Consider the following 48,978-nt stretch of genomic DNA (forward strand, 5'->3'; position numbering starts at 1 on the left):
CGGCGACGCCGAGCAGGCGGGCCGTCTCGCGGTGCCCCAGGCGGGTACGCGGATCGCGCCGCAGCAGCCCGGCCAGCACCGGCGCCAGCGGGCCGGCGTGCGGGGCCGGGTCGGGCGGCCGGGTGGCGAGTGCGGCGAGCGTGGCCATCGCGGTGCTGCGGGCGTACGGGGAGCGGCCCTCCACCGCGGCGTGCAGCGTGGCGCCGAGCGACCACATGTCCGCCTCGACGCTCGACACGCCCTCGGCGGCCCGCTCCGGTGCGACGTACTGGGGGGAGCCGAGGACCAGGCCGGGCCGGGTCATCGCGCCGTCGCCGCCCTGGAACACGGCCAGCCCGAAGTCGGTGAGCAGCACCCGCCCGTCCCGGGCCAGCAGCACGTTCGCGGGCTTCACGTCCCGGTGCAGCACCCCGGCGTCGTGCGCGGCGCGCAGCGCGGCAAGCACCGACAGGCCGATCTCGGCGGCGCGACCGGGCGGCAGCGGCCCGTCGGTCTCGATGATCTCCTGGAGCGAGCGCGACGGGACGTACTCCATGATCAGCCAGGGTTCGCCCTGGACCCGGACCACGTCGTAGACCCGCACCACGTTGGGGTGGTTGAGCCGCGCGGACGTCCGCGCCTCGCGCAGCGTACGGGCGCGCAGCTCGTCCTGCTCGTTCTCGGCGAGCCAGTTCGGCGGCACGACCTGCTTCACCGCGACCTCGCGTTGCAGCTCCTCGTCGCGCGCCCGCCAGACCTGGCCCATCCCGCCGCGGCCGACCAGTTCGAGCAGGCGGTACCGCCCGGCGATCACTACCTCCTGCACCGCACTCCTCACCGCTGGTCAGTGGTCCACAATAGCCAACGGATCGGACGGTACCTATCGCATGTCAGCGCGTCCTGCTCCTAACTCGCCGCGCCGGCGAGCAGGTTCCCCTCCGGGACGGCGATCGGGGACCGGTCACCGGCCAGCAGGGCGGTGGCCCGGCGGGTCTGGAACGCGTCGTGGTCGCGGCGGGCGGTGGCGTAGGCGGCGGCGGTCCGGGCGGCGATCGCCGACCAGGTGTAGCGCCGGCTGACCATGGTCCGGGCCTTGCGCGCCACCCGCCGGGCGAAGACCTCGTCGCCGAGCAGCCGGTCGACGGCGCCGGCCAGCGCGTCCGGGTCGCCGTGCGGGAACGTCACCCCCGTGACGCCGGGTTCGACGATCTCGGCCAGCCCGCCGGTACGCGCCACAGCGAGCGGCGCTCCGGCCGCAGCCGCCTCCAGCGCGATCATGCCGAACGGCTCGTAGAGGCTGGGGATCACCGTGGCGTCGGTGGCGGCGAGCACCGCGGGAAGCTGGGTGGCGTCCATGAAACCGGCGAACCGGACCGTGTCTCCCACGTGCAGCCGCCGCGCCTGGTCGACCAGCTCGTCGCGGTACGGCCCGTCCCCGGCGATCACCACCCGCAGGCCGGGGTGCCGCTTCGCCAGGTGCGGCACGGCGTGCACGAGGTGCTGCACGCCCTTCTCGTAGACCAGGCGGCCGGCGTACCCGACGAGCGGCCCGCCCGCGGCGAAGCGCGCCCGGGCGGAGGCGACCGCGTGCGGCCGCGCCCGCCAGGCCCGGTCGTCGACGCCGTTGGCGACCACGTCGATGCGTCCGGCCGGTACGCCGAACAGCCGGGCCACCTGGTCGCGCATGTACCCGGAGCAGGCGATCACCCGGCCGGAGGCGTTGCTCAGCCAGTGCTCGACGCCGTGGATGGTGCGGTTCATCTCCTCCGGCAGCCAGCCCTGGTGCCGGCCCGCCTCGGTGGCGTGGATGGTGGTCAGCAGCGGCACGTCCAGGTGCTCGGCCAGCGTGACGGCGGTGTGTGCAACCAGCCAGTCGTGGGCGTGGATCACGTCGTAGGTGCCGGACGAGGCGGCGCGCAGCGCGGCCCGGGTGAGCGTGTGGTTGAACGCCATCGTCCAGGCCAGCAGCGAATCGGTGGCGAGCGGGAACCGGACCGGATCCTCGGCGGCCCGGACGATGCGGACGCCGTCGGCGTACTCCTCCAGGGGAGCGCCCTCGGCGTGGCGGGTGACGACCGTGACCTCGTGCCCGGCGGCGGCAAGCGCCACTGACAGCGCGTGGACGTGGCGGCCGAGGCCACCGACGAGCACCGGCGGGTACTCCCAGGAGAGCAGCAGCACCCGCAGGCGCCGGGCGGGCTGGATGTCGATCACTTCGGCGTCAGCTGACACGCGGCCCCCTTCGAGTTGTGGCGTCCCCACCCCGGCGGCGTCGCCGCGGTGCCGGGTGGGGTCGCCGCCCATCCTGCCGAGGGGTCGATAACCGGCGGCGACGCGCCGGTTGCCGGTCTGTAACGCGTTACCGGCGCATCCGCCGAGCGCGTAGCAGCTCGGCCACCGACCACGCCTGGAACGGGCATCCGGTGGCCGCGTGCGGCGCCGCGCCGTCGGCTGTCTCGCTCACCGAGCCCAGGCCGTCCTCGGCGAGGTGGCCCACGAGCCCCACCAGCAGGTCGTCGGTGGGCAGCCCGGCCCGGCGGTACGCGTCCAGCAGCGGCCCGGTCAGCCACGGCCAGACGGTGCCCTGGTGGTACGCGGAGTCCCGCTCGGCGGGCCCGCCCCGGTGCCGTCCGGTGTAGCCGGGGGAGTCCGGGGCGAGGCTGCGCGGTCCGAGCGGGGTGAACAGCGCCTCGGTGATCCGTCGTAGCGTGGCCTCGTCCGGCTCCAGCGGGGCGTGCGGCAGGGACCAGGCGAGCAACTGGTTGGGGCGCAGCAGGTCGTCGTCGTGGTGCGCGGCCCCGCCGAGCGGGTACGCGGGCGCCGGGGCGTCGACCACGTCGTGCAGCCAGCCGGCCGGGGCGGGGAACCGCTCCCGGAATGCGGTGGTGGCCCGGTGGTGCAGGGCGTGCAACCCGGCGGCGTCGCGTCCGGCCAGCTCGGTCAGCTCGGCGAGCCCGGCCAGCCCGTTGATCCACAGCGCGTTGACCTCGACCGGCTTGCCGGTACGCGGGGTCACCGGCACCCCGTACACGCGGGCGTCCATCCAGGTGAGCGCCACGTCCGGCGGGCCGCCCTGGGCCAGCAGCCCGTCGGCCGGGTCGACGCCGATGCCGTACCGGGTGCCCGCCACGTGCGCCTCGATCACGCCGTGCAGCGCGGGCAGCAGCTCGTCGCCCAGGTCGGTGTCGCCGGTGACTGTGACGTGCCGGTGCACCGCGTGCAGGAACCACAGCGTCGCGTCGACGGTGTTGTACTCGACCCGGCCGGTGTCGGCCGTGTTCGCCAGCATGCCCTCGTTCAGCGTGGCCGCGTACGCCCGCAGCAGGTCCCGGCCCTCGTCGGCCCGGTTCGTGCACAGGAACAGGCCCTCGTAGGAGATCATCGTGTCCCGCGACCAGGCCCCGAACCAGGGGTAGCCGGCGACCACGTCGGGGCCGGTGGCGGTGCGCACCACGAACGCGTCGGCGGCCAGCGCGAGCGTCGCCTCGACCGCGTCGCCGGGTTCCGCCGCCGCGACCACCGCACGGCTGCGCCGCCGGGCCGCCTCGACCACGGCGGTCGCCGGTGGCGGCTCCTCGGCCAGCTCGTCCGCCCAGGCCAGCACGGACACGGTCGCGCCCGGCTCGTCGAGCGCGCCGGTGAACCGGCCCGCGTACCAGAGGTCCTCGTCCGGGTGCAGGCCGCGCTCGGCCTCGGTCCGGTGGCGCACCCCGTGCCACCACTGCCCCTCCGGGGTCCAGTCCGGCCCGGCCAGGCGGTACGCGCCGTCGATCACCGCGCCGCCGGCCGCCGGTTCCAGCCGGGGCGCCGGGCCGTCGGCGCGCCGCTCGCCGTGCGCGTCGCGCCAGGTGCAGGCCGCGGCCAGGTCCAGCCGCACCGGGCCGCCGGAGATCAGCCGGTGCACCACCGCCACGCAGGAACGGCCGTACGTCATGGCGATCTCCCGCTCGATCACCACGTCGCCGATGCGCCAGCGCCAGCGGGGCACCCCGTCGGCCAGGTCGAAGCGCTCCAGCAGCTCGAAGCCGCGCGGGTCGACCACGCCGGAGGACCACTCGTGCGCGCCGAGGCGGACCTGCCGCCCCGACGGCAGTGTCACCGCCGGGTCGAGGCTCACGAGTCCCACCTTGCGGGACGCCGGCGTGTCACCGGCCACCACGAGCAGCCCGTGATACCGGCGGGTACGCAGTCCGGCGACGGTGCCCATGGCGTACCCGCCGCGCCCGTCCGTGACCAGCCATTCCCGCGCGGCGGCGGCGGACAGCTCGCCGCAGACCCGCGGCCCGAAACGGATGTCGATCAACTTTCCTCCACCGGCAGCGAGGTGTGACATGCCACGGCGACAATGGCCGCTGTGGAGATGTACCCCGGCGGCGTCGAAGATGTGCCAGTGATCACCGACCGGTCGACCTCCGCGTCCCCCGACCCCGAGCGGCACCGGCTCGCCCAGGCCGACGCCGGGGAGCAGGACTGGCGCGCATGGGGCCCCTATCTGTCCGAGCGGGCGTGGGGGACGGTCCGGGAGGACTACAGCGAACACGGCACGGCGTGGGACTACTTCCCCCACGACCACGCGCGGTCCCGAGCGTACCGGTGGAACGAGGACGGCATGGCGGGCGTCTGCGACGACCGGCAGACGTTCTGCTTCGCGCTCGCGCTGTGGAACGGGCGCGACCCGATCCTCAAGGAGCGGATGTTCGGCCTCGGCGGCGACGGCGGCAACCACGGGGAGGACGTCAAGGAGTACTGGTGGTACCTCGACAGCACGCCGACGCACTCCTTCATGCGCTGGCGCTACCACTACCCGCAGGCCGCCTTCCCGTACGACGAGCTGGTCGCGGTGAACGCGCTGCGCGGCCGGGACGACACCGAGTACGAGCTGGTGGACACCGGCATCTTCGACGACGACAGGTACTGGGCGGTGACTGTCGACTACGCCAAGGCGTCGCCGACGGACATGTGCGTGCTGGTCACAGTGGCGAACCGGGGCGACGAGGACGCGACGCTGCACGTGCTGCCGACGCTGTGGTTCCGCAACACCTGGGCGTGGGGCCTGCCGGGCACCGACCGGATGCCGAAGCTGACCGGCGAGGAGGCCGGGGCGCGGGGCGGCGCCCGGCTCGTCGGTGACCACTGGGTGCTCGGCCAGATCCTGCTGGAGGGCGACGGCGACGCGGTGCCGCTGCTGTGCGACAACGAGACCAACGCCGAGCGGCTGTGGGGGCTGCCCGGGCGGTCGGCGTACCCGAAGGACGGCATCAACGACCACGTCGTGGCCGGCGCGGCCACCGTCAACCCGGACCGCACCGGCACCAAGGGCGCGCTGCACTACGTGCTGGACGTACCGGCGGGCGAGCAGCGGCAGATCCGGCTGCGGCTGACCCGTACCGCGCCGCCGCCGGCCGCCGCGCCACCCGCCCCGGCCGACCTGGGCGACGGGTTCGACACCGTGCTCTGGGCGCGCCGGGCCGAGGCGAACCGCTTCTTCGACAGCGTCATCCCGGCCGCCGCCACCGCCGACGAGGCCCTGGTCGCGCGCCAGGCCATCGCCGGGCTCATGTGGGGCAAGCAGTTCTACCACTTCGACGTCGAACGCTGGCTCGCCGGCGACCCCGGCTCCGCGCCCCCGCCGTCCGGCCGCCGGCACGGGCGCAACAGCGCCTGGTGGCACATGAACAGCTTCGACGTGATCTCCATGCCGGACCCGTGGGAGTACCCCTGGTACGCGGCCTGGGACCTGGCCTTCCACTGCGTCACCATCGCCCGGGTCGACCCGGGCTTCGCCAAGGAGCAGATCCTCCTGCTGCTGCGCGAGTGGTACCTGCACCCCAACGGGCAGATCCCGGCGTACGAGTGGGCGTTCGGGGACGTGAACCCGCCGGTGCACGCCTGGGCGGCGCTGAGGGTCTTCGAGATCGACGGCTCCCGGGACCACGAGTTCCTCGCCCGGGTGATGCACAAGCTGCTGCTCAACTTCACCTGGTGGGTCAACCGCAAGGACACCGGCGGCAACAACGTCTTCGAGGGCGGCTTCCTCGGGCTGGACAACGTCGGCCCGTTCGACCGCTCGGCCGCGCTGCCGGTCGCCGGGGTGCTGGAGCAGTCCGACGGCACCGGCTGGATGGCCATGTACGCGCTCAACCTGCTCGACATGGCGATCGTGCTGGCCGAGCACGACCGCGCGTACGTGGACACCGCCACCAAGTTCTTCGAGCACTTCGCGTACATCGCCGCGGCGGCGTACCACCAGGGGCTGTGGGACGCCGAGGACGCGTTCTTCTACGACGTGCTGCGCCTGGCCGACGGGACGAAGGTGCCGCTGAAGGTGCGCTCGGTGGTCGGGCTGCTGCCGCTCGCAGCCGTCACCCGGCTCACCGCCCGGACCATGCGCCGCCTGCCCGAGCTGGGCGCCCGGCTGCGCTGGTTCCTCACCAACCGCCCCGAGTACGCCGAGGTGATCGGCGCCCGCCGGATCGGGCCCGACGGCCGCCAGCAGCGGCTGCTGTCGATGGTCGCCCCGGACCAGGTGGTACGGCTGCTGGCCCGGATGCTCGACACCGACGAGTTCCTCTCCGAGTACGGGCTGCGCACGCTGTCCCGGGCCCACCTGGACAAGCCGTTCACCGTCACGCTCGGCGGGCAGGAGTTCAGCGTCGGCTACGAGCCGGCCGAGTCGACCAGCGGCCTGTTCGGCGGCAACTCCAACTGGCGCGGCCCGATCTGGATGCCGACGAACTTCCTGCTGATCAGCGCGCTGCGCGACTACGCCGCGTTCTTCGGCGACGACCTCCAGGTCGAGTACCCGACCCGGTCCGGCGTGAAGCGCACGCTCGACGAGATCGCCGACGACCTGTCCGCGCGGCTGATCTCGCTGTTCACCCGCGACGGCTGGGGACGGCGGCCGATCTACGGCGCCGCCCAGCTGTTCCAGACCCACCCGGACTGGCGCGACCTGATCTGCTTCCCGGAGTACTTCCACGGCGACAACGGCGCCGGCCTGGGCGCCTGGCACCAGACCGGGTGGACCGCGCTGGTCGCCGACCTGATCCTCACCTTGCGCCGCTGACGCGGCCGAACCCTCACCTTGCGTCGCTGACGCGGCCGAACCCTCACCTTGCGTCGCTGACGCGCGGGGCGCGACGGGAAGCCCTCGCCGCGCCCCGCACGCTCACGGCAGCGGCAGGAACGCCAGCCGGGCGTGGTACTCGCCGGCCACCGTCACCGTGTCGCTGCCGACCCACAGACCCCGGTCGGTGGCGTACAGCTCGCCGGTGCCCACCCCGCGGTCCTTCGTCGGGTTCCAGGGCAGCGCCTTGCCCGTGGTCGGGTGGATCGCCCCGATGCCCGGCCGGGACACCGCGCCCGGACCGGCCGAGTTGCGGCCCTGCGGGTTGTCCAGCCAGCGCTGGTGCCCGCCGACGTAGACCGCCGCGCCGGTCACCGCCACCGACAGCAGCGTGTCGCCGCCGGTGTAGTTGGCCCAGGTCGGCTGCTTGCCGCCGGTGGCCGTACCGAACTCGAAGCGCGCCGCGGCGTCGCAGAGCGTGCCCGGGAACGCCGCGCCGGTGGTGACGACCGCGAACCAGGTGCCGTCCGGGGAGATGTCCACCCCGCGCAGGTACGACGGCATCGACCGCGCGCACTGCGGCTGGTAGCGGTCGGTGGCCCAGCCGGAGAGCGTGGCGCCCGCGCCGGACAGGTTCGCCACCGCGAGCTGGTGCCGGGCCACCCCCGCCACCGTGCTGAAGTTGCCGGCGAACACCAGCCGGGTGCCGTCGGCGGAGACGTCCAGCGCCTCGACCTTCACCGGCGCGGTGGCGCCGGACGTGGTCTTGCGCGGGCCGGCCAGGTTCAGGTTGACCGACGCGTCGGCCGCCCCGGTGGTGGCGTTCACCGCCGCCAGGGCACGCCGGGTCACCCCGCCGACGGTCTGGAACGCGCCGCCGACGATCAGCCGGTTGCCGACCAGGCGTACGTCGTTCACCTGGTTGTTCAGCGCCGGCGTGGTGAAACCGGCGACCCGGGCGCCGGTGGCCGCGTCGATCCGGGCCAGCCGGGACGCCGCCGTGCCGTTGACAGTGGTGAACGCGCCGCCGATGTAGAGCGAGCGGCCGTCCGGCGCGGCGGCGAGCGCCTTGACCGCGCCGTTGACCTGCGGCCGGAACGTGGTGTCGATCCGGCCGGTGGTCGCGTCCAGCGCCACCAGCCGGGGCATCGCCAGCTGGGCCGACTGGCCGGCGTTGCGCACCTTGGTGAACGTGCCTGCCACGTACACGCGGTTGCCGATCTGGAGGATGCGGTGGACGGTGCCGTCCAGCGCGTGCGGCGTCCAGTCGACCGGGTTGGTGCCGACCACTGTGGTGTGTGAGGCGTTGACGGCCAGCGCCGGGGATCCCGGCAGCGCCGCGCCCGCGACGGCGAGCGTCGCGGCCACCGCGACGGCGGCGCGCCGCCGGCGCCGTCGTCCAGGTGGATGATCGGGTGAGATCGTCATGGCCGAAGCATGCCGTCGGACCAGGGATTCCGCAGTCGGGTAGCCGCCGGTAACGGGCCGCCGACCGGATAATCCGCGTGGCCCGTCCGGCGGTCGGACAGTACGGTGTGCGAGGTCCGCGAGGGGGAGGGGGACGCGATGCCGTCGCGCCGGGACGCCGCCGTGCTGGTCTTCGACGCCGACGACACGCTCTGGGAGAACAACGTCCTGTTCGAGCGCGTCATCGACGACTTCCTCACCTGGCTCGACCACCCCACGCTGGACCGGGCCCGGATCCGCGCGGTGCTCGACGACATCGAGCGCGCGAACGCCGTTGCGCACGGCTACGGCAGCAAGGTCTTCCTGCGCAGCCTCGGCGAGTGCCTGGAGAAGCTGCGCGAGCGTCCGGCCACCGCGCGGGAGCGCACCGAGATCGAGCAGCTCGCCGCGGCGCTGGTCGGGCACCAGGTGGAGCTGATGCCGGGCGTGGCCGAGACGCTCGACGACCTGGCCGGGCGGCACGAGCTGCTGCTGCTGACCAAGGGCGAGCGCGAGGAGCAGCAGCGCAAGCTGGACGCGTGCGGGCTGCTGCACCACTTCCGCGCCGCGCACATCGTGCCGGAGAAGGACGCGGACACCTACCGCTGGCTGGCCCGCGAGCACGCCTTCGACCCGGCCGCCGCCTGGATGATCGGCAACTCGCCGCGCTCGGACATCCTGCCCGCGCGGGCGGCCGGGATGAACGCGGTCTTCATCCCGAACGAGAACACCTGGGTCCTGGAGCACGACGAGCTGGACCCGTCCGACCAGTGGGTGATCCGGCTGGCCGCGTTCCCCGACCTGGTCCACCACTTCTGACCGGGCCGGTAACGTCCGGGACGTGCCGCTGACCTTCCCGTCGCACCTGGCGCCGGTGCTGCCGCTGAAGCTGTGGCGGCCGGGCTGGTTCGACGGGGTGGCGCTGTGCACCGGCGCGGTGGCGCCGGACGTCGCGTACCTGTTCACCGGCACGGCGCCGGCCCAGAACCTGCGCACGCACACGCTCGGCGGCCTGCTCTGGTGGTGCCTGCCGGTCGCCCTCGTGTACGCCTGGGTGGTGCGCCGCGTGATCGCCGGCATCGCGGTGCACCTGCCCGGGCAGCGGTTGTTCGGCTGGCCCTGGTACGCGACCCTGGCCCGGGTACGCCACCCCTGGCAGGTCACCGTCTGCTCGGTGCTCATCGGCGCGTTCAGCCACGTGGCGTGGGACCGGGTCAGCGACAGCGAGCGGCTGCCCCGGCTGCTGGGGATCGCGGACTTCCACGCCGTGACCGGCGTGTACTGGTACCGGTTCGTGGACGTGGTGGCCGGTCTCGCCGGTGCGCTGCTGGTGGTCGTCCTGGCCGTCTCCGAGGCCCGCCGCGGCGTGCGGACCGGTGGCGTACGCGAACCCGTGCCGGAGACGAACCCGTCGGTGTTCTGGCGGGTGGCGCTGGCGGTCACCGGGCTCGGCGCGCTGCTGATGCCCGCGCTGCCGGCGGCCGGCGTCCCCGCCCCAGCGGGCGTCCGGGCGCTGCACGTGGCCGCGCTGGCGCTCGTCGCCGGGGCCGTCGCGGCCCGGACCGTCCCGCCGCGACCGGCCGGGCGCAGTCCGCGTCTCGAAGTCGAACAGCGCGAAACCGGCTGACCCCGTTACGCCGACATGCCGCAATTCGGCATAGACATCAATCACAAGCGCGGTCGCCGGTCATCGCTTGTCCGGCCTGCGCGGACGCGCCTAGCCTGAGCCGGCGCCCACGTCTCGTCGGGGTGAGACGGGGGCGCACCGGAGTCCGGTGGTAAGAGCACCGTGGAGCTGAGTGCGGGCATACCGGCTCGCCGTGCGGAGCCCGGCGGAAGGCGTCGTGCCACGCCTGCCGCGTTCCCGCGGCGCAGACCGCTACCGAACCGGACGGCCGGGGTCAGGACCGGGGAGTTGCGGACCCGGTCCTGACCCGTCCGGCACCCCTCACCGCCGCCCGGATTGCCGGTGGGACACCTCTGGTGCGTGAGCCGGTCACGGAGCGACACTGAGTCATGACACCTCAGCGCGTACCGCTGCTCGCCGGCCTGGTCGTGCTGTTCGCGGCGGCCTGCACGGCGACCGGCCACGACGGCGCGTCCCCGGCGCCCACCCCGACGGTCGCGGCGGCGTCCGCGCCGGCCGGGACCGATGCGCCGGAAGCCACGCCCACCCCGCCCGTGCCGACCGAGGCGGCGTCGACCGCCGGATCCTGGCGCGTCACCTGGGGCTGGGCGGTGCCCGGCGGCCCCGCCCGGGTGACTCATCGGGTACGGGTGCCGGTCACCCCGCCGCCCGGGGAACCGCTGCCCGTCCTGGTGGCGGTCGACGTCGGCGACCACCCGGCGGAGGGGTTCAGCCGGATCACGTTCGCCTTCCGCGGACCCACACCGTCCTACGAGGTCGCCTACGTGCCGCAGGTGGTGACCGAGGGGCGTGGAGCACCGGTCGCGCTGCCCGGCACGGCGTACCTGTCGGTGCGTTTCGAGCCGGCCCAGGCGCACGACGCCCGGGGCGGCGGTACGGCGGACCTGCCACCGGCGGCCATCCGCTTCCCGACGCTGCGCGGATGGGCCGTGGCCGGCGACTTCGAGGGGCACCTCAGCTTCGGGCTCGGCCTGCGACCGCCCGAAGGCGGCCGGCTGCCGGTGCGGCTGGGGGAGGGCGACCGCCCGGACGGCACGCACGTCGTCTCGGTCGACGTGCGGCGGAGCTGACGCGGCCCGCACCGGCGGGACCGGTGCGGGCCGACGGGTCAGCGGTCGATGATGTTGTTGTTCTCGTCGATGCCGTGGGTACGCCAGTAGACGTCCCACTCGTCGTCGACGTGCTTCGGCACCTTGCCCTCCGGGTAGCGCACGTACGGCGGCGTCGGTTCCTCACCGTCCGGCACGCAGGAGCTGCCGCCCTGCGGGCCGACCGCGATCACCGGGTACTCGTCGCTGCCGCAGATGCTCTGCCGCAGGGAACAACCGGTGGTCGCCATCAGCCCGGCCAGCCCGAGGACGGCAAGAACGACCATGATTCGAGTTCGCACGGGGAGAATTGTCGTCGCCGCGGGCGGCCCCGCCATCGGTACGGGTACTCAATTCTCGTGACGTCGGTGACTCAGGTCAGCTCGCCCCGCACGATCGCCACCGCCACCCGGCAGAACTCGTCCATGTCCGGCTGGAAGCCGGCCGCGATGTCCGGGTGCAGGCCGGAGCGGGTCTCGTCGAGCAACCGACGGCAGACGTCCTCCACCGGCTCGCCCGCGTAGCCGGCGCGGACCCGGTCGGCGGCCGCCTGGAGGGCCGAGGTCAGCTGATCCTCAAGCGGGCCGCGCAGCTTCTGCTGCACAGGGTCGAGCCCGCTCGGATCGAGCGTGACGTGTGGCTCCGACATCGGCACTCCCTTCCTCGGCGTCCGCGGTACCCCACCGCGGACGTCGGTCAAACCATCGTCGGTACGGCCGACACCCGGACCCGATACGAGAAATCCTCCGCCGGCTCCTCGACGTACGACAGCCGGCGGATCTGCCGGTCGTCGGACCAGAGCGCGACGTCAACCAGCACCCCGAGGTGAGCGAGACCGATGCTGGAGACCCGCTTCTTGTCCTGGAGCACCGCGCACACGCCGCCCAGCAGCGTGCTGGCGTCGGAGGTGCGGTGCCCGGGCGGACAGCGCAGGGTCAGGTCCACCTCGACCGGCCCGGTCAGCGGGGTCCACCCGGTGCGCTGGGCCGCCGTGCAGGCGGCCTGAAGCAGGGTGCGGACCCTCGTCGCCTGCCGGTGCCCGGCGGCGAAGATGGACAGGGCCTCGGTCTTGACCGGGGGCAGGCCGCTCACCTCGAACGTCAGGGCGAGAGCGCGGGTGTCCTGCACGACGGCACCTCCTCGGGGGAATCCTGCCCAACCGGGGAACGCGCGCACGGCACTTCCCGTCAGAACCAACCGATCGGGCGGGCGATGGGGGACGGCCGGAGGCGCATCGGCGTCGACGGCGACGCGCCGGCTACGGAGCCAGCCCCACGCTAGTGCAGACCGCTGACGCTGGGTAGCCTCGCCGTTTCACTACGTGGGACGACGTGTCGATCGCCCCGGCCCGGTTCGTGCCGTCGCCGTCACATGTCCGTGATGTTTCGCTCCGTCGCAGGTCGGGCACGTTCAGCCGCACGACACGCCCGGGGCGTCGGGCGATCGGGCCGATGCCCCGGTCGTCTCGCCGTGCACCGGGGCACGGGTCACTCCCCGGATCTTCGCCGAAGAGAGGGGGAGGGTGATGACGACAGTCCCCGACACGGCCGCACGGCGGCCGGCCGGACGCGCGGCGGCAGCGGCCGCCGCGCTCGCGTTGGTGGCCCCGCTGGCCGCCTGCGGATCCGGCGGCGACGGCGGCGTCCCCACGATCAACCTGTACTACCCGCCGGAGCAGAACCTGCAGAAGGTCGTCGACACCTGCAACACGCAGGCCCAGGGGCGGTACCGGATCGACTACCGGGTGCTGCCGCGCGAGGCCGACGAGCAGCGGGTGCAGATGGTGCGGCGGCTCGCCGCGCAGGACAACGGGATGGACGTGCTCGGCCTGGACGTCACGTGGACCCAGGAGTTCGCCAGCGCGAAGTGGATCCGGGAGTGGACCGGCCAGGACAAGGCCGAGGTCGAGCAGGGCACGCTGGGCGGCCCGCTGGACACCGCCCGGTACGAGGACAAGCTCTACGCCGCGCCCAAGAACACCAACGTGCAGCTGCTGTGGTACCGGTCCGACCTGGTGTCGCAGCCGCCGAAGACCTGGGACGAGATGATCTCGGCCGCCCAGCAGCTCAAGGAGCAGGGCAAGCCGTACCAGGTGCTGACCATGGGCGCCCAGTACGAGGGCCTGGTGGTGCTCTACAACACGCTCGCCGAGAGCGCCGGCGGCAGGATCCTCAGTGACGACGGCAAGAAGGCGGAGATGGACGCCGGCGCGGTACGCGCGCTCGACCAGCTCAAGAAGTTCGCCACGTCGGGCGTGACCTCGCCGTCGTTCAGCAATGCGCTGGAGGACCCGGTGCGGCTGGAGTTCCAGTCCGGCAAGGGCGCGTTCCAGGTGAACTGGCCGTTCGTCTATCCGGCGCTCCAGGAGGCCAACCCCGAGCTGGCGAAGAACGTGAAGTGGGCCCGGGTGCCGGGCATCGACCCGGGCACCCCCAGCAAGGTCACCATCGGCGGGGTCAACCTGGCGGTCAGCACCTACTCGAAGCACCCGGAGGAGTCGTTCGAGGCGGCCCGCTGCCTGCGTAACGCCGAGAACCAGAAGTTCTCCGCCGTCAACGACGGCGTGCCGCCCACCATCGAGGCCGTCTACGACGACCCGGAGATGACCGAGGCGTACCCGATGAAGGAGACCATCCTGGAGGAGCTGAAGGAGCCGGCGGTGCGGCCGCTGACCCCGGCGTACCAGAGCATCTCCACGGTGATGTCGGCGATCCTGTCGCCGCCGTCGGCGATCCGGCCCGAGCAGACCGCTGACGAGCTGCGCAAGGCGATCTCCGACGCGCTGGAGTCCAAGGGGGTTCTGCCATGAGCGTGAACGCCACCCCGGCCGGCGCGCAGGCCGCCGCCGAGGCCGAGGCCGAGCAGCCCGGCGGCCGGCACGCCGCCGTACCGGAGCAGCGGTCCCGGCGCGGCTCCCGCGCCCCGCTGAGTGACAACAAGCGCGCCGAGCGGCGCCTCGGCCTGCTGCTGTGCGCGCCGGCCGCGCTGGTCATGGTGCTGGTCACCGCGTACCCGATCCTGTACTCGGTCTGGCTGTCGCTGCAGCGTTTCGACCTGCGCTTCCCCGACGAGCGGGAGTTCGTCGGCCTGGAGAACTACGTCACCGTGCTGACGAACGACTTCTGGTGGACCGCGTTCGGGGTGACCGCGCTGATCACGGTGGTCACCGTCGCGGTCGAGCTGGTGCTCGGCATGGGCCTGGCGCTGATCATGCACCGGACGCTCGTCGGCCGCGGCATCGTCCGCACCGCGGCGCTGATCCCGTACGGCATCGTCACTGTGGTCGCGGCCTTCTCCTGGCGGTACGCCTGGACGCCCGGCACCGGCTACCTGGCGAACCTGTTCGACGGCAGCGCCCCGCTGACCGAGCGGGCCAGCTCGCTGGCGATCATCATGCTGGCGGAGATCTGGAAGACCACCCCGTTCATGGCGCTGCTGCTGATGGCCGGGCTGGCGCTGGTGCCGGAGGACCTGCTCAAGGCGGCCTCCACCGACGGCGCGACGGCGTGGCAGCGGTTCACCAAGGTGATGCTGCCGGTGATGAAGCCGGCCATCCTGGTCGCGCTGCTGTTCCGCACGCTCGACGCGTTCCGCGTCTTCGACAACATCTTCGTGCTCACCAACGGCGGCAACGAGACGTCGTCGGTGTCGATGCTCGCCTACAACAACCTGATCCGGGGCCTGAACCTCGGCATCGGCTCCACGATGTCGGTGCTGATCTTCATCACCGTGGCGATCATCGCCTTCGTGTTCGTGAAGCTGTTCGGCACCGCTGCCCCGGGCAGCGACGATGGGGAGAGGCGCTGACATGGCAGTGGAAACCACCACGCGGGCGAAGCTGCGCTGGGGCCTGCTGGACGTCGTGGTCGTCGTCTTCGCGCTGGTCCCCGTGCTCTGGATCGCCTCGCTGTCGTTCAAGACCCCGGCCACGCTCACCGACGGCAAGTTCTGGCCGCGGGAGTGGACGCTCGACAACTACCGGACCATCTTCGACACCGACCAGTTCGTCCGGGCCCTGGTCAACTCCATCGGCATCGCGCTGATCGCCACCGCGATCGCCGTGGTGCTCGGGACGATGGCCGCGTACGCGATCTCCCGGCTCGACTTCCCCGGCAAGAAGCTGCTGGTCGGAGTCTCGCTGCTGATCGCGATGTTCCCGCAGGTGTCGCTGGTGTCGCCGCTGTTCGAGATCGAGCGGCAGCTCGGGTTGTTCGACACCTGGCCCGGACTGATCCTGCCGTACATCACGTTCGCGCTGCCGCTGGCGATCTACACGCTGTCGGCGTTCTTCAAGCAGATCCCGTGGGACCTGGAGAAGGCGGCGAAGATGGACGGCGCCACCCAGGGACAGGCGTTCCGGCGGGTGATCGCCCCGCTGGCCGCGCCCGGCGTGTTCACCACGGCCATCCTGGTCTTCATCTTCTGCTGGAACGACTTCCTGTTCGCGATCACGCTCACCTCGACCGAGCGGTCCCGCACGGTCCCGGTGGCCCTGCAGTTCTTCACCGGCGAGTCGCAGTTCGAGGACCCCACCGGGGCGATCTGCGCCGCCGCCGTGGTGATCACCGTGCCGATCATCCTGTTCGTGCTCTTCTTCCAGCGCCGCATCGTCTCCGGTCTGACCTCCGGCGCAGTCAAGGGATAGGTGGTAGCAATGGCCGACATCGTGCTGGACAAGGTGAGCAAGCGGTTCCCGGACGGGACCACCGCCGTACAGGACGTCGACCTGGAGATCGCCGACGGCGAGTTCGTGATCCTGGTCGGCCCGTCCGGCTGCGGGAAGTCCACCACGCTCAACATGATCGCCGGGCTGGAGGACATCAGCTCCGGTGAGCTGCGCATCGGCGGCGAGCGGGTCAACGACAAGGCGCCCCGGGACCGCGACATCGCGATGGTCTTCCAGTCGTACGCGCTCTACCCGAACATGACCGTGCGGGAGAACATGGCGTTCCCGCTGCGGCTGGCGAAGATGGACAAGGAGACCATCAACCAGAAGGTCGACGAGGCGGCGAAGGTGCTGGAGCTGACCGCGCTGCTGGACCGCAGGCCGGCCAACCTGTCCGGCGGCCAGCGGCAGCGGGTGGCGATGGGACGGGCGATCGTCCGGCAGCCCAAGGCGTTCCTGATGGACGAGCCGCTGTCGAACCTGGACGCCAAGCTGCGGGTGCAGATGCGCACCGTGGTGTCGCGGCTGCAGAAGCAGCTCGGCACCACCACCGTCTACGTCACCCACGACCAGACCGAGGCGATGACGCTCGGCGACCGGGTGGTCATCATGCGGGGCGGGGCGGTGCAGCAGGTCGGGCCGCCGCAGGAGCTGTACGACCACCCGCGCAACCTCTTCGTCGCCGGGTTCATCGGCTCGCCCTCGATGAACTTCGTGCACGCCGTCGTGGAGGACGGCCGGCTGCGGACCGCGCTCGGTGACGTGCCGGTCGGCGACCGGATCCGCCGCGAGCTGGAAGGCGGCGACGCGCCCCGGGAGCTGATCCTGGGCATCCGCCCGGAGCACTTCGAGGACGCGGCGCTGATCGACGACGAGACCCGCCGCCGGGGCATGGAGTTCGAGGCGCCGGTGGACATCGTCGAGTCGATGGGCTCGGACAAGTACGTCTACTTCACCGTCGAGGGGGAGCGGGCCACCGCCGCCGAGCTGGAGGAGCTGGCCGCCGACACGGGTGCGGCGGACTTCGCCGGCGCCGGGTCGAACCTGGTGACCCGGCTGTCGGCGGAGTCGCCGGTACGCGAGGGCGAGTCCCGCCGGGTGTGGTTCAACCTGGAGAAGATCCACCTGTTCGACCCGGGCAGCGGCCGCAACCTGACGCTGCACGAGGGCCGCTCCGCCGGCGCGCTGGCCGACTGATCCGCCCCCGCCCCTCATCGGGCTGAGTGGAACGCCATGGGTGCTTCGGCACCGCTTTGACACCCATGGCGTTCCGCTCAGCGTGGGCGGTTGGTGCGTGCCCGGTCCGCGGGGGTGTGGTCACCAGGAGTGGCGCAGCTCCAGGCTGAGGAAGCGGGCGTAAGCGGTGAGCGCCGCGTCCACCCGGGCGCGCAGCGCGGCGTCGAACGGCACGAGCTGCTGCACCTTCACCGTCACCGCCCTCGCGCCGAGCGTCCGCGTCCAGGTGCCGACCACGCGCCCGCCGCGCACCACAGTCGACCGGAACACCCCGTTGTTGCCCGGGACCACAGCGGCGGCGTGCGCCGGGTCGAGCATCAGCGAGCGGTCCTTGAAGCCGAGCAGGTATTCGTCGAAGCCGGGCAGCGTGTGCAGGTCGTCGACCGGCGCGCGGGGCGCGTCGAGCAGCGCGGTGTCGACCACTGCCGGCTCGCCGTCGACCTCGACCGGGGCGAGCAGGTCACCGGCCAGCGTGATCGCCCGGGTCGCGTCGGTGACGGTCAGGCCGGTCCAGCGGGCCAGCTCGTGCCGGCTCACCGGGCCGTGGCCGCGTACGAAGCGGTGCGCCAGCAACGCCAGCGCCTCCTCCCGCTCCGGGCGGTGCGGCTCGGGCGCCCACTCGTCGAGCAGCGCGAACGTCTGCTCGGTGCCGACGTGCGGGGCGATGCAGGTGACGCCGCGCAGGCTGGTGAACAAGAGCAGGTGGTAGCCGCGCTGATCGCCCGTGTCCAGCCCGGCGGCGCGCAACGCGGCAACGCATCGGGCGCGGGTGAGCCGGCCGCCCCCGGTCAGCGCCGCGCCCAGCACGTCACAGGCCCGCTCGCCGTCGGCGACGGTCAGCCCGAGCTGCCGCCACCGACCGGCGATGCCCACAAGCGTCCGCACCCCGGTCAGCTCCAGCATCCACCGCGCGTCGCGCGCCGGGACCAGGTGCACGGTGCCGCGCATCGGCCAGGTGCGCAGCGCCTCGCGCCGCTCCAGCGCCGCGCGGACGTCGTCCTGGGTGGCGCCGGGAAGGCGTACGCCGAGCGACCACAGCCCGCTCGCCGCGTCCTGCGCCTGCATGGCGCCGAACCACTCGACCACGTCGGCGACGCCCCGCGGGCGGGTGGTGGGGTGCGGGCGCAACAGCAGGCCGATCATGCGCAGCGCGAGCGCCTCGGCGCGGTTGAGGCGTACGGTCACGGGCGTCAGCGTAGGCCCGGGGTACGACAACGCGGCCCCTGATCGCGCTGCGCCGGCGGCGCTGCCGACACCAGCGCGATCCCCCGTTCAGGTTCCCGGCGCGGGGGCGGCCGCTGCGGCCGGCGCCGGTTCGACCAGCATCCCGTGTGAGCTGGGCCGGTACAGCGGTTGCCGGCGGAACTTGCGCAAATCTTGAGCCGGCTCAGTCCAGGCGCCGGTACATGACCAGCAGATCGACGTACCCCCGGGTGGGGTGCCGGAAGCCCTCCGGCACCCGGCCGATCACCTCGAAGCCCAGCGACCGCCACAGCTCGACGGCCCGTGTGTTCGTGGCCACCACGGCGTTGAACTGCATGGCGCGGTAGCCGTCGGCCCGGGCCGCGTCGAGCACGTACGCCGCCAGCGCCCGGCCGACGCCGCGCCCGGCGGCGGCCGGGGCGACCATGAACGAGGCATTCGCCACGTGGTCGCCGGGACCGCCCTGGTTGGGCGCCAGCTTGGCCGAGCCGAGCACCGCGCCGTCCGGCGCCACCGCGACCACCGTCCGCGCCGGCGGGGCCGGCATCCAGAGCCTGCGGGCCTGCTGCTCCGTGACGTCCCGGGGCCAGGTGTACGTCTCGCCGGCCGCCACGATCGCACGCAGGAACGGCCAGATCAGCGGCCAGTCGGCCGGCGTGGCGGTGCGGATCTCCACCCGGAGAGCATGCCACGCCCGGAGTTTGACGGAACAAGTAACGGGTAGTCGCCGGAGCTGACCCGAAACGAGGAGGGAACGTCTGATGGATGGCCAGGTCAAGGTCGCGGTGATCTATTACAGCGCGACCGGCATCACCTACCAGATGGCGCAGGCGGCGGTCGAGGCGGCGGGCGAGGCCGGCGCCGAGGTGCGTCTGCGCAAGGTACGTGAGCTGGCGCCCGACGAGGCGATCCGCTCCAACTCCGGCTGGCAGGCGCACCGGCTGGAGACCCAGGACGTGATGGAGGCGCAGCCGGACGACCTGTCCTGGGCCGACGTGGTCATCATGGGTTCGCCGACCCGGTACGGCATGATCGCCGCCCAGCTCAAGCAGTTCATCGACACCACCGGCCCGCTCTGGGCAGCGGGCGCGCTCGCGGACAAGGTCTACAGCGGGTTCACCTCGACCGCGACGTTGCACGGCGGCCAGGAGGCGACGCTGCTGTCGCTGTACACGGTCTTCTACCACTGGGGCGGCATCGTGGTGACCCCCGGCTACACCGACCCGAGCCAGTTCGTCGCCGGCAACCCGTACGGCGCCTCGCACACCAGCAACAACGGTGAGGTCGCACCGGACCACGTGGCACTGGCGGCCACCGCGCTCACCGCCAAGCGGGCCGTGCTGATGGGCGCCGCGCTGAAGCGGGGCATGGCCGGCTGACCCGACTGGCGACCGGTGGCCGGACGGGGGCTCTCGAACCCGTCCGGACCACCGGTCGCCAGAGCCCTACCCGCGATCGGCCGCTCCATGCGCGCTCAGCGCCGGCCGGTCGAGCAGATGCCCGAGCAGGTCCGCCAGGACCCTCGTACCGTCCTGGCTCAGCACCGACTCCGGGTGGAACTGCACCCCGGCGAAGCCCGCGCCGCGCAGCGCGTGCACCGCGCCGTCGGCCGGGTCGCGGGACACCTCGACCGGGCCGTACGGGCCGGCGACCCGGTCGGCGTCGGCGCGGGCGGTGAAGCTGGCGTAGAACCCGACCCGGCGGGTCGTCCCGAACACCGGCACGTCCCGCGGCAACCCCTGGTACGGGGCGTCGCGGCGGTGCAGCGGCAGGCCCAGCAGCCCGGCGAGCAACTGGTGGCCCAGGCACACCGCGAGCGTCGGCCGGCCGGACGCGAGCAGCTCGGTCAGCAGCGTCCGCAGCGCCACCATCTTCGGCGCGGTCGCGTCCCGCGGGTCACCCGGCCCGGGGCCGACCACCACCAGGTCGTAGCCGTCCAGCGGGCCCGGCTCCGGCCAGTCCCGGCGGGTCACCGCCAGGCCCAGCGCGCCGAGCTGGTGGGCCAGCATGCCGGTGAACGTGTCCTCGCCGTCGACGATCAGCGCCCGGCGCCCGGCCAGCCCGCGCAGCGCGAGCGCGCCCGGTTCCCGCTGCTCCAGCCAGAACCGGGCCAGCGGGGCGTTGCGGGCGGCCAGCGCGGCGCGTACCTCGGGGTCGTCGGCGTACCGGACGGCCGGTTCGCCGGCGGAGCGCGGCGCGTCCGGGCCGAGACCCAGCGCGGCCAGCACACCGGCGGCCTTCGCGTGCGTCTCGGCCACCTCCCCGGCGGTGGTCGAGTGCCGGACCAGCGTCGCGCCGACCGGCACGCGCAGCGCGCCGGTGGGGGAGATCTCGGCGGTACGGATCAGGATAGGCGCGTCCAGCGTCTGCCGGCCCTGCTCGTCGCGGCCCAGCAGTGCGAGCACCCCGGCGTAGTAGCGCCGGCCGGTGCGCTCGTGCCGGGCGATCACCCGGCAGGCGTTCTCCATCGGGCTGCCGGTGACGGTGGGCGCGAACATGGTCTCCCGCAGCACGTCGCGTACGTCCCGGGAGCAGCGCCCGGCCAGCAGGTACTCGGTGTGCGCCAGGTGCGCCATCTCCTTCAGGTGCGGCCCGACCACCTGGCCGCCGTGCTCGGCGACCACGGCCATCATCTTCAGCTCCTCGTCCAGCACCATGTACAGCTCCTCCACCTCCTTCTCGTCGTGCAGGAAGCGCAGCAGCTCAGCGCGGTCGACGGTCTCGCCCCGGTGCCGGAACGTGCCGCTGATCGGGTTCATCTCGACCAGCCCGTCGGCGACGCTGACGTGCCGCTCGGGGCTGGCGCCGACCAGGATGCGGGTGCCGGTGTGCACCAGGAACGTCCAGTACGCGCCCCGTTCGCGCAGCAGCAGCCGGCGCAGCGCGGCCAGGGCCGCCGCAAGCGGGTCGCCCTGCACTGTGGCGCGCATGGTGCGGTGGATGACGAAGTTCGCCCCCTCGCCCCGGCCGATCTCGTCGGCCAGCACCCGTTCCACGATCGCCGCGTACTCGTCGTCGGCGATGTCGAAGCCGGCGTCGCGGGTGCGCACCTCGGCGTCGGGCAGGTCGTCGAGCACTTCGGCCAGCGGTATCCGCCGGTGTGCCTCGACCGCCAGGAACTCCAGCGGCAGCCCGTCGTCGACGCACTCGAAACCGCGTTCGGTGACCTGCCGGAACGGCACCAGGGCCAGCGTGTGCGGACCGGCGCCGTCCTCGGGCAGCGGCAGGTCGGCGAGCCGGCCGGCGGTGCGTACCGGGCCGGTGAACAGGTCGACGTGGTCGGCGCCCTCGCGGCGGACGAGCGCGAACGGGCCGGGCTCGCGGCCGGCCGCGACGGCGGCGAGCGGGTCGGACAGGCGGGTCATCGGGTCTCCTCGGTGGGCCGGTGGCCGCCGGTGAAGGCGACCCGGGATGCCGGGGAAGACCGGCGGCCGCCTCGTCGGGCGGCCGCGTGGGGAAGCTACGCGCGGGGGTGGGCCGCCGGGTCGGCGGGCCACCAGCAGGACAGGTGCGCGGGCATGACGATCACTGTACGCGATCGGCAGGCGCCGTGGAACCCGATCGCGCGTCACCGGGTACGGATCTTGGCGTGACCGCCGGTCCCGCCGGGTAGGTTGACCGGCGATGGACATTCTCGCTCTGGACCTGGGCACCTCCTCGGTGCGCGGCCTGGTGCTCGACGCGGACGCCGTGCCGCGCCCGGGCGCGCTGGCCCGGCGCCGGGTGCGTCTGGTCACCGGGGACGACGGCAGCGGGACGCTCGACGGCCCGGCCTACCTGGCGTGCCTGGTGGAGTGCCTGGACGAGCTGGCCGCAGGCGGGCACCTGCGGGACGTGGACCTCGTGGCCACCTCGGCGCAGTGGCACTCGGTGCTGCCGGTGGCGCCCGACGGCACACCGTCGGGGCCGGTGCTGACCTGGCTGGACACCCGGCCGGAGCCGCTTCCCGGAGCGACCGGGCCGGCCGACCCGGCGGACTTCCACGGGCGTACCGGCACCTGGTGGCACCGCTGCTACTGGTCGGTGCGGCTGCCCTGGCTGCGTGAGCGCGTCGACGGGTCCGCCCGCTTCACGGGGCTCGCCGAGTACGTGCTCGGCACGCTGCTCGACGACGCGCCGATGTCGATCTCGCTGGCCTCCGGCACCGGGCTGCTCGATCTGCGCCGCCTGGACTGGGATCCGGAGGCGTGCGAGCTGGCCGGCGTACGCCCGGATCAGATGCTGCGGCTGGCCCCGGACGGCTGGCACGGCCGGCTGAACGCGGCGTACGCGCGGCGCTGGCCGCAGCTGGCCGCCGCGCGGTGGGCGCCGCCGGTCGGCGACGGCGCGGCCGCCAACGTCGGCTCGGGCTGCGTCGACCCGACCCGCGCGGCGGTGACAGTCGGCACCTCCGCGGCGGTCCGCATGATCCAGGCCGTGCCGGCCGGTGCGGAGCCGCCGCCGCTGCCGGAGCAGCTCTGGCGGTACCGGGTCGACCACAACCACGTGGTGACCGGCGCGGCGTACTCCAGCGGCGGCAACCTGTTCGCCTGGGCGGCGCGCGAGCTGCGGCTGCCGGAGGGCACGGGGCTGGAGGCGGCGCTCGATCGCGTCGCCGGTTCGGTGCGGGCGAACCCCCGCTTCGGCGGCGACCGTCCACCGGGGGTCGCCCCGGCGGGCTCGGGGGAGCTGCGCGGGCTCAGCTTCGGCACCACAGCCGTGGACATCCTGGCCGGGCTGATGAGCGGCCTGTGCCGGCTCGTCGCGGACGACCTGACGCTGCTGGAGGCCGGTATCGGCGAGCCGATGGAGGTGATCCTCGGCGGTGGGGCGCTGACCGCCTCGCCGTGGTGGCGCGGGGCGTTCCTCGACGTGCTCGCGCCCCGCCGGGTGTGCTGGCAACGCAACCCGGAGATCGGCGCCACCGGCGCCGCGCTCGTCGCGCTCGGCCGGCTCACGGAGGCGGACGAGATCGCCGGGATCGGCCGGACGGACGAGGCCGCCTCGCACGCGTGACCGTCCACCCGAGGCGCTGACCGTCCTGGTCATGCCGTCCGGGCGGCCGTTGACACCGACCGACGGCCTGATTGGATGGACTCCGCTCCCCGACGTGGTGGGGCGGGACGAGGAGGCAACCGTGGGCGCAGCTCCCGACCCGGCTCGCGGTGCGGCCCCTGCGCCGCACCGGCGGCGCTCCGGGTTCCGGCTGCGGGACTGGCGGATGGGAACCAAGCTCGCCACGGTGCTGGTGATCCCCTCTCTGGCGTTCCTCGTCCTGGCCGGCATCCAGACCCGGGGGCTGGTCGGGCAGACCACCACGCTGAGCGCCTTCGCCGAGCAGGTCGGCATCGGCCGGCAGATCTCCACCGCCGTCGACCGGCTCCAGCACGAACGGGACCGCACCGCGGGCGAACTGGCCGCGCTGCGCCGCGCCGGCACCGGCGCGGACCGGGACGCCGCGGTCGCCGCGCTCAAGCCGCTCCAGGAGGCCACCGACCGGGCGATGGCCGAGCTGCGCGCCGCCGCCGCGCCGCTGGCCGACGCGGACGCCGCCTGGCGGGTCTCCTACTCCGAGGCGCTCGAGGCGTACGACCAGGTGGTGAACATCCGGGCGGCGGTGGCGCCGGCGGTGCTCTCCAGCGACACCGTGCTGAGCAACTACCACCGGTCGATCGCGGCGCTGCTGAGCCTGCTGGCCGAGCCGTCGCCCGGCAGCGGCCGGCAGGAGCTGACCGAGGCGGTGCTGCGGTACGTGCAGCTGTCCCGGGTGAAGGAGCTGTCCTCCCGCATCCGCGCCGAGCTCTACGCCGCCGCCCGGTCCGGCCGGTACGAGGCCGACGACCAGGTGACGCTCAGCGACCTGCGGGCCCAGCAGCTCACCGCGCTCGGCGCGTTCCGGGTCGCGGCGACCGCCGACCAGATCCGCCGCTACGACCGCACCTCGGTCGACCCGGCCTTCGTCGCCGCGACCCGGTTGGAGGAGCGGACGCTGCCCGGCGGTGACGCGAAGCCGGTCCTGCTCGACGCGACCCAGTGGTGGGCGGCCAGCGAGCAGCGGCAGGAGCTGTTCCGCCAGCTGGAGAGCGAGATCGTGGCCGACGCGGTACGCCAGGCCGACGACGCCAGCGCCCGCCAGCTGCGCGACACGCTGCTGGTGGCCGGCGGGATCGCCACTGTGCTCCTGGTCGCGGTGCTGATCTCGCTGCTGGTCGGCCGGTCCGTGGCCCGCGCCATGCGGCAGCTGCGCGGCCAGGCGCTGCGGATCGCGCAGGTGGACCTGCCGCTGACTCTGCAACGGCTGCGCACTGTGGACCGCCCGATCGGCGCGATCGACGTACCGCCCTCGGTGATCGACTCGCAGGACGAGATCGGCGAGCTGGCGGAGGCGTTCGTGGCGGTGCACCGCAGCGCCGTCGACGTGGCGGTCGAGCAGGCGATGATGCGGCGCAACGTCAACGCCATGTTCGTCAACCTGGCCCGGCGCAGCCAGGTGCTCGTCGAGCGGCAACTGGAACTGCTCGACGAACTCGAACGCGAGGAGAGCGACCCGGAACAGCTGGAGAACCTGTTCAAGCTCGACCACCTCGCCGCCCGTATGCGCCGCAACGACGAGAGCCTGCTGGTGCTCGCGGGCACGGAGTCGACCCGGCGGTGGAACCGCCCGGTGGGCCTGGGCGCGGTGCTGCTGGCCGCGAGCGCGGAGATCGAGCAGTACCAGCGGGTGCGCCACGAGAACCGGACCGACCTGCACGTCGTCGGGCACGCGGTGGGCGACCTGGTGCACCTGTTCGCGGAGCTGCTGGAGAACGCCACCGCCTTCTCCCGCCCGGACACCGCGGTGCGGGTGGTCGTCGAGCCCGACGGCCGGGGCGCGCTCGTGCAGATCGTCGACGAAGGGCTGGGCATGAGCCCGTCGGCGCTGGCCGAGGCGAACGCGGTGCTCGCCGAGCCGCCGGCCGCCGACGTGTCGGCCTCGGAACGGATGGGTCTGTTCGTGGTGAGCCACCTCGGCGCCCGGCACGGCGTACGGGTGCGGTTGAGCGCGGGCCGGGAGGGCCTGGTGGCCCGGGTGCGGATCCCGGTCGAGCTGCTGGCCGAGGCGCCCGCGCCGGAGGTGGTCCAGGCGACGCCGGCCCGGCTCGCGCGCGGGACGTCGCAGCCGGCGCTCACCGGCCCGGTCGCCGCGTCCGGTGCGCTCGCCGCGGCGACCGCCGAGCTGCCGGTGGCCGGCTGGCGTCCGGCGCCGGGCCGGCCCGCGGCGCTGCCGATGTCCCCGCTGACCGGGCGGCCGCTGGGCGACGGGACGGATGCCGGGGCCGCCGCGCCGGTACCGGCCGCCGCGCCGGTGACCGTGCCGCGTCCCCGCCCGGGACGGGCCGAGGACGTGCTCACGCCGGACGCCGGCGCGGCCGGCGGCGGGTGGTTCAGCCGGCAGGGCCCGGCCGCGCCGGCGCCGGGTGTGACGCCGGCACCGGCGGCGACGCCGGTGACCGGAGGGACGAACGAGCGGGGCCTGCCGGTACGCGTTCCGATGGCCCAGCTCGCCTCGGCCGCCCCGGCCGACCGTCCGGCGGTGCGGCACGAGCCGGACCCGGAGGCGGTCGGCGGCATGCTGTCGCGCCTCTACAGCGGGGTACGGCGGGCCGAGGCCGAGGAGACCACCGAGATGTACCTGCCGCGCGATGAAGGAGGACGACGACAGTGACGACGTTGAGCCAGGAGGCACGCGACCTGAGCTGGCTGGTGAACGCGTTCGCCGAGCGGGTTCCGGGGGTGGCGCACGCGGTGGTGGTGTCCTCCGACGGCCTCCTGGTGGCGATCTCGGCGCACCTGCCGCGCGACCACGCGGACAAGCTCGCCGCGGTGACCTCCGGCCTGATGAGCATCACCGCCGGGGCGGCCCAGATGTTCGACGGTGACGTCGTCAAGCAGACGGTGGTCGAGATGGGGCGCGGCTACTTCCTGGTGATGCAGATCCGGGACGGCTCGATCCTGGCCACGCTGGCCGGGGCGGACGCCGACATCGGCGTGGTCGGCTACGAGATGGCGCGGCTGGCCAAGCAGGCGGGCGAGATGCTCACCCCGGCGCTGCGCGCCGAACTCCAGCAGGCGCTGCCGCGCTGAGGTGACCGGTGCCCGGCCGGCGTCGCGCCGGCCGGGCAGCCGTGGCCTACAGACCGTTGCGGCGGATCACGTCGCGGTACCAGTGGGCGCTGCGCTTGAGCACCCGCCGCTGGCTCGCGTAGTCCACGTAGACCAGGCCCCAGCGCTGCTCGTACCCCTCGGCCCACTCGAAGTTGTCCAGCAGCGACCAGACGTGGTAGCTCTCCAGCGGCACCCCGTCGCCGACGGCCCGGTGCGCGGCGGCGCAGTGGTCGCGCAGGAAGGCGACCCGCCCGGCGTCGTCGACGTTGCCGTCCGGGCCGGGCACGTCGGGGCAGGGCAGGCCGTTCTCGGTGATGGTGATCGGCACCCGGCCGTAGTCGCGGGTGACCCGGGTCAGGATGTCGTACATGCCCTCCGGGTAGATCTGCTGCCACTCCGCCTCGGAGGTGGGCCACTTGCGGACCGTGCCGCCGTCGCCGGTGACGTAGATCGGCGTGTAGTACTGCACGGCGAGCAGGTCGACCGGGCTGGAGATGATCTTCAGGTCGCCGTCGCGGACGCCGCGGACCATCCGGCTGTCCGGGCCGAGGTCGTCCAGCACGTCCTGCGGGTACGCGCCCTTGAAGATCGAGTCGAGGTAGAGGCGGTTCTCGTAGCCGTCGTGGAGCCGGGTCGCGGCGGCCGACTCGGCGGAGTCGTCGGCCGGGTAGCAGGGGTGCAGGTTGAGCGCCGGGCCGATCCGGCCGGTGAGGCCGGTGGCGCGCAGCGCCTGCACGGCGAGGCCGTGGGCGAGCTGCAGGTGGTGGGCGACCAGGTACGCCGCGTCCTCGTCGCGGATGCCCGGCGCATGGTGGCCCCAGATGTAGCCGTTCTGCACCACGGTCTTCGGCTCGTTGACGGTCAGCCAGACCGGCACCCGGTCGCCGAGGGCGCGGAACACCACGTCGGCGTACTCGGCGAAGCGCTCGGCGGTGTCCCGGTTCTCCCAGCCGCCGGCGTCCTGGAGGGCCTGGGGGAGGTCCCAGTGGAACAGCGTGGCCATCGGCGCGATGTCGCGCTCGTGCAGCCCGTCCACCAGGCGGCGGTAGAAGTCGAGGCCGCGCTGGTTGGGGCGGCCGGAGCCGTCGGCCTGGATGCGGGGCCAGGAGATGGAGAAGCGGTAGCTGCGCAGCCCCAGGTCGCGCATCAGGTCCAGATCCTGCGCGTACCGGTGGTAGTGGTCGGCCGCGACGTCCCCGGTGTCGCCGTTGCGGATCCGGCCCGGCGTGCGGCTGAAGGTGTCCCAGACGGACTCACCCCGCCCGTCCTCCTTCGCGGCCCCCTCGATCTGGTACGCCGAGGTCGCCGCACCCCAGGCGAAGCCGTCCGGGAAACGCAGCCCGCGGTCCGGCTCCGGGTCGGTGGTGCGCTCGGGCGGGCTGTCGCAGCCGCCGAGCGCGACTGTGGTTGCGGCGACCCCCGCCGCGGTGGTGCCGGCGAGCCCGGTCCGGGCCGCGCCGGCCGCGGTCGCGGACAGGGCGGCGCGGCGGAGCAGGCGCCGTCGGGTGAGTAACGACATGAGGTTTCTCCTCGGAGTGACGGGCCGCCCTGGGCCGGGAGCGCTCCCATCATAGCCAGGGAGCGGCCGGCCCCGATCCGGCGGTCGCGGCGAGGTGCGGCGCGGCCGGCGGGCGGCCGGAAAGTGGGTGGGCGGGGGCGTCGCTCGGGAACGTCGCTCGCGGCGGCGTGAGCGGCGAGGGGTGGGGCGGATAGCGAGAAAGGCCGTCCGGGTGGCGTGTCACGCCTGTCCCGTCGGCCTCTTTTGCCGTCGACAACGGGGGTTTAGTGTGGGGACGGGGGAGGGCAACCCCCGTCCCCAACGATGGTGCACACGCGCACGAAGTGGAATTGGCGTCCGTCGTGCGCGTCGCGCGGGAGCCGGGCCACGCGAGTGGCTCTGGTTCCACCTCCCTCCGTCTGGCGGGTGACGGCCGGCGGCGGCGTCCGGGCTGGTCCGCCGTCGGCCTCTGGGCCACGCCGGGCACGGGTGCACCCGGCGATCCAGTACTTGTATCACCGTCGATGGAAGCGCTCCCATCGGCGATGCTGCGACTGTAACGCCCGTCACGGGTTTGGAAAAGCCCCTAAACGAGATCGAAACATGGAAGCGCGTATCTGCGCTGGCCGTTGTGGTGGGAGCGCTTCCATGTCACACTCTCGTCACGCCACGCGGAGCCAGTGAACGCGAGCGCGGGCCGCCGAGGGCACCCGGTGACGAACCGGTGCGGCGCCCCGATCCCCGGCACGGCCGGGACGACCACCTTTCCGGACGCCTCCGTCCCCCCGCGTACGCCCCGTCGGCGCGTGGAGGCGCCCTGCCGGGGCCCACGGTCCCGGCCCGGTCCGAGGAGACACCGCCCACATGAGACTTCTGGCCAGACGTCGCCGTACGGCGATGGTCGCCGCCACCGCCCTCGTCATAGGCGGGGTGGCCCTGCCCGCGGGCGCCGCACAGGCCGCGCCCGCCTGCGACGTGACCTATGCGACGAGCGACTGGAACAACGGGTTCACCGCCAACGTCACCATCAAGAACCTGGGTGACGCGCTGAACAACTGGTCGCTGAAGTTCGCCTTCCCGAACAGCAGCCAGCGCGTGACCCAGGGCTGGTCGGCCCGGTGGAGCCAGTCCGGCAGCGAGGTCACCGCGACGAACGAGTCGTGGAACGGCAGCCTGCCCACCGGCGCGTCCACCAGCATCGGCTTCAACGGCAGCTACAGCGGCAGCAACCCGAAGCCCACCGCGTTCACCCTCAACGGGGTCGCCTGCAACGGCGCGCAGACCAACCAGCCGCCGACGGTCTCCCTGAGCGTGCCGTCCGGCCCGTTCGAGGCGCCGGCGGACGTGCCGCTGACCGCGACCGCGAGCGACGCCGACGGCACCATCAGCAAGGTCGAGTTCTACCGCAACGGCCTGCTGGTCAACACCGACACCACCGCGCCGTACGGCTACGACCTGCTCGACCTGCCGGCCGGCAGCTACACCGTGCAGGCCAAGGCGTACGACAACGCGGGCGGCACGGCCGTCTCGGAGAAGTCGTTCACGGTCACCGCGGCGAGCGGGCCGAAGCTGGTCGCCAGCCCGTCGGCGGTCACCGTCGCCGAGGGCGGCAGCGCCACGGTCCGGTACACGCTCAGCGCGGCGCCCACCGCCAACGTGCCGGTGACCCTCGCCGTCACCGGTGACAGCGACATCACCGTCTCGCCGTCCACGCTGACGCTCACGTCGAGCAACTGGAGCACCGGCGTCACCGCCACGGTCTCGGCCGCGGAGGACTCCGACACGGTCGGCGGCACCGCCACCATCACCGCGTCGGCCACCGGCTACGCCCCGATCTCCGTCGTCGCCACCGAGGCGGACAACGACACCCCCGGCGGCGACAACGCCTACATCAAGAAGTTCCTCGACCAGTACGGCAAGATCAAGAACTCGGGCTACTTCAGCCCCGAGGGCGTGCCGTACCACTCGATCGAGACGCTGATCGTCGAGGCGCCCGACCACGGCCACGAGACCACCTCGGAGGCGTTCAGCTTCTGGCTCTGGCTGGAGGCGCAGTACGGCCGGGTCACCCAGAACTGGGCCCCGTTCAACAACGCCTGGACGGTGATGGAAAAATACATTATTCCGAATCATTCAGACCAGGCGACGGCCGGCTCGCCCGGCACCCCGCAGTACGCCGCCGAGCACAACCTGCCCAGCCAGTACCCGTCGGCGCTGGAGGCCAGCGTCCCGGTCGGCCAGGACCCGCTGCGCTCGGAGCTGCAGTCCACCTACGGCACCGGTGACATCTACGGCATGCACTGGCTGCTCGACGTGGACAACACCTACGGCTACGGCCGCTGCGGCGACGGCACCACCCGGCCCGCGTACATCAACACCTTCCAGCGGGGCACCCAGGAGTCGGTGTGGGAGACCGTGCCGCAGCCGTCCTGCGACACGTTCAAGCACGGCGGCCCGAACGGCTACCTGGACCTGTTCGTCAAGGAGTCCAGCGCCCCGGCCAAGCAGTGGAAGTACACCAACGCCCCGGACGCCGACGCGCGTGCCGTCCAGGCCGCCTACTGGGCGCTGACCTGGGCCAAGGCGCAGGGCAAGCAGGCCGACGTGGCGGCCACCGTGGCGAAGGCCGCCAAGATGGGCGACTACCTGCGCTACGCGCTGTTCGACAAGTACTTCAAGAAGATCGGCAACTGCGTCGGGGCGTCCACCTGCCCGGCCGGCAGCGGCCGTGACTCGGCGCACTACCTGCTCTCCTGGTACTACGCCTGGGGCGGCGCGTACGACGCCTCGCAGAACTGGTCGTGGCGGATCGGCTCCAGCCACAGCCACTTCGGCTACCAGAACCCGTTCGCGGCCTGGGCCATGACCAACGTCGCGGAGCTGAAGCCGAAGTCGCCGACCGCGGTCTCCGACTGGCAGAAGAGCCTCGACCGGCAGCTGGAGTTCTACACCTGGCTCCAGTCCGCCGAGGGCGGCATCGCCGGTGGCGCCACCAACAGCTGGGACGGCAGCTACGCCCAGCCGCCGGCCGGCACCGCCACCTTCTACGGCATGTACTACGACGTCGACCCGGTCTACAACGACCCGCCGTCGAACCAGTGGTTCGGCATGCAGGCCTGGTCGATGCAGCGCATCGCCGAGCTCTACCTGGAGACCGGCAACGCGAAGGCCAAGGCGCTGCTGGACAAGTGGGTGCCGTGGGCCATCGCCAACACCACGGTCGGCACCAACTGGTCGATCCCGTCGGACATGAAGTGGACCGGCCAGCCGGCCAACTGGAACCCGAGCAGCCCGCAGCCGAACACCAACCTGCACGTCGAGGTGACGGTCAAGGGTCAGGACGTCGGCGTCGCCGGCGCCTACGCCCGCACGCTCATCGCGTACGCGGCCAAGTCCGGCAACACCGCGGCGAAGAACACCGCCAAGGGCCTGCTGGACGCGCTCTCGGCGTCCGCCGACAGCAAGGGCGTCTCGACGCCGGAGAAGCGCGGCGACTACAAGCGCTTCGACGACGTCTACAACGCCGCCGACGGCCAGGGTCTCTACATCCCCAACGGCTGGACCGGGAAGATGCCCAACGGCGACGCGATCGCCCCGGGCAAGAGCTTCCTGGACATCCGCTCGTTCTACAAGAACGACCCGGACTGGCCGAAGGTGCAGGCGTACCTGGACGGCGGTCCCGAGCCGGTCTTCAACTACCACCGGTTCTGGGCGCAGGCGGACATCGCCATGGCGTACGCCGACTACGGCACCTACTTCCCGCAGGGGTGAGGTGACCCCTCCTCCGCAGGCGGGTGAGAGCCCGCCTGCGGAGGAGGCCGACCCGGCCGATGGGGGAACGGAGCGGCCGGGTCGGCGAACGGCCTGACGCCCACGGTCAGGCCGGGTGGGCCGGCCGTCCGGCCGACGCAGCGGACCGGCCGGCCCACCACTCCGCCCGGTGACGACCCATGGCGCGAAAAGGCACGGAAAATTCAGCGGTCCACGGGATCACATCCGGGCCCTGGACGGAGTAACGTAATTGACGGAGAGGCCGCTCCCCCCGTGGCGGCCTCTCCATTATTCTGTGCGCGCCGCCACACCGTCAGTGCCCGCCGGGTCCATCGGGTGCCGCAGCCCCGGATGACCGGCCGGCAGCGAGCGCTGGATCACCACCCAGCTCCCCGCCAGCGCCGCCGCGATCAGCGGCCAGGTCAGCGCCGCCCGCGCCACGGTGAGCGCGACCACCTGCCCGTACAGCCACAGCGGGACGAACACCGCGACCCGCAGCACGTAGGTGGCCGCCCACACCCAACTGGCCCGGCCGTACGCCCGCAGCAGCGCCGGGTCACGCCGCCACCGGGTCCGCTGGCCCAGCGCCGTGCCGACCACCACACCCAGCAGCGGCCACCGCACCACGATGCTCACCGCCCAGGCCAGCGCGCTCGCCGTGTTGGCGGCGATCTGGAGCAGGAAGAAGTCGGCGGCCCTGCCGGTGCGCAACGCGATGAGCGCTGCCACGCAGACCGCGAGCAGCCCGACCAGCACCGAGCGGGGACGGTCGCCGCGCCGCCACCGCCAGCCAGCCACCGCCGTGCCGGTCAGCACCGCCGCGAGCACGCCGCCGCCCAGCCCGCCGAGCACCCAGCCGAGCCCGAACGCCAGTGGCGGAAGCGTCGCGTCCACCGCCCCGCGCCGGCCGCCGAGCAGGTCGGCCAGCGACTCCGGCCGCGGCCCGTCCTCCGGTTGCCGCTGTGGCGTGCCGGTCACGCGCCACCTCCTCGAAATCGCCCGCCTCACCGTACGCCGCCGCCGATGGCGCTCCGCCGCGCGCCGGAGCGGACCTACCGTTAAGTTGTCCGGGTGCGGGAGACGGCGAGGGGTTGGACGGCAGTCTGGTTGGTCGTACTGGCCCTGATCCAGACAGCCGCGTTCGGGCTGGTGTGGCGCTTCGCCGTACACACCGAACTGGGCCAGTGGCTGGACACGGTGGCGCTCACCGGCAACCGGATCGGCCAGGACCGCATCGACGGTCCGGTGGACACGATCCTCAACGCCATGTCGGTGGTGTCGCTGCTGGCCGCGACCGCCGTGATCGGCTTCATCGCGCTGATCCGGGGGCGCAAGGCGCTCGCCGTCACCGCGACGCTGCTCATCGCCGGCGCGAACGTGACCACGCAGTTGCTCAAGTACTACCTGGTCCGTCCCGACTTCGGCATCGACCCGGAACGGGCCGCCGCCGGCAACAGCCTGCCCAGCGGTCACACCGCAGTGGCCGCCTCGGTGGCGGTCGCGCTGATCCTGGTGCTGCCGCGCAAGCTGCGGGTCGCCGGGGCGTTCCTCGGCGCCGGGTACGCCGCCGCCGCCGGTGTCGCCACGCTCTCCGCCGGCTGGCACCGGCCCAGCGACGCGGTCGCCGCGTATCTGGTGGTGGGCGCGTGGGCCGCTGTGGCCGGGTTGGTGCTGCTGTTCTTCCAGCGGGAGCAGGCGGTGGTGGAGCCGGGCGACGCGCACCGGGTGGCCGGCGCCGTGCTCGGCGGCATCGGCGTGGTGGCCCTGCTGGCCTCCGCGGTGGCGCTGTCCTGGCTGGTGGACCGTTCCACCATCCCCGTCGAGAGCCTCGGCCGCCGTCCGCTGTTCATCGGGTACGCGGGCAGCGCGGCCGGCATCGTCGGCACGATCGCCGTGGTGGCGGCGCTGGTGCTGGTCGTGGTGCACCGGCTGGTGCCCCGCTGGAAGGGCTGACGCCGGTGCGGACCGTACGGGAGGCGTTCCGGGCCGAGTGCGAACGCCTGGAACGGGTGCTGCGCGACCTGGACGACGCGGCGCTGGACCGGCCCACCCCGTGCCCGCCAGGGCGGGTACGTGACCTGATCGCGCATGTGAGCACCGGAGCCGGACGCCTGGCCCTGATGCTCGCCGAACCCGCGCCGCCCCGGCCCGAGGTCGACGCCGCCGCCTACTTCGGCGCGGCCAAGTTCAGCCCGCCGGTCGACCGGGACCGCATCGACTCGGCCCGCCGGGCCGCGCGGGAGCACCCGGGCGCGGCCGAGGTGGCCGACGAGTTCGCCCGAGCCTGGCGCGCCACCGGCGAGGCGGTCGCCGCAGCGCCGCCCGGCCGGGTGGTACGCACCCGCCACGGTGACGCGATGGCGCTGGCGGAGTTCCTGCGTACCCGCGTGGTGGAGGTCGCGGTGCACGGCCTGGACCTGGCCGACGCGCTGGACCGGCCGCCGTGGCTGACCCCGGCCGCGGCGGACGTGGTGGTGGGCGTGCTCACCGGCGGCGCGCCGGTGCCGCCGGGCCTGCGGTGGGACGCGCTCACCGTGCTGCGCAAGGCCACCGGGCGGCTGCCGCTCACCGGCGACGAGCGCGCCGAGCTGACCCGCGCCGGCATCGGCCGGCTGGCCTTCGGCGGCTGACGGCTCAGCGCCCGGCGCACCGCCGCAGGTGCTCCAGCACGATCGGGTCGATCCGGCCGGGCACGAAGCGTTCCTCCAGGTTCTCCAGGCCGGTCCAGGCCGCCAGCGCGTCGTCCAGGCCGGCCGGGCCGACCGGGTGACCGGTGGCGGCGAGCAGCTCGGTCACCTCGGCCGCGAGAGGGCCGGTGAGGTCACGCAGCGTGGTCGGGTCGGGGCGGCCGAACAGCATGTGGTGGATGCCGAGCAGGCGGCGCAGCTCGGCGACCGGGTCGACGTGGTCGTCCACGCGCAGGTCCACCAGCTCGTCGCCGGTGCCGGCGTAGCCGCCGTGGCGCTGCACCACGAGCATCGCGGCGCTCTGCCGGCCGCGCCGGTCGCCGCCGGCCGCGTCACCGGCGGTGAGTGCGGCCAGCAGGCGCTGCGGGAACGGCAGGTCGTCGCGGGCCAGCCAGGCGTCGCGCAGCGCGTCGATCACCTGCGGGCCGGTCAGGATGTTGCCCTGCGCGGCCCAGCCGTCGCCGGCCTGCCCGCCGGCCCACGGATGGCACCGCGGCCCGGTCCAGGTGGCCCCGTCGCCGGTCGCCCCGACCACGGCGAGCTGCCTGTCGTCGCGGCCGGGATCGGCGGCGACCAGCCCGGCCACCGCGTCGGTGGCGGTGACGCCGGTACGCAGCAGCGCGAGCGCCTGCGCCCGGTAGGCGAGGTTGGCGTGCGCCTGGGTGGCGACCGCGCCCACCAGTGCCTCGGCCGCAGGCACCAGCGCCCCGGCGGCGAGGAACCGGCTGGCCACCGCCACCCCGTACAGGTGCCCGTCGGCGGAGCGGGCGACGAGCGAGAAGGTCACGCGCGGATCGTAGCCCGGTCGCGGTGTGCCGCACCGGCGTCGCCGCTCAGAACGGCGTCGCCGCCTCCTCCGGCGGGCGGCCCCAGGCGCGGCGCGCGTCGGCCACCGCCACCGCCGTCAGGATCACCGCGGCGAGGATCGCCGCGACCAGCGGCGCGAGGCGCACCAGCAGCGGTACGGGCAGCAGCAGCGCGGCGATCCCCACCAGCCTCGACGGGGAGACGCGGCCGAACACCTCGTACTCGAAGCGGGCCCGGCCGGCCAGGAACACGGCCGGCCCGCCGAGGACCACGGCCATCCAGGGCAGCTCGTTGTGCCCGGCCGGGTGCTCGATGACCAGTTCGTAGCCGATCGCGGTGGCGACCACCCCGATCACCATGACCAGGTGGGTGTCGGCGGCGGACCGCCCGATGGTGGCCGGGTGCGCGGCCCGGGTCACCGCCTCGCCGAGGATCTGCCCGGCCCGCTGCACGTAGATCCGCCACAGCAGCACCGAGGTAGCCAGCGCGACGGCGAACGCGACGACCATGCCCGGGCTGGTGGAGGAGCGGGTGAACGACAGGCCGGCGAGCAGGATCGTCTCGCCGAGCGCGACCAGGAAGATCTGCTGGTAGCGCTCGGCGAGGTGCTCGCCGTGGATGTCCCACCGGGACACCGTCGAGCGGCCCAGGCCCGGCAGCGGCCAGCCGAACCGGGCGGCGAGGTACTCCAGCAGCAGCGCCGTGGTCCACAGCACCACCCGGGCGCTGCCCGGCAGCAGCGCGCCGGCCAGCCAGAGCACACCCGTGGCGCAGAACGTGATCAGCATGCGCAGCTTGAGCCGCCGGTACTGCTGCTTGTGCAGCACCAGCACGAGGATCGCCGGCCGGCTCACCTGGGCCACCACGTACGCGGCGGCGAAGATCAGGCCGCTGTGGCTGAACGCGCGCGGGATCGCCACCCCCATCACCATCGCCGAGATCAACGCGGTGATCACGATGACCTGCAACCACAGGTGGTGCGGGTCGTAGCGGCTGGTCGTCCACGCCGTGCCCTGCCACACGGCCCAGAGCGCGAGCAGCAACAGCAGCGTCTTGCCGCCGCCGGTCACCGCCGACCAGCCGGTCTGCCCGCCCTCCAGCACCAGGTCCTCGAAAGCGCGCGCCGAGATCCGGGTCAGCGCGAACACGTACACCAGGTCGAAGAACAGCTCCAGGAACGTGGCCCGGTCGGGCCCGCCGCCGGACGAGCGCAGCGCGGCCGGCTCGGCGGTCCTCACCGCCGGGCCCCGTCCCCGGTCCGACTCATGCGGCAGTCGTAACACTCTTTCCCGGCGCTCCGGTGCGGATCACCCATATCCGCCTGGATCTTGCTCCCGGCGGTGCCGGACGGGCACCATCGACGGGTGACGAACCGATGGGGCATGACCGTGCCGCTGGGCGGTATCCCGCTCGCCGACCACGCCGCCGTCTACGCGGCCCTGGACGACGCCGGGTTCACCGACGTGTGGTCGTCGGAGGTGGCCGGCGCCGACGCGTTCACCCCGCTGGCCCTGGCCGCCGCCTGGTCGCCGCGGCTGCGCCTCGGCACCGCGATCACGCCGGTGTTCACCCGGGGGCCGGGACTGCTCGCGATGAGCGCCGCCGCGCTGGCCGAGGCCGCGCCGGGCCGCTTCGCGCTCGGCGTCGGCGCCTCGTCGCCGGTGCTGGTGCGGGACTGGAACGCGATCGGATTCGACGAGCCGTTCAAGCGGACCCGGGACGTGCTGCGCTTCCTGCGGGCCGCGTTGCGCGGCGAGACAGTCGACGGCGCGTTCGACACGTTCGCCGTCCGGCGGTTCACGCTCGAGCGCCCGCCCAGCGTGCCGCCGCCGGTCCTGCTGGCCGCGCTGCGCCCCGGCATGCTGCGCCTGGCCGCCGCCGAGGCCGACGGGGTGATCCTCAACTGGCTGGCCGCCGACGACGTGCCGACCGCGCTGGCCGAGGTGGGCGAGCGGCGGCCCGGCTTCGACGTCGCCGCCCGCATCTTCGTCTGCCCCACCGAGGACACCGCGTACGCCCGCGCGCTGGGCCGCCGCATGATCACCGGCTACCTCACGGTGCCCGCGTACGCCGCCTTCCACAGGTGGCTGGGCCGCCAGGACTCGCTCGGCCCGATGTGGGAGGCGTGGGCCGCGGGGGACCGGCGGGGCGCCTCCGCCTCCGTGCCGGACGAGGTGGTCGACGCGCTGGTGCTGCACGGCTCGCCCGAGCAGTGCGTGGCGGCCGTCCGCCGCTACGCCGACAACGGTGTCGACGTACCGGTCATCGCGGTGCTGCCCACGCCCGAGATCACCGAGGGCGGCGCGGCGGCCTGGATGGACCTGCTGCCCCGGCTCGCCCCCGGAAAGGCGGCCTGAGATGAACCTGACCGACCGGGTGGTGGTGATCACCGGCGGGGCCGGTGGGATCGGGGCGGCGCTGGGCCGACGGTTCGCCGCCGAGGGCGCCGCCGCGATCGTCCTGGCCGACCTGGCCGCCGACGCGGCCCGCGCCGCAGCCGACGCGATCGGCCCGGTGGCCAGCGGCGTCGGGCTCGACGTCACCGACGAGGCGGCGGTACGCGCGCTCGTCGAGGAGACCGAGCGCCGCCACGGCCGGATCGACCTGTTCTGCGCCAACGCGGGCGTCGCCACCGGCGGCGGCATCGACGCGCCCGACGCGGACTGGGACCGGGCCTGGAAGGTGAACGTGCTCGGGCACCTGCACAGTGCCCGCGCCGTGCTGCCCGGGATGCTCAGCCGGGGCCAGGGACACCTGCTGCTCACCTGCTCGGCGGCCGGACTGCTGACCGCCGTCGGCGACGCCCCGTACACCGCCACCAAGCACGCCGCCGTGGGTCTCGCCGAGTGGCTGGCGATCACCTACCGGGACGCCGGCATCCGGGTCAGCGCGCTGTGCCCGCAGGGCGTGGACACCCCGATGCTCGCCGACGGCCTCGCCGAGGGACACCTGGGCGCCCGGGTGATCGCCGCGTCCGGGGCGATCCTCACGCCGGACCAGGTCGCCGACGTGGTCGTGGCCGGGCTGGCCGAGGAGCGGTTCCTGATCCTGCCGCACCCCGAGGTGGCCGACTACGCGCGGCGCCGCGCCGAGGACCCGGACGGCTGGCAGGCCGGGCTGCGCAAGCTCGTCCGGAAGCTGCGGGCGAACTCCCCTCAGTCGTGACGGATCGACGGCGATTCAGCCGTCGCCACCGGTTCCGGCTGTCGCCGGCGGAGTTGCCGTCACCGCCGGCTCCGCCGCCGGCGGTCCGGACCGGGTGGGTAGCAGGAGGGCGGCGACTGCTGCGCCGGCCGCCAGTACGCCGATCACGAGCCAGACCGTGGTGATGAGGGGCAACTGCTGCCCGGCGATGCTGCCCGCCGAGGCACCCACGACGGTCGCGGCCATCTCGGCGGCGGAGAAGGCGGATCCGACCCGGCCGAGCTGGCGGTCCGGGGTGTGGCGCTGGACCTGAACCTGGACCAGCATCAGCAACGCGCCACCGGGCAGGCCGGCCAGGGCGATGAAGACCAGCGCGGCGGCGAAGTGGTGGATGAGGAAGAGCCCCGCGAAGCAGAGGGTGATCGCCGCCAGGCAGCCGGTGAACGACAGCCGGAGGAGACCGCTTCGGGACAGCACGTTGCCGACGTACGCGCTGGCCAGGAAGCCGCCGCCCAGCGCGGCCATGAGCACGCCGACATCGCCGGCGTCGCCGCCGAGGACGCTGATGACGTACGGCACGAGAAGCACGTTCAGAGCGGCGTTCGCCATCAGGAAGATGCTGGAGACGCCGAGCGTCGTGCGGAGGACGGGATGCCCGAAGAGGAAGGCAAGACCCTCCCGGATCTGCCCCCGGAAAGCGGCCAGCCAGGACGACGTGCCCGGCCGGTGTCCGTCGTCGGCCACCCGCAGCCGGCCCATTCCGAAGATCAGTACGGCCGAGACCAGGTACGTCGCGGAGTCGATCAGCACCAGAGCGTCGAAACCCACGAGGGCGTAGAGCGCGCCGCCCAGGGGCGCGCCGGCGAGGCGGACGACGCCGCTCGCCACCGTGTTCCAGGAGTTTGCCGCCTCCAGGTCACCGCCCCGGCCGACGATGGCGGGCACCACCGCCCGGGCCGCGGGCTGGAAGACGTGCCCGATCGCGCTCTCGAAGAACATCACCGTGTAGAGCAGCCACAGCATGCCCGGATCGTCGACCACGACCAGCGCGAGCACGACGGCCATGCGCAGCAGGTCCGCGCCGACCATCACCGCGCGCCGGTCCCACTGGTCGGCCAGCACCCCGGCCAGGGGCGCGAAGACGATCGCGGGCAGGGTCTGCGCGACGAAGGCGAAACCGCTGCTGAGCGTCGACCCGGTCATCGTGTAGACGTGGACCGGTACCGCGACGATCATCAGCCAATTGCCCAGGTTGGACAAGAGCGTACTGGTCCAGAGCAGACGAAAACGCCGGTTCCTGATCCAGATCACCGCTCACCCTACTTCCGTAAGCCGGCCGCCGGTGCCCCACTCAGGACGGCTCGTAGAGGTACCGGCCCGGCGATCCGGTTACGGCTGTTGATCAGCGTCGCCACCGGAGCGGCCCCGGATGGACCGCCCACAGCACCTGTCGCCACCGCGACCGGGCCGAACGCAGCGCGTCGGCGAAGCCGGCGCTCAGCCGTGCGGCCCGCTCCGCCTGTTCCGGCGTGACGCTGCCCGGCGCGAAGCCCGCCTGGTTGAGCAGACCGGCCAGCTCGTCCACCACCGCGCCATCCGGGTCGCCGCTCGCCGCGCCCTCTCCGAGCCGCGCCGCGCGCGCCTCGGCGAGCGTGCGGCGGGCCCGCTCGGCCACCTCCGCCGCCGCCAGGTCCGGCCCCGCCGGGTGCCCGGCCAGGCGCAGCGCGTCGGTCAGCTCCCGCCACGCGCCCGCGACCCGCTCGCCCGGGTCGGCGGCGTCCAGACGGGAGCGGGTCAACCGGCGGCGCGCCGCGTACAGGGCGGCCAGCACCGCGCCGACCAGCAACGCCAGCCCGCCGACGCCGCCACCGACCAGCACCGGCGTCCCGAGTCCGCCCTCGTTCCGGCCGGGCGCGGGCGCGGCGGCCGGGGGCGTGACGCTCGGCTCCTCGGTGGGCGCCGGCACCTCCGACGGTGGCGGGTCCTCCGGCTGCGGCCGGAAGTCCTCCTCCACCGGGCGGGGCTCCTCATCCGGACGGGGCATCGGGTCGAACGGCACCCAGCCGACACCGTCGAACAGCACCTCCGGCCAGGCGTACGCGTCGGCGGCCCGCACCGGACCGTCGCCCTTGGGCTCGAACCCGACCACCACCCGGGTGGGCAGCCCGGCGAGGCGGCCGAGCACCGCGAACGCGGCGGCGAACTGCTCCGAGGTGCCCCGCTGCCCGCCGCCGTTACGCGGTCCGAACAGGAAGAACGCCAGGTTCGGGTACGCGTGCCCGCTCGGCGCGTCGGCTGTCACCCGGTAGTGCTCGGCCAGGAACGTGGCGATCGCGTCGGCGCGCGCGTACGGGGCGCCGTTCGACTCGGCGAGCTGGGTGGCGAGCCGGCGCACCGGCTCCGGCGCCCCGTCCGGCACCCGCAGCACCCGGGCCACCTCGTCCCCTGCGGGCACGTTCGCCGTGGGCAGCAGGTTCGCGTCCGGGCGCTCCCGCACCGACGACACCTCGTACCGCAGCCCCGGCGCGAGCCCCTCCGGGCGGATCAGCGTCCCGGTCGCCGGGTCGTACGCCACCCGCGCGCCCGTCACCTCGCGCGGCGTGGGCACCGCCGGCAGCAGCCGCCCGGTCAGGTCGCCGACGGTGATCTCCTGGCGCACCTCGTCGGTGGCCGCGTCCGGGGCCGGCTCGGCGGCGGGCAGGATCCGCCCCGCGTTGCGGTACGTGGCGCCGACCCGCCAGGTCACCCCGTCGTAGTCGCTGAGCACCGCCAGCCGGATCCGCGGCGACCCGCCGTCACCCGCGCCCGCGACCGTGCGCACGTCGAGCAGCCGCTGGTCCGGGTTCAGCGCCCACCCGGAGATCCGGATCAGCGGGTTCTCGTCCAGCGACTCCACCCGGGGCGGCTCCACGTAGCGGCGCGGGTCGACCGGCCGCTCGTCGACCTGGGCGGCCACCACCGGGGCGAGCAGCGCCGCCAGCGCCACCACCACTGCCAGCCCGGCCGCGCTCGCCGCCACCAGCCGCAGCCGCACCGCCGCGCGTACCGCAGGAGTGAGGCCGGCGACCGGATCGGGTGCCGGGCCGTCGCGGCGCGCGGGCGTCGCCAGGCCGGCCGCCGCGACCGCCGCGAACAGCACCGTCGGGCCGATCGCCGGATCCGCGTTCGGCCCCACCACGTAGAGCGCGCCGGCGTAGAGCAGCGCCGGCGGCAGGTAACCCAGCAGCACCCGCCCGGCCCGCAGCGCCACCTCGGCGGCGGTCAGCCCGGCCAGCCACGCCGCGACCACCGGGACCAGCACCGTGTCCGGCGCCGGCTCGACCGGGATCATCGCGGTGAGCAGCCGGGGGATCGCGTTGCGGGCGGCGTCGGCGGCCACCTCGCCGAGCCCGCCCGGCAGCGCCGCGTGCGCGGCGGCCAGCCGCAGCGACAGCAGCGTCCACCCGGTCAGCGCGGCCACCGACAGCGGCGCCACCAGCCAGGACGGCAGCCGCCGCGAGGCCACGCTGACCAGCACCGACCCGACGGCCGCACCGGCCATGAGCCGGGTCAGCAGCGGGTCCGCGTACACCCGGCCCAGCACCACGCCGGAGAGCGCGACCAGCACGATCAGCGCGACCGGCACCAGCACGGTCCGCAACGCCCAGACCGCCCGCTCCGCCGCCTGCGTCCGCGGCGGCGTCACCACCGGCGGACCCCGTCCCACTCGGCGGCGAACGCCGCGCCGTCCGCGGCGTCCAGGACCGTGAGGCCCGCCGCGCCGGCCGCCGTCGGCCCGTCCGCGCCGAACATCCCGACCACCACCGACGGGTACGCGCCGCGCAGCGCGCCGACGTGCCCCAGGTCGTCGCGGCCACCCGGCCCGGTCAGGAAGACGAGCGTGTCGCCGAGCCGGTCCCGGCGCAGCCGCCCGGTCGCGGCGGGCAGCACGTCCGGTCCGGCGTCCGCCAGCTCCACCGCGGCGAGCCGGTCCAGCGGCCCGGCCGCCCCGGCGGGCTCCACCTCGGTCGGTACGACGAGCAGCAGGTGCACCGGCAGGTCCTCCCGCACCGCTGCGGCCACCACCGACGCCGCCGCCTCGCACGCCGACTCGAACGACTCCGCGACACCGCCCGCGCGGTCCGGGTGCGCGGACGCACGGTTGTCCAGCACCACCACCAGGCGCGGCAGGCTGGTGTCCACGTTCTCCCGCACCATCAGCTCACCCACCCGGGCGCTGGTACGCCAGTGCACGCGGCGCAACTCGTCGCCCACCACGTACTCCCGCAACGAGTCGAACGTGATCGACCCGTGCGGCACGCTGTCGGTACGCCCGTCCAGGCTGCGCCCCGCACCGGTGGGCACCGCGGAGAGCGGATGGATGCGTGGGTGCACCCACACCGGCACGGTGCCGCCGTAGCCGCGCGCCAACGCCACCAGGCCCAGCGGATCCCGGCGCACCACCCGCAGCGGACCCACCGGCACCACCCCACGGCGATGCGTCGGCACGTCGTAGCGCACCACAGTGTCCCGGCCCGGACGCAACCGCAGCAGCGGCACCGGCACCAGCGCCCCGGCGCAGCGGTCCTCGGCCACCAGGTTCGCCGCCCGCAACCGGCCGGTGTTGCGCACCGTCAGCTCCATCGCCGCCGGCTCACCCCGGGCCACCCGGTCCGGGTCGGCCCGCCGCTGAACGCTCAGCCGGGGCCGCCAGGCCGCGTTCACCACGGCGTAGCCGACCGCCACCGCGGCCGCCGCGCCGAGCACCGTCAGCTCCGGGTACGCGTAGCGGAACCCCACGCCGAGCAGCACCAGGGCGGCGACGAGCAGCCCGATGCCACGGGCGGTGATCCCCACGCTCAGCCGTGCACCGCTGTGGCCTGGCCCGACGGCAGCGGCACCGGCACCGACGCGACCGCCTGCCGCAGCACCTCGGCGGGCGTGACACCCCGCACCTGCGCGTCCGGGGTGAGCAGCAGCCGGTGCGCGAACACCGGCTCGACGAGCGCCTTCAGGTCCTCCGGCATGATCCAGCCCCGGCCGTCGATGAGCGCGTACGCGCACGCCGCCCGGGTCAGCGCGATCACCCCGCGCGGGCTCACCCCGACCCGCACCTGCGGATGGGTACGCGTCGCCGCGGCCAGCCGCACCGCGTACGCGTAGAGCGGCTCGGCGATGTGCACCCGCCGGGCCATCTTCACCATCTCGCCCACTGTGTCGGTGTCGGTGACGGCGGTCAGCGAGTCGGGGGAGCGGACCGTGGCGCCGCGCAGCACCTCCACCTCGACCGCCTCGTCCGGGTAGCCGACCGACAGCTTCACCAGGAACCGGTCGAGCTGGGCCTCGGGCAGCCGGTACGTGCCGTCCATCTCCACCGGGTTCTGCGTGGCCACCACCAGGAACGGCTGCGGCACCGGATGCCGTACGCCGTCCACCGTGACGGTCCGCTCCTCCATGACCTCCAGCAGCGCCGACTGCGTCTTCGGCGACGCCCTGTTGATCTCGTCGGCGATCACGATGTTGGCGAACACCGGCCCCGGGTGGAACTCGAAGCCCCGGCTGGCCTGGTTGAAGATGGTCACCCCCGACACGTCGGAGGGGAGCAGGTCCGGCGTGAACTGGATCCGCCGCCACTGCCCCTTCACCGTCGCCGCGACGGCACGGGCCAACGTGGTCTTGCCCACGCCCGGCACGTCCTCCAGCAGCACGTGCCCCTGCGCGAACAGCGCGGTCAGCGCGAGCCGCACCACCTGCGGCTTACCCAGCACGACCGCGTTGACGTTGTCGGCCAGCCGGGCGGCCAGGGCGGCGAAGCCCTGCACCTCCGGCTGGCTCAGCGGTTCGTGCGTGTTCACGGATGCGCCTCTCGGACGGTGCGGTCAGCAGGCGGGCAGCACGTTGAGGTCGTCGCCGCCCTCCAGGTTGAGCCAGGCCCACGGGATGTACGTCTTGCCCTTGTACTCCACCTGGACCCACCAGGTGCTCTGCTTGTTGTTGTTGTAGATCCAGGCGTCCACGTCCTCGCCCTTCACCTTGCAGTACGTGCGCAGCCGCCGGCCGTCCGGCACCCAGCCGGCCTGACGGTCGTTGTCCTGCCGCGGGACCTCGAAGATCTCGTTGCCGTTGCGGCCCGGCACGTCCTTGTCGCAGTACGTCCGCTGGTCGCCGTCCGGACCGTTCTTGCAGGTGGCGACGCCGTACACCGGGTCGGTGGTCTGCGCGCGCGAAGCGGTGCCCTTACCGGCGGCGTTTGATGCGGTCAGCGTCACCGTGTACGCGGTACCCGGCGTCAGCCCGGTCACCCGCAGGCTGGAACAGCTTCCGCTCGCTGACTTCCCGCCGGTCGCCGCCGTGCAGGAGGCGCGGCCACCGCCCGCGTCCACAGTGAATGTCACAGTCACCGACGTGGCGTCCGCCGACGAGCCGGTCACCGTGATCCGGGGCTCGGCCACCGTCCGCGCGGTGGTGCTCGCCTCCGGTCCCGGCCCCGCCTCGTTCACGGCCTTGACCTTCACCGTCACATTCTGGCCGTTGCCCAGGCCGCCCACGGTGGCCTGCACGTCGGTCACCTCGACCGACTTCCCGGCCGCCTCCACCACGTACTTCGTCACCGGCCGGCCGTTGTCCACCGCCGGGGACCACTGCACCGCGATCGTGCCCGGCTGGTCGGCGACAGTCGACGCCCGCAGCTCGGTCGGTGCCTTCGGCACGGTGAACGGCACCACCGTGTTGCTCACCGGAGACGCCTTCGACCCGGCGCCCTTGTCGCTCACCGCGGTCACCGTGAACGCGTACTGGGTGCCGTACTCCAGTTGCCCGGCCGGCACCACCAGCTCCGTCTTCGCCGACTCGCCGGCCGGGGCGCTCGCACCCGCCGAGGTCGCCGTCACCGCGTACTTCGCGATCGTGTTGCCCTGGCCGTCGGCCTCGGGCCAGCTCACCCGCACCGTGCCGTCCGGCCGCGCCTCGGCGGTCACCGACGCCGGCGGGTCCGGCACCTCGGCGGTCGGCACCACCGGGTTGCTGCGCCGCGGCGGCCCCTCACCCTTGGCGTTCACCGCGTGCACCGAGAACGTGTACGTCTCACCGTTGGTCAGACCGGTGACCTCCAGCGCGCGCTGGTTCGCGCCGACCTGGTGGGTCTGACCGGCGCCCTCCACCACGTACCGGGTGATCTCGGCGCCGTTCGACGCGGCGGCCTGCCAGCTCACCCGCGCCGACGCGTCACCGGCGGCGGCCGTCACCGACTTCGGCGCACCCGGCTTGGACACCTTCGGCTTCTTCGGCGGGGGCGGCGGCGGAGCCACCGGCGGCGGATCGCCGCCCAGCACGTCGTTGGCGTACTTGTCGACCTCACGCACCTGGTTGCGGTCGTCGACCACCTGCGCGGTGGACGAGTCCGGCGGGTTGATGAACAGGTGGTTCTCGCGCACCTCCAGCTCGACCGGGCCGGGCCGGCCGGAGCCCTTGACGGTCTGCACGAGCTGACCCTCGGCGTCGAAGGCGTACACCGTGCCGGTGGTCTCGTCGGCGCAGTAGAACCGGCCCGCCCACGCCACCGCCGGGCTCAGCCGCGCGCCGGTGCCGGGCACCGTGAACCGCTTCACCTCGCGGCTGTCCCGCACCACGTGCACCGACCGGTCACCGGGGACCGTGACCGGCACCTGCGGCCCGCTGGTACGCGTCGGCAGGTTCCCCGGCGCGGTCATGCTCAGCTCCGCCCGCTGGGTCTGACCGCCGACCACAGTGACCAGCGACGCCGAGGTGCGGTCCAGCACCGCGACGCCCTCGTCCAGCGTGGACACCACCAGCTCGTGCGCCGGCTCGGCCACGTCGTACGTCTCGACCCGCTTCGGGCTGAGCCCCGCGGACGGTGCGTCACCCGGCGTCTCCGGCAGCTCGGCGGCGGTCACCGCCGAGACGGTGCCCTCGCTCGGCACCGCGACCCACAGCTTGCCGGCACCGTCGAACGTGCCACCGGTGATGCCCGGCGGGTAACGCACCGGCTCACCCACAGGCGTCAGCGCCCGCGGGTCGAGCTGCCGGACGATGCCCTGCACCGCGTCCACCACGAACGCGGAATCCTCGTGCAGCGCCACGCTCACCCCGAACCCCGGCGCGGTCGGCGTCGTCGCGGTGATCTGCAACGTCGCCAGGTCCAGCGAGCTGACCCGGCCGGTGTTGAGGTCGCGCAGGATCAGCAGCCGGTCGGTCTGCGCCACCTGCATCTGGTGCCGCCGCCCACCCGGCACCTCCATCCGGGTGTCCACCCGCGCGGTGACGCCGTTGACCCGGGCCAGCTCACTGCGGGTGGTGCTCCACAGCCACGAGGACGCGTCGAAGCTCGCCACCGCGTTGTCGGCCGCGCCCAGCCCGAGCACCGTCAAACCCATCGCGGCCAGCAGCGCGGCCACCGTGCCGATGGTGACCAGGCCGCCCCGCATCCGTGACCGTGGACGAGCCTGCTCCGGCCCGGTGCCCGTGACGTCCTCGATGGTGGTCACTGCCGGCTGCCTCCCCGTGTCGGTGGGGGAGAGACGCCGAGCACGGCCGACCCTCCCCAGAGCCGGGAGCCATCATAGGTGCCGTCCGGAGCCGGTGAAACCCGCACCGTCCTCCTGTGGACACCGAGCGTGTCGTCCGTGGACGCTCAGTTCGGCGTGCCGCCGCCCTTCCGGTCCGTGCAGACCTGACCCGAGGTGGCATACGAGTCGGTCGAGTAGACAGCCAGTACCGTGAAGCAGTAGTCCAGCTTCGCGCTCAGCCCGTTCACCGTGTACCGGGTCTGTCCGGCGTCCACAGTTGCCATCACCCCTAGCTTCTGCCCGGCCCGGCCACCCGCCACCACGAACGGCACCCCGCCGTTCGTCGGGTCGGTCCAGGTCACCGTCACTGTGGTGGTGTCGTCGCGCAGCTTCAGGTCCCCCGGCGGCGGCCCGGCCACCTTCGGCGACGCGGCGCCGGACGCGGGCACGGGAGCGGGAGGCGGCGCCGCCTCCCGGTTCAGCAACACCACGCCGACGCCGACCGCAGCGACCACCGCGAGCACCGCACCCCCGACCACAAGGGCCAGCACCGTCCGGTTGCGGCCGGGCTCCGGTTCCTCCGTCTCGGGGTACGCAGCCGGCGGCTGGTGGAACATCGGCGGGGCCGCCGGCCACGCGCCCTGATCCGGCTGGGCCGGCGGCTCCGGTCGGGTGGACTCGGGGAAGTCCAGCAGGTCCTCGTAGATCGTCATCGGCCGGTTCGGCTCCGGCGCGTCCGGCTCCGGTTCGCCTGCGGCGTCGGCGGGCGCCGGCTCGTCATCCTCCGGCTCCGGGCCGGTGGGCCGGTCGACCGGCTGGGACGGGGCTGCGCTGCTCCACGGCGGCGCGACCATGCCCCACGGCGGTACGGAGGAACCGCTGACGGGTGCCGCGCTGACCGGTGCCGCGGGTGGTCCGCTGACCGGCGGTGGATAGGTGCCGGGGGGAGCGCTCACCGGTGGGTGTCCGGCGGGCGGCGCGCTGACCGGCGGTGGGTAGCCGGGTCCGGGCGGTCCGCTGATCGGCGGGCCCGGAGGGCCGCTGACGGGTGGTGCGGGTGGTGCGCCGGTCAGCGACGGGTAGCTGGGTGCGGGTGGCCCGCTGATCGGCGGGCCCGGAGGGCCGCTGACGGGTGGCACGGGTGGTCCGCCTGCCGGCGTCGGGTAGCCGGGTACGGGTGGTGCGCTGATCGGCGGCGGATAGGCCGGTGCGGGTCCGCCGGCCGGTGGCGGGTAGCCCACTGCCGGTGCGGCGCTGACCGGCGCGGCGGGCGGGCCGCTTACTGCTGGCGGGTAGCCGCTTACCGGAACCCCGCTGACCGGGTAGCCGGCCGGTCCGCTGACCGGCTGTCCGGGAGGGCCACTGACCGGGTGCGTGGGCGGCGCGCTGACCGGCGACGTCGAGGGTGATCCGACGGGCGGTGCGCTGACCGGCGGTGCGCTGACGGGTGCTGGGTTGACGGGTGCGGCACTGACGGGCACGGCGCTGGTGGGCGGTGGGCTGATGTGGGGTGCGGCGGGCAGCGGTGCTCGGCCTGCCGGAGGCGCACCGGCGTCGGGCGTGCCGAGGGTGCCCGACGCGCCTACGGAGGGGGCGCCCGGCTGCTTCACGCTCGCGGCGGCGTCGGTGACCGGTGCACCACCCGAGCCGCCTCCACTCGTATCCGACGGGCTCACCGGCGGTCCGCTGACCGGGGACGTGCTCAGCGGTGGCGCGCTCGCTGCGGGCGCGATCATCCCGGTTGAGCTGGCCGAGGGCGTGTTAGCAGGGGATTTGCTGGCCGGTGGTGCGCTGACAGGGGGTTCGTCGGCGGAAGCGGTCGCTGCGGGGTTCGCCGAAGCGTCGCGTGCTGCCTTTGCGGCGTTGCGTTCCGCCTCCTCTTCCAGCAGCGGGCCGATCTGCTGCACCTGGATCGTCGGCTTGTCCCAGCCCGGTCCACCGGGGACGGGCGGCACAGTAGTGGCGCTGGCTCTGCTCGTTTCGGTATCGGCCGAGTCCGTATCGGCAGTCCGATCCATATCGGCGGCTCGGCTCGTATCGGCGCGTGGGGGAGCGGGGACGGCCTCGGTCGTCGGTGTCGCCCGTTGGGCCGGTGCCGGTCGGGGCGTCAC

At 73.8% G+C, this 48,978-nt stretch carries 37 protein-coding genes and 1 pseudogene; 18 read left to right on the forward strand and 20 right to left on the reverse strand.

Annotated features, from left to right (window positions below; genetic code table 11):
- From ABD52_RS10530 to ABD52_RS10540, 3 genes are all read right to left on the reverse strand, one after another.
- On the reverse strand, positions 1-745 hold a 745-nt coding region (locus ABD52_RS10530), incomplete at its 3' end, for a serine/threonine-protein kinase (RefSeq protein WP_235437437.1).
- A 140-nt stretch (positions 746-885) separates the two neighbouring features.
- Positions 886-2,211 (reverse strand): glycosyltransferase family 4 protein, encoded by a 1,326-nt coding sequence (locus ABD52_RS10535; protein WP_235437435.1) that lies wholly within the window; start codon positions 2,209-2,211, stop codon positions 886-888.
- Between the two features lie 127 nt (positions 2,212-2,338).
- Positions 2,339-4,282, reverse strand: coding sequence for an amylo-alpha-1,6-glucosidase (locus ABD52_RS10540; protein ID WP_047891677.1), 1,944 nt, complete (start codon positions 4,280-4,282; stop codon positions 2,339-2,341).
- Between the two features lie 42 nt (positions 4,283-4,324).
- Between ABD52_RS10540 and ABD52_RS10545 the strand changes: the two genes are divergently transcribed.
- The gene (locus ABD52_RS10545) at positions 4,325-7,045 is read left to right on the forward strand and encodes a glucosidase (RefSeq protein WP_047891678.1); all 2,721 of its coding nucleotides are present in this window, start codon (positions 4,325-4,327) and stop codon (positions 7,043-7,045) included.
- A gap of 102 nt (positions 7,046-7,147) precedes the next feature.
- Here the strand turns inward: ABD52_RS10545 and ABD52_RS10550 are convergent, their stop codons facing one another.
- Positions 7,148-8,473: a hypothetical protein gene (locus ABD52_RS10550; protein WP_225319693.1), complete on the reverse strand. Its 1,326-nt coding sequence runs from the start codon at positions 8,471-8,473 to the stop codon at positions 7,148-7,150.
- 138 nt (positions 8,474-8,611) lie between these two features.
- On the opposite strand from ABD52_RS10550, the gene ABD52_RS10555 reads away from it, so the two are divergent.
- The 3 genes from ABD52_RS10555 (at position 8,612) to ABD52_RS10565 (ending at position 11,209) form a co-directional block, all read left to right on the forward strand.
- A complete protein-coding gene (locus ABD52_RS10555; protein ID WP_030272748.1) occupies positions 8,612-9,310 on the forward strand; it encodes an HAD family hydrolase in 699 nt (232 codons plus the stop codon).
- A gap of 22 nt (positions 9,311-9,332) precedes the next feature.
- The gene (locus tag ABD52_RS10560; RefSeq protein ID WP_047891680.1) at positions 9,333-10,118 is read left to right on the forward strand and encodes a DUF4184 family protein; all 786 of its coding nucleotides are present in this window, start codon (positions 9,333-9,335) and stop codon (positions 10,116-10,118) included.
- A gap of 389 nt (positions 10,119-10,507) precedes the next feature.
- Positions 10,508-11,209: a hypothetical protein gene (locus tag ABD52_RS10565; RefSeq protein ID WP_013287314.1), complete on the forward strand. Its 702-nt coding sequence runs from the start codon at positions 10,508-10,510 to the stop codon at positions 11,207-11,209.
- Between the two features lie 38 nt (positions 11,210-11,247).
- On the opposite strand, the gene ABD52_RS10570 is transcribed toward ABD52_RS10565, so the two are convergent.
- The 3 genes from ABD52_RS10570 to ABD52_RS10580 form a co-directional block, all read right to left on the reverse strand.
- Entirely contained in the window at positions 11,248-11,529 is a 282-nt protein-coding gene (locus tag ABD52_RS10570; protein WP_225319692.1) for an SCO0607 family lipoprotein, read from the reverse strand.
- 71 nt (positions 11,530-11,600) lie between these two features.
- A complete protein-coding gene (locus ABD52_RS10575; RefSeq protein WP_013287312.1) occupies positions 11,601-11,876 on the reverse strand; it encodes a hypothetical protein in 276 nt (91 codons plus the stop codon).
- Positions 11,877-11,923: 47 nt separating this feature from the next.
- On the reverse strand, positions 11,924-12,355 hold the full coding sequence (locus ABD52_RS10580) for a hypothetical protein (protein ID WP_013287311.1): 432 nt from the start codon (positions 12,353-12,355) through the stop codon (positions 11,924-11,926).
- Between the two features lie 397 nt (positions 12,356-12,752).
- On the opposite strand from ABD52_RS10580, the gene ABD52_RS10585 reads away from it, so the two are divergent.
- From ABD52_RS10585 to ABD52_RS10600, 4 genes are read left to right on the forward strand one after another with little or no spacing between them, the layout of a single operon-like run.
- Complete coding sequence (locus tag ABD52_RS10585; RefSeq protein ID WP_047891681.1) at positions 12,753-14,036, forward strand: ABC transporter substrate-binding protein; 1,284 nt, start codon at positions 12,753-12,755, stop codon at positions 14,034-14,036.
- Positions 14,033-15,034, forward strand: coding sequence for a carbohydrate ABC transporter permease (locus tag ABD52_RS10590; protein WP_013287309.1), 1,002 nt, complete (start codon positions 14,033-14,035; stop codon positions 15,032-15,034). Before ABD52_RS10585 ends, ABD52_RS10590 begins: the two co-directional genes overlap by 4 nt.
- A gap of 1 nt (position 15,035) precedes the next feature.
- Positions 15,036-15,872, forward strand: a complete 837-nt coding sequence (locus ABD52_RS10595) for a carbohydrate ABC transporter permease (protein ID WP_013287308.1) — start codon at positions 15,036-15,038, stop codon at positions 15,870-15,872.
- A 9-nt stretch (positions 15,873-15,881) separates the two neighbouring features.
- Complete coding sequence (locus ABD52_RS10600; protein ID WP_013287307.1) at positions 15,882-17,090, forward strand: ABC transporter ATP-binding protein; 1,209 nt, start codon at positions 15,882-15,884, stop codon at positions 17,088-17,090.
- 120 nt (positions 17,091-17,210) lie between these two features.
- On the opposite strand, the gene ABD52_RS10605 is transcribed toward ABD52_RS10600, so the two are convergent.
- Entirely contained in the window at positions 17,211-18,314 is a 1,104-nt protein-coding gene (locus ABD52_RS10605) for a winged helix DNA-binding domain-containing protein (RefSeq protein ID WP_082171264.1), read from the reverse strand.
- A 202-nt stretch (positions 18,315-18,516) separates the two neighbouring features.
- Positions 18,517-19,008, reverse strand: a complete 492-nt coding sequence (locus ABD52_RS10610; protein WP_047891682.1) for a GNAT family N-acetyltransferase — start codon at positions 19,006-19,008, stop codon at positions 18,517-18,519.
- 85 nt (positions 19,009-19,093) lie between these two features.
- Between ABD52_RS10610 and wrbA the strand changes: the two genes are divergently transcribed.
- Positions 19,094-19,711, forward strand: coding sequence for an NAD(P)H:quinone oxidoreductase (gene wrbA, locus ABD52_RS10615; protein WP_013287304.1), 618 nt, complete (start codon positions 19,094-19,096; stop codon positions 19,709-19,711).
- 66 nt (positions 19,712-19,777) lie between these two features.
- Here wrbA and ABD52_RS10620 read toward each other — a convergent pair whose 3' ends face one another.
- The gene (locus ABD52_RS10620) at positions 19,778-21,697 is read right to left on the reverse strand and encodes a chorismate-binding protein (protein WP_047891683.1); all 1,920 of its coding nucleotides are present in this window, start codon (positions 21,695-21,697) and stop codon (positions 19,778-19,780) included.
- 259 nt (positions 21,698-21,956) lie between these two features.
- On the opposite strand from ABD52_RS10620, the gene ABD52_RS10625 reads away from it, so the two are divergent.
- The 3 genes from ABD52_RS10625 (at position 21,957) to ABD52_RS10635 (ending at position 26,435) form a co-directional block, all read left to right on the forward strand.
- Positions 21,957-23,327: an FGGY family carbohydrate kinase gene (locus ABD52_RS10625; RefSeq protein WP_047891684.1), complete on the forward strand. Its 1,371-nt coding sequence runs from the start codon at positions 21,957-21,959 to the stop codon at positions 23,325-23,327.
- A gap of 121 nt (positions 23,328-23,448) precedes the next feature.
- Complete coding sequence (locus ABD52_RS10630) at positions 23,449-26,016, forward strand: ATP-binding protein (RefSeq protein WP_235437436.1); 2,568 nt, start codon at positions 23,449-23,451, stop codon at positions 26,014-26,016.
- Between the two features lie 5 nt (positions 26,017-26,021).
- A complete protein-coding gene (locus ABD52_RS10635) occupies positions 26,022-26,435 on the forward strand; it encodes a roadblock/LC7 domain-containing protein (RefSeq protein ID WP_196806755.1) in 414 nt (137 codons plus the stop codon).
- A gap of 46 nt (positions 26,436-26,481) precedes the next feature.
- Here ABD52_RS10635 and ABD52_RS10640 read toward each other — a convergent pair whose 3' ends face one another.
- Complete coding sequence (locus tag ABD52_RS10640; RefSeq protein ID WP_047891686.1) at positions 26,482-27,975, reverse strand: GH1 family beta-glucosidase; 1,494 nt, start codon at positions 27,973-27,975, stop codon at positions 26,482-26,484.
- A gap of 852 nt (positions 27,976-28,827) precedes the next feature.
- On the opposite strand from ABD52_RS10640, the gene ABD52_RS10645 reads away from it, so the two are divergent.
- Complete coding sequence (locus ABD52_RS10645; RefSeq protein WP_200905178.1) at positions 28,828-31,725, forward strand: glycoside hydrolase family 48 protein; 2,898 nt, start codon at positions 28,828-28,830, stop codon at positions 31,723-31,725.
- Between the two features lie 288 nt (positions 31,726-32,013).
- Here ABD52_RS10645 and ABD52_RS10650 read toward each other — a convergent pair whose 3' ends face one another.
- On the reverse strand, positions 32,014-32,703 hold the full coding sequence (locus ABD52_RS10650) for a DUF3159 domain-containing protein (RefSeq protein ID WP_013475988.1): 690 nt from the start codon (positions 32,701-32,703) through the stop codon (positions 32,014-32,016).
- A 93-nt stretch (positions 32,704-32,796) separates the two neighbouring features.
- Between ABD52_RS10650 and ABD52_RS10655 the strand changes: the two genes are divergently transcribed.
- Both ABD52_RS10655 and ABD52_RS10660 read left to right on the forward strand, forming a co-directional pair.
- The gene (locus ABD52_RS10655) at positions 32,797-33,678 is read left to right on the forward strand and encodes a phosphatase PAP2 family protein (RefSeq protein ID WP_047891688.1); all 882 of its coding nucleotides are present in this window, start codon (positions 32,797-32,799) and stop codon (positions 33,676-33,678) included.
- A 5-nt stretch (positions 33,679-33,683) separates the two neighbouring features.
- A complete protein-coding gene (locus ABD52_RS10660; protein ID WP_047891689.1) occupies positions 33,684-34,355 on the forward strand; it encodes a maleylpyruvate isomerase N-terminal domain-containing protein in 672 nt (223 codons plus the stop codon).
- Positions 34,356-34,359: 4 nt separating this feature from the next.
- Here the strand turns inward: ABD52_RS10660 and ABD52_RS10665 are convergent, their stop codons facing one another.
- Positions 34,360-35,199: a DUF1028 domain-containing protein gene (locus ABD52_RS10665; RefSeq protein WP_047891690.1), complete on the reverse strand. Its 840-nt coding sequence runs from the start codon at positions 35,197-35,199 to the stop codon at positions 34,360-34,362.
- 46 nt (positions 35,200-35,245) lie between these two features.
- Positions 35,246-36,457, reverse strand: coding sequence for a low temperature requirement protein A (locus ABD52_RS10670; protein ID WP_047891691.1), 1,212 nt, complete (start codon positions 36,455-36,457; stop codon positions 35,246-35,248).
- 144 nt (positions 36,458-36,601) lie between these two features.
- On the opposite strand from ABD52_RS10670, the gene ABD52_RS10675 reads away from it, so the two are divergent.
- On the forward strand, positions 36,602-37,576 hold the full coding sequence (locus ABD52_RS10675; protein WP_047891692.1) for an LLM class F420-dependent oxidoreductase: 975 nt from the start codon (positions 36,602-36,604) through the stop codon (positions 37,574-37,576).
- A 1-nt stretch (position 37,577) separates the two neighbouring features.
- Positions 37,578-38,384 carry an SDR family oxidoreductase gene (locus ABD52_RS10680; protein ID WP_047891693.1) on the forward strand — a complete coding sequence of 269 codons (807 nt, stop codon included), beginning with the start codon at positions 37,578-37,580 and terminating at the stop codon, positions 38,382-38,384.
- A 15-nt stretch (positions 38,385-38,399) separates the two neighbouring features.
- Here the strand turns inward: ABD52_RS10680 and ABD52_RS10685 are convergent, their stop codons facing one another.
- From ABD52_RS10685 to ABD52_RS10710, 6 genes are all read right to left on the reverse strand, one after another.
- Positions 38,400-39,674, reverse strand: a complete 1,275-nt coding sequence (locus tag ABD52_RS10685; protein ID WP_047891694.1) for an MFS transporter — start codon at positions 39,672-39,674, stop codon at positions 38,400-38,402.
- Between the two features lie 91 nt (positions 39,675-39,765).
- The gene (locus ABD52_RS10690; RefSeq protein WP_053065352.1) at positions 39,766-42,051 is read right to left on the reverse strand and encodes a transglutaminase domain-containing protein; all 2,286 of its coding nucleotides are present in this window, start codon (positions 42,049-42,051) and stop codon (positions 39,766-39,768) included.
- Positions 42,045-43,199, reverse strand: a complete 1,155-nt coding sequence (locus tag ABD52_RS10695; RefSeq protein WP_047891696.1) for a DUF58 domain-containing protein — start codon at positions 43,197-43,199, stop codon at positions 42,045-42,047. The genes ABD52_RS10690 and ABD52_RS10695 overlap by 7 nt, the downstream gene beginning before the upstream one ends.
- 2 nt (positions 43,200-43,201) lie before the next feature.
- Positions 43,202-44,197: a MoxR family ATPase gene (locus ABD52_RS10700; protein WP_047891697.1), complete on the reverse strand. Its 996-nt coding sequence runs from the start codon at positions 44,195-44,197 to the stop codon at positions 43,202-43,204.
- A gap of 24 nt (positions 44,198-44,221) precedes the next feature.
- Entirely contained in the window at positions 44,222-46,786 is a 2,565-nt protein-coding gene (locus tag ABD52_RS10705) for a fibronectin type III domain-containing protein (protein ID WP_200905179.1), read from the reverse strand.
- 206 nt (positions 46,787-46,992) lie between these two features.
- Positions 46,993-47,823, reverse strand: a complete 831-nt coding sequence (locus ABD52_RS10710; protein ID WP_278091359.1) for a fibronectin type III domain-containing protein — start codon at positions 47,821-47,823, stop codon at positions 46,993-46,995.
- A gap of 418 nt (positions 47,824-48,241) precedes the next feature.
- Between ABD52_RS10710 and ABD52_RS38215 the strand changes: the two are divergent.
- Positions 48,242-48,978 (forward strand): annotated as a pseudogene (locus tag ABD52_RS38215) (hypothetical protein); the annotation flags it as partial.

It is taken from the genome of Micromonospora sp. RV43 (assembly GCF_001029515.1).
GTDB classification, from domain to species: Bacteria; Actinomycetota; Actinomycetes; order Mycobacteriales; family Micromonosporaceae; genus Micromonospora; species Micromonospora aurantiaca.

Bases quoted from the DNA above. Each gene is read 5' to 3' on its own strand.
- ABD52_RS10545 (WP_047891678.1), top strand. From the start codon at position 4,325: ATGGCCGCTGTGGAGATGTACCCCGGCGGCGTCGAAGATGTGCCAGTG.
- ABD52_RS10550 (WP_225319693.1), bottom strand. From the start codon at position 8,473: ATGACGATCTCACCCGATCATCCACCTGGACGACGGCGCCGGCGGCGC.
- ABD52_RS10555 (WP_030272748.1), top strand. From the start codon at position 8,612: ATGCCGTCGCGCCGGGACGCCGCCGTGCTGGTCTTCGACGCCGACGAC.
- ABD52_RS10565 (WP_013287314.1), top strand. From the start codon at position 10,508: ATGACACCTCAGCGCGTACCGCTGCTCGCCGGCCTGGTCGTGCTGTTC.
- ABD52_RS10575 (WP_013287312.1), bottom strand. From the start codon at position 11,876: ATGTCGGAGCCACACGTCACGCTCGATCCGAGCGGGCTCGACCCTGTG.
- ABD52_RS10585 (WP_047891681.1), top strand. From the start codon at position 12,753: ATGACGACAGTCCCCGACACGGCCGCACGGCGGCCGGCCGGACGCGCG.
- ABD52_RS10590 (WP_013287309.1), top strand. From the start codon at position 14,033: ATGAGCGTGAACGCCACCCCGGCCGGCGCGCAGGCCGCCGCCGAGGCC.
- ABD52_RS10595 (WP_013287308.1), top strand. From the start codon at position 15,036: ATGGCAGTGGAAACCACCACGCGGGCGAAGCTGCGCTGGGGCCTGCTG.
- ABD52_RS10600 (WP_013287307.1), top strand. From the start codon at position 15,882: ATGGCCGACATCGTGCTGGACAAGGTGAGCAAGCGGTTCCCGGACGGG.
- wrbA (WP_013287304.1), top strand. From the start codon at position 19,094: ATGGATGGCCAGGTCAAGGTCGCGGTGATCTATTACAGCGCGACCGGC.
- ABD52_RS10620 (WP_047891683.1), bottom strand. From the start codon at position 21,697: ATGACCCGCCTGTCCGACCCGCTCGCCGCCGTCGCGGCCGGCCGCGAG.
- ABD52_RS10625 (WP_047891684.1), top strand. From the start codon at position 21,957: ATGGACATTCTCGCTCTGGACCTGGGCACCTCCTCGGTGCGCGGCCTG.
- ABD52_RS10640 (WP_047891686.1), bottom strand. From the start codon at position 27,975: ATGTCGTTACTCACCCGACGGCGCCTGCTCCGCCGCGCCGCCCTGTCC.
- ABD52_RS10675 (WP_047891692.1), top strand. From the start codon at position 36,602: ATGACCGTGCCGCTGGGCGGTATCCCGCTCGCCGACCACGCCGCCGTC.
- ABD52_RS10680 (WP_047891693.1), top strand. From the start codon at position 37,578: ATGAACCTGACCGACCGGGTGGTGGTGATCACCGGCGGGGCCGGTGGG.
- ABD52_RS10705 (WP_200905179.1), bottom strand. From the start codon at position 46,786: ATGCGGGGCGGCCTGGTCACCATCGGCACGGTGGCCGCGCTGCTGGCC.